Annotated in this window: 57 protein-coding genes, 1 tRNA gene and 2 pseudogenes (1 of these 60 only partly in view); 37 read left to right on the top strand and 23 right to left on the bottom strand. The window is 66.1% G+C overall.

From position 1 onward, the window contains the following. Positions 1-42, bottom strand: partial view of a hypothetical protein gene (locus NO876_RS14280; RefSeq protein WP_256422338.1) — the 5' portion only. The gene continues 189 nt to the left of window position 1, outside the view; 42 of the gene's 231 nt are visible here — the first part of the coding sequence; the start codon lies at positions 40-42; its stop codon lies off the left edge, out of view. After that, a complete protein-coding gene (locus NO876_RS14275) occupies positions 39-1,547 on the bottom strand; it encodes a sodium:solute symporter family transporter (protein ID WP_256422337.1) in 1,509 nt (502 codons plus the stop codon). The genes NO876_RS14280 and NO876_RS14275 overlap by 4 nt, the downstream gene beginning before the upstream one ends. 154 nt (positions 1,548-1,701) lie before the next feature. Between NO876_RS14275 and NO876_RS14270 the strand changes: the two genes are divergently transcribed. The 4 genes from NO876_RS14270 to thiD all read left to right on the top strand — a co-directional run bounded on the left by NO876_RS14270 (position 1,702) and on the right by thiD (position 6,320). Next, the gene (locus NO876_RS14270) at positions 1,702-2,334 is read left to right on the top strand and encodes a cyclase family protein (protein ID WP_345780768.1); all 633 of its coding nucleotides are present in this window, start codon (positions 1,702-1,704) and stop codon (positions 2,332-2,334) included. A gap of 54 nt (positions 2,335-2,388) precedes the next feature. Next, the gene (locus tag NO876_RS14265; protein ID WP_256422335.1) at positions 2,389-4,071 is read left to right on the top strand and encodes an aldehyde ferredoxin oxidoreductase family protein; all 1,683 of its coding nucleotides are present in this window, start codon (positions 2,389-2,391) and stop codon (positions 4,069-4,071) included. Positions 4,072-4,286: 215 nt separating this feature from the next. After that, entirely contained in the window at positions 4,287-4,970 is a 684-nt protein-coding gene (tenA, locus tag NO876_RS14260) for a thiaminase II (protein WP_256422334.1), read from the top strand. A 3-nt stretch (positions 4,971-4,973) separates the two neighbouring features. After that, complete coding sequence (gene thiD, locus NO876_RS14255) at positions 4,974-6,320, top strand: bifunctional hydroxymethylpyrimidine kinase/phosphomethylpyrimidine kinase (RefSeq protein ID WP_256422333.1); 1,347 nt, start codon at positions 4,974-4,976, stop codon at positions 6,318-6,320. Between the two features lie 120 nt (positions 6,321-6,440). Here thiD and NO876_RS14250 read toward each other — a convergent pair whose 3' ends face one another. Both NO876_RS14250 and ribH read right to left on the bottom strand, forming a co-directional pair. After that, complete coding sequence (locus NO876_RS14250; RefSeq protein ID WP_256422332.1) at positions 6,441-7,589, bottom strand: pyridoxal phosphate-dependent aminotransferase; 1,149 nt, start codon at positions 7,587-7,589, stop codon at positions 6,441-6,443. After that, positions 7,586-7,990 carry a 6,7-dimethyl-8-ribityllumazine synthase gene (ribH, locus tag NO876_RS14245; RefSeq protein WP_256422331.1) on the bottom strand — a complete coding sequence of 135 codons (405 nt, stop codon included), beginning with the start codon at positions 7,988-7,990 and terminating at the stop codon, positions 7,586-7,588. The genes NO876_RS14250 and ribH overlap by 4 nt, the downstream gene beginning before the upstream one ends. Before the next feature lie 187 nt (positions 7,991-8,177). On the opposite strand from ribH, the gene NO876_RS14240 reads away from it, so the two are divergent. The 16 genes from NO876_RS14240 (at position 8,178) to NO876_RS14165 (ending at position 25,924) form a co-directional block, all read left to right on the top strand. Continuing rightward, entirely contained in the window at positions 8,178-10,157 is a 1,980-nt protein-coding gene (locus NO876_RS14240; RefSeq protein ID WP_256422330.1) for a flippase activity-associated protein Agl23, read from the top strand. Positions 10,158-10,303: 146 nt separating this feature from the next. Then, entirely contained in the window at positions 10,304-11,464 is a 1,161-nt protein-coding gene (locus NO876_RS14235) for a 5-(carboxyamino)imidazole ribonucleotide synthase (protein ID WP_256422329.1), read from the top strand. A 40-nt stretch (positions 11,465-11,504) separates the two neighbouring features. After that, the gene (gene purE / locus NO876_RS14230; protein WP_256422328.1) at positions 11,505-12,155 is read left to right on the top strand and encodes a 5-(carboxyamino)imidazole ribonucleotide mutase; all 651 of its coding nucleotides are present in this window, start codon (positions 11,505-11,507) and stop codon (positions 12,153-12,155) included. Between the two features lie 93 nt (positions 12,156-12,248). Then, positions 12,249-12,662 (top strand): NADH-quinone oxidoreductase subunit A, encoded by a 414-nt coding sequence (locus tag NO876_RS14225; RefSeq protein WP_256422327.1) that lies wholly within the window; start codon positions 12,249-12,251, stop codon positions 12,660-12,662. Further along, complete coding sequence (locus NO876_RS14220) at positions 12,659-13,369, top strand: NADH-quinone oxidoreductase subunit B (protein WP_256422326.1); 711 nt, start codon at positions 12,659-12,661, stop codon at positions 13,367-13,369. The genes NO876_RS14225 and NO876_RS14220 overlap by 4 nt, the downstream gene beginning before the upstream one ends. Continuing rightward, entirely contained in the window at positions 13,366-15,036 is a 1,671-nt protein-coding gene (locus NO876_RS14215; RefSeq protein WP_256422325.1) for an NADH-quinone oxidoreductase subunit D, read from the top strand. The genes NO876_RS14220 and NO876_RS14215 overlap by 4 nt, the downstream gene beginning before the upstream one ends. Next, positions 15,036-16,094 (top strand): complex I subunit 1/NuoH family protein, encoded by a 1,059-nt coding sequence (locus NO876_RS14210; protein WP_256422324.1) that lies wholly within the window; start codon positions 15,036-15,038, stop codon positions 16,092-16,094. The genes NO876_RS14215 and NO876_RS14210 overlap by 1 nt, the downstream gene beginning before the upstream one ends. Next, a complete protein-coding gene (locus tag NO876_RS14205) occupies positions 16,091-16,552 on the top strand; it encodes a NuoI/complex I 23 kDa subunit family protein (protein WP_103992160.1) in 462 nt (153 codons plus the stop codon). The genes NO876_RS14210 and NO876_RS14205 overlap by 4 nt, the downstream gene beginning before the upstream one ends. Before the next feature lie 113 nt (positions 16,553-16,665). Continuing rightward, entirely contained in the window at positions 16,666-16,926 is a 261-nt protein-coding gene (locus NO876_RS14200) for an NADH-quinone oxidoreductase subunit J (RefSeq protein ID WP_089768442.1), read from the top strand. After that, positions 16,923-17,282: a proton-conducting membrane transporter gene (locus tag NO876_RS14195; RefSeq protein WP_256422323.1), complete on the top strand. Its 360-nt coding sequence runs from the start codon at positions 16,923-16,925 to the stop codon at positions 17,280-17,282. Before NO876_RS14200 ends, NO876_RS14195 begins: the two co-directional genes overlap by 4 nt. Next, positions 17,282-17,584, top strand: a complete 303-nt coding sequence (nuoK, locus tag NO876_RS14190) for an NADH-quinone oxidoreductase subunit NuoK (protein WP_256422322.1) — start codon at positions 17,282-17,284, stop codon at positions 17,582-17,584. The genes NO876_RS14195 and nuoK overlap by 1 nt, the downstream gene beginning before the upstream one ends. A 1-nt stretch (position 17,585) precedes the next feature. Continuing rightward, on the top strand, positions 17,586-19,604 hold the full coding sequence (gene nuoL / locus NO876_RS14185; protein ID WP_256422321.1) for an NADH-quinone oxidoreductase subunit L: 2,019 nt from the start codon (positions 17,586-17,588) through the stop codon (positions 19,602-19,604). After that, positions 19,601-21,127, top strand: a complete 1,527-nt coding sequence (locus NO876_RS14180; RefSeq protein WP_256422320.1) for a complex I subunit 4 family protein — start codon at positions 19,601-19,603, stop codon at positions 21,125-21,127. The genes nuoL and NO876_RS14180 overlap by 4 nt, the downstream gene beginning before the upstream one ends. Then, entirely contained in the window at positions 21,127-22,641 is a 1,515-nt protein-coding gene (locus tag NO876_RS14175; protein ID WP_256422319.1) for an NADH-quinone oxidoreductase subunit N, read from the top strand. The genes NO876_RS14180 and NO876_RS14175 overlap by 1 nt, the downstream gene beginning before the upstream one ends. 907 nt (positions 22,642-23,548) lie before the next feature. Beyond that, positions 23,549-25,024: a DHH family phosphoesterase gene (locus NO876_RS14170; RefSeq protein WP_256422318.1), complete on the top strand. Its 1,476-nt coding sequence runs from the start codon at positions 23,549-23,551 to the stop codon at positions 25,022-25,024. 114 nt (positions 25,025-25,138) lie between these two features. Next, complete coding sequence (locus NO876_RS14165) at positions 25,139-25,924, top strand: CBS domain-containing protein (protein ID WP_256422317.1); 786 nt, start codon at positions 25,139-25,141, stop codon at positions 25,922-25,924. 59 nt (positions 25,925-25,983) lie between these two features. Here the strand turns inward: NO876_RS14165 and NO876_RS14160 are convergent, their stop codons facing one another. Next, entirely contained in the window at positions 25,984-26,232 is a 249-nt protein-coding gene (locus NO876_RS14160; protein ID WP_256422316.1) for a DUF7543 family protein, read from the bottom strand. Positions 26,233-26,398: 166 nt separating this feature from the next. Here NO876_RS14160 and NO876_RS14155 point away from each other — a divergent pair, with 166 nt between their 5' ends. Continuing rightward, positions 26,399-27,007, top strand: coding sequence for a plastocyanin/azurin family copper-binding protein (locus tag NO876_RS14155; protein ID WP_256422315.1), 609 nt, complete (start codon positions 26,399-26,401; stop codon positions 27,005-27,007). Positions 27,008-27,013: 6 nt separating this feature from the next. Here NO876_RS14155 and NO876_RS14150 read toward each other — a convergent pair whose 3' ends face one another. The 4 genes from NO876_RS14150 to NO876_RS14135 all read right to left on the bottom strand — a co-directional run bounded on the left by NO876_RS14150 (position 27,014) and on the right by NO876_RS14135 (position 31,133). Next, complete coding sequence (locus tag NO876_RS14150) at positions 27,014-27,190, bottom strand: hypothetical protein (protein WP_256422314.1); 177 nt, start codon at positions 27,188-27,190, stop codon at positions 27,014-27,016. A 237-nt stretch (positions 27,191-27,427) separates the two neighbouring features. After that, a complete protein-coding gene (locus tag NO876_RS14145; protein WP_256422313.1) occupies positions 27,428-28,609 on the bottom strand; it encodes a phosphotransacetylase family protein in 1,182 nt (393 codons plus the stop codon). Beyond that, the gene (locus NO876_RS14140; RefSeq protein WP_256422312.1) at positions 28,606-30,714 is read right to left on the bottom strand and encodes an acetate--CoA ligase family protein; all 2,109 of its coding nucleotides are present in this window, start codon (positions 30,712-30,714) and stop codon (positions 28,606-28,608) included. The genes NO876_RS14145 and NO876_RS14140 overlap by 4 nt, the downstream gene beginning before the upstream one ends. Positions 30,715-30,815: 101 nt before the next feature. Then, positions 30,816-31,133 (bottom strand): DUF7967 family protein, encoded by a 318-nt coding sequence (locus tag NO876_RS14135; protein ID WP_256422311.1) that lies wholly within the window; start codon positions 31,131-31,133, stop codon positions 30,816-30,818. Between the two features lie 101 nt (positions 31,134-31,234). Here NO876_RS14135 and NO876_RS14130 point away from each other — a divergent pair, with 101 nt between their 5' ends. Continuing rightward, positions 31,235-32,323 carry a sensor histidine kinase gene (locus NO876_RS14130; protein WP_256422310.1) on the top strand — a complete coding sequence of 363 codons (1,089 nt, stop codon included), beginning with the start codon at positions 31,235-31,237 and terminating at the stop codon, positions 32,321-32,323. 29 nt (positions 32,324-32,352) lie between these two features. On the opposite strand, the gene NO876_RS14125 is transcribed toward NO876_RS14130, so the two are convergent. Further along, on the bottom strand, positions 32,353-32,817 hold the full coding sequence (locus NO876_RS14125) for a YbaK/EbsC family protein (protein ID WP_256422309.1): 465 nt from the start codon (positions 32,815-32,817) through the stop codon (positions 32,353-32,355). Between the two features lie 281 nt (positions 32,818-33,098). On the opposite strand from NO876_RS14125, the gene NO876_RS14120 reads away from it, so the two are divergent. Next, the gene (locus NO876_RS14120; protein ID WP_256422308.1) at positions 33,099-33,944 is read left to right on the top strand and encodes a ZIP family metal transporter; all 846 of its coding nucleotides are present in this window, start codon (positions 33,099-33,101) and stop codon (positions 33,942-33,944) included. Between the two features lie 41 nt (positions 33,945-33,985). Here the strand turns inward: NO876_RS14120 and NO876_RS14115 are convergent, their stop codons facing one another. From NO876_RS14115 to NO876_RS14100, 4 genes are all read right to left on the bottom strand, one after another. Further along, the gene (locus NO876_RS14115) at positions 33,986-34,270 is read right to left on the bottom strand and encodes a DUF7545 family protein (protein ID WP_256422307.1); all 285 of its coding nucleotides are present in this window, start codon (positions 34,268-34,270) and stop codon (positions 33,986-33,988) included. 93 nt (positions 34,271-34,363) lie between these two features. Further along, a complete protein-coding gene (locus tag NO876_RS14110; protein WP_256422306.1) occupies positions 34,364-35,971 on the bottom strand; it encodes a BCCT family transporter in 1,608 nt (535 codons plus the stop codon). 143 nt (positions 35,972-36,114) lie between these two features. Next, positions 36,115-37,539, bottom strand: a complete 1,425-nt coding sequence (locus NO876_RS14105; RefSeq protein ID WP_256422305.1) for an MATE family efflux transporter — start codon at positions 37,537-37,539, stop codon at positions 36,115-36,117. A 207-nt stretch (positions 37,540-37,746) separates the two neighbouring features. Continuing rightward, positions 37,747-38,817, bottom strand: coding sequence for an NAD(P)/FAD-dependent oxidoreductase (locus NO876_RS14100; RefSeq protein WP_256422304.1), 1,071 nt, complete (start codon positions 38,815-38,817; stop codon positions 37,747-37,749). 135 nt (positions 38,818-38,952) lie between these two features. Here NO876_RS14100 and NO876_RS14095 point away from each other — a divergent pair, with 135 nt between their 5' ends. Further along, positions 38,953-39,240, top strand: a complete 288-nt coding sequence (locus tag NO876_RS14095) for a DUF357 domain-containing protein (protein WP_256422303.1) — start codon at positions 38,953-38,955, stop codon at positions 39,238-39,240. A 30-nt stretch (positions 39,241-39,270) separates the two neighbouring features. Here NO876_RS14095 and cysS read toward each other — a convergent pair whose 3' ends face one another. Beyond that, on the bottom strand, positions 39,271-40,758 hold the full coding sequence (gene cysS, locus NO876_RS14090; protein ID WP_256422302.1) for a cysteine--tRNA ligase: 1,488 nt from the start codon (positions 40,756-40,758) through the stop codon (positions 39,271-39,273). A gap of 208 nt (positions 40,759-40,966) precedes the next feature. Between cysS and NO876_RS14085 the strand changes: the two genes are divergently transcribed. Beyond that, positions 40,967-41,944, top strand: a complete 978-nt coding sequence (locus NO876_RS14085) for an L-lactate dehydrogenase (protein WP_256422301.1) — start codon at positions 40,967-40,969, stop codon at positions 41,942-41,944. A gap of 68 nt (positions 41,945-42,012) precedes the next feature. Here NO876_RS14085 and NO876_RS14080 read toward each other — a convergent pair whose 3' ends face one another. Then, a complete protein-coding gene (locus NO876_RS14080) occupies positions 42,013-42,534 on the bottom strand; it encodes a DUF7523 family protein (RefSeq protein ID WP_256422300.1) in 522 nt (173 codons plus the stop codon). Positions 42,535-42,718: 184 nt separating this feature from the next. Here NO876_RS14080 and NO876_RS14075 point away from each other — a divergent pair, with 184 nt between their 5' ends. Continuing rightward, on the top strand, positions 42,719-43,612 hold the full coding sequence (locus NO876_RS14075) for a CbiX/SirB N-terminal domain-containing protein (protein ID WP_256422299.1): 894 nt from the start codon (positions 42,719-42,721) through the stop codon (positions 43,610-43,612). A gap of 1 nt (position 43,613) precedes the next feature. Then, entirely contained in the window at positions 43,614-44,777 is a 1,164-nt protein-coding gene (locus NO876_RS14070) for a DR2241 family protein (RefSeq protein WP_256422298.1), read from the top strand. 45 nt (positions 44,778-44,822) lie between these two features. Here NO876_RS14070 and NO876_RS14065 read toward each other — a convergent pair whose 3' ends face one another. Both NO876_RS14065 and NO876_RS14060 read right to left on the bottom strand, forming a co-directional pair. Beyond that, positions 44,823-45,053 (bottom strand): DUF7508 domain-containing protein, encoded by a 231-nt coding sequence (locus NO876_RS14065; protein ID WP_256422297.1) that lies wholly within the window; start codon positions 45,051-45,053, stop codon positions 44,823-44,825. Next, the gene (locus NO876_RS14060; RefSeq protein ID WP_345780765.1) at positions 45,053-45,592 is read right to left on the bottom strand and encodes a DUF5796 family protein; all 540 of its coding nucleotides are present in this window, start codon (positions 45,590-45,592) and stop codon (positions 45,053-45,055) included. Before NO876_RS14060 ends, NO876_RS14065 begins: the two co-directional genes overlap by 1 nt. 138 nt (positions 45,593-45,730) lie before the next feature. On the opposite strand from NO876_RS14060, the gene NO876_RS14055 reads away from it, so the two are divergent. The 5 genes and pseudogenes from NO876_RS14055 (at position 45,731) to NO876_RS14035 (ending at position 48,278) form a co-directional block, all read left to right on the top strand. Further along, a complete protein-coding gene (locus NO876_RS14055) occupies positions 45,731-46,231 on the top strand; it encodes a MaoC/PaaZ C-terminal domain-containing protein (protein ID WP_256422296.1) in 501 nt (166 codons plus the stop codon). 63 nt (positions 46,232-46,294) lie between these two features. Next, positions 46,295-47,149 carry a shikimate kinase gene (locus tag NO876_RS14050; RefSeq protein WP_256422295.1) on the top strand — a complete coding sequence of 285 codons (855 nt, stop codon included), beginning with the start codon at positions 46,295-46,297 and terminating at the stop codon, positions 47,147-47,149. After that, positions 47,146-47,448: a chorismate mutase gene (locus NO876_RS14045; RefSeq protein WP_256422294.1), complete on the top strand. Its 303-nt coding sequence runs from the start codon at positions 47,146-47,148 to the stop codon at positions 47,446-47,448. Before NO876_RS14050 ends, NO876_RS14045 begins: the two co-directional genes overlap by 4 nt. A gap of 267 nt (positions 47,449-47,715) precedes the next feature. Continuing rightward, on the top strand, positions 47,716-48,000 hold the full coding sequence (locus NO876_RS14040) for a ribbon-helix-helix domain-containing protein (protein WP_256422293.1): 285 nt from the start codon (positions 47,716-47,718) through the stop codon (positions 47,998-48,000). Next, positions 47,993-48,278 (top strand): annotated as a pseudogene (locus NO876_RS14035) (type II toxin-antitoxin system RelE family toxin). The gene NO876_RS14040 and the pseudogene NO876_RS14035 overlap by 8 nt, the downstream one beginning before the upstream one ends. Before the next feature lie 83 nt (positions 48,279-48,361). Here NO876_RS14035 and NO876_RS14030 read toward each other — a convergent pair. Both NO876_RS14030 and NO876_RS14025 read right to left on the bottom strand, forming a co-directional pair. After that, positions 48,362-48,715, bottom strand: a complete 354-nt coding sequence (locus NO876_RS14030) for a type II toxin-antitoxin system PemK/MazF family toxin (protein WP_256422291.1) — start codon at positions 48,713-48,715, stop codon at positions 48,362-48,364. 3 nt (positions 48,716-48,718) lie between these two features. Then, entirely contained in the window at positions 48,719-48,985 is a 267-nt protein-coding gene (locus NO876_RS14025) for an AbrB/MazE/SpoVT family DNA-binding domain-containing protein (RefSeq protein WP_256422290.1), read from the bottom strand. A gap of 273 nt (positions 48,986-49,258) precedes the next feature. Here NO876_RS14025 and NO876_RS14020 point away from each other — a divergent pair. From NO876_RS14020 to NO876_RS14000, 5 genes are all read left to right on the top strand, one after another. Then, positions 49,259-49,333: transfer RNA gene (locus NO876_RS14020), tRNA-Arg, on the top strand. A gap of 177 nt (positions 49,334-49,510) precedes the next feature. Beyond that, positions 49,511-49,777, top strand: coding sequence for a DUF7563 family protein (locus tag NO876_RS14015; protein WP_390278808.1), 267 nt, complete (start codon positions 49,511-49,513; stop codon positions 49,775-49,777). A gap of 231 nt (positions 49,778-50,008) precedes the next feature. Next, positions 50,009-50,530, top strand: coding sequence for a PD-(D/E)XK family putative nuclease (locus tag NO876_RS14010; protein ID WP_256422288.1), 522 nt, complete (start codon positions 50,009-50,011; stop codon positions 50,528-50,530). Beyond that, complete coding sequence (locus NO876_RS14005) at positions 50,527-51,147, top strand: DUF488 family protein, N3 subclade (protein ID WP_256422287.1); 621 nt, start codon at positions 50,527-50,529, stop codon at positions 51,145-51,147. Before NO876_RS14010 ends, NO876_RS14005 begins: the two co-directional genes overlap by 4 nt. Further along, positions 51,144-53,297, top strand: coding sequence for a DUF7845 domain-containing protein (locus tag NO876_RS14000; RefSeq protein ID WP_256422286.1), 2,154 nt, complete (start codon positions 51,144-51,146; stop codon positions 53,295-53,297). Before NO876_RS14005 ends, NO876_RS14000 begins: the two co-directional genes overlap by 4 nt. Positions 53,298-53,608: 311 nt before the next feature. Here the strand turns inward: NO876_RS14000 and NO876_RS13995 are convergent, their stop codons facing one another. From NO876_RS13995 to NO876_RS13985, 3 genes and pseudogenes are all read right to left on the bottom strand, one after another. Further along, complete coding sequence (locus tag NO876_RS13995) at positions 53,609-53,860, bottom strand: hypothetical protein (RefSeq protein ID WP_256422285.1); 252 nt, start codon at positions 53,858-53,860, stop codon at positions 53,609-53,611. A gap of 1 nt (position 53,861) precedes the next feature. After that, positions 53,862-54,179, bottom strand: a complete 318-nt coding sequence (locus NO876_RS13990) for a hypothetical protein (RefSeq protein ID WP_256422284.1) — start codon at positions 54,177-54,179, stop codon at positions 53,862-53,864. 3 nt (positions 54,180-54,182) lie between these two features. Continuing rightward, positions 54,183-56,073: pseudogene (locus tag NO876_RS13985) on the bottom strand (hypothetical protein); the annotation flags it as partial.

Below are 56,073 nucleotides of genomic sequence, written 5' to 3'. Positions count from 1 at the left end.
GAACAGCACGATCATTCCCGTAAAGAGGCCTTGACTCATCATTTGTTGTCACCTCCCTTGACGCCGCCGTCGGCAACGACCTCTGACCCCTCTTGAGCGATCGACTCGAAGTGGAAGTCGTCCGGTGACGCCGCACTGAGGATCGCGGTGAGTCCCGTCGACACTAAGTGTCCGACGGCCATAATTTCCCATAGTTTGAGCGCCGGCGTGCTGACGACAATACCGTAGCTCGCCGCGAGCAGGTAGGCCGTGACGATTTGTGAGACGACCACGCCGGTGACGAACCCGGCCTGAGAAGCCTTCTTCCAGAACAGCGAGAGCGCGAACGGTCCGACCAGCGCCGACGCGCCGATCCCACCGATGAGTAGGAGTTGAACGAAGCTGATCGATCCCAGTGCGAACACCGTCGCGACGAAGATGACGATCGCGAATCCGATCGAAGCGCCGCGAGCGACCCGGAGTTGCTGATCGTCCGATGCCCCAGTATTGAGGTGGCGGTAGTAGATGTCGCGCGAGGTGAGACTGGCGATAGCCGTCAGATACGAGTCGACGGACGACCCCAGGACCATAAGCGCCACTAGGAGGAACAGGATCGCCGCCCAGTCGGGCATCAGGCCGAGCGCTTCGATCGAGAGGTTGCCCGGTGCGACGTCAGTGAACGCCGCGAGGCCGACGAATCCGATGACGGAGTACATCGCGATGGTGGTGAATACGCCGATTCCGCCGATCGTGAGGAACCGCGACGTCTTGTCGCGGCGGACCGCGAACACGCGCTGCCAGGTCGCGAGCGAGACGACACCCCACACGCCCAGCCCGAGCGCGTAGGGGAGGAACAGGTCTTCGATGGCGTTAAAATTCGCCATCGAGAGGAACGACGAGGCCTGCGACCCGAGGTTCGCGACCATCTGTTCGTACACCTGCCCCGGTCCACCCGTCTCAAGCAGCAACAGCGGGACGAAGACCAAGGTCAACACGAGCGCGCTGACGAACTGGACGAAGTCGGTCGTCATCGACCCCCAGAGGCCGCCGAGCAGGATGTACACTCCGATGACGCCCATCAGAACTGCCATCACGATGTTGGGATCGATTCCGGTCAATCCACCGATGACCGTCCCACCGACGAACAGCTGGATCACCCCGCCGAGAACCATCGTGTACAGGATCACGAAGATCACGACGAGATGCGCCAAATTCCCGAATCGCTCGATGAAGTATTCGCTGTACGTCAGTCCCTGCGGGAACAGTTTGCGCATCCGAAGCGCGAAGGGGATGACCACGAACGAGGAGAGCACGGCGGGGGCGGCGTACATCCAAGTGCCTGCAACGCCGGTGATTCCGACGTATTGCGGCACGCCGAGAATATCGCCCGCCCACATCCACGTCACTGCGAACGAGGCGGTGGTCAGGCCGACCTGAGCCCGGCCGCCCGCGGTGATGAACTCCTCAGTGTCGTTCACCGACTGTCGCCGGTAAATGTAGTAGCTCAGAGCGATCATTGCACCCCCCCAGGCGACGAGCAGGCCCGCCCCCGTAAGTTGCGTTACCACGTCCGATCACCTCGATCCGCGAGCCGATTGCTCGTTCGTCGTCGATGGTGGTAATGAATTACCATATCAAGAGAAGCAGAGTGAGACGAACCTAATAAAAATTGTGGTGGAAAGTAGCATGGCTTACGTACCCGTGAGACGAACGACCACTGGAATGCACGTCGATTTGACTCATCCGATCACGACGGGGATGCAGACGTATCCCGGCGATCCGGACGTGGCAGTACACGACCACGCGTCGCACGAAGACGACGGATACCGCGTCTCAGCGGTCGAACTGGGCAGTCACACGGGCACACATATCGATGCGCCATCACACGTCATTCCGGACGGAAAGACGCTCGATGAGTACCCGCTCGACCGGTTCGTCTTCGACGCGGTCCGCGTCGACTGCCGTGATCTCGGCGCGCGTGAACCGGTCCCCGCAGAGCGCGTTCCCACAGCGGATGCGGAGTGTCTGGTCTTCTGGACCGACTGGGACGCCCACTGGGGGTCCGACCGATATCTCGACCATCCGTACCTCTCACCGGCGGCCGCGCGGCGATGTGCCGACCAAGGGCTGGCCGTCGCCTCCGACACGCTGAACCCCGATCCGACGCCGACGCCGGCGGCCGACAGCGACGAACCGGACGGGTTCGCCGCCCACCACGCGCTACTCGAAGCCGACTGTCTCGTCCTAGAGAATCTCACCGGGCTCGACGCGGTCGAGGACCGGTTCGAACTCCGAGCCTATCCCCTGGCGCTCCGTGGTGACGGCGCTCCCGTCAGGGCCGTCGGTGCCGTCTGAACACCGGCATATCTATGCCACCATTTTATTACCGAGCCCCGAGTGGAACTTCGTATGCTGCACACGCAGGGACCGCTGCGAACGATCGACGTGGGTGCACGGGAGACCGCGACCGAACCGATCGAGGAGACGCTCTCCGAGTACATCGGGGGTCGCGGGGTCGCGACGGCGCTCGCGCACGACCGAATCCCGTTCGACGCCGACCCGTTCGGTCCGGAGAACAGCCTGTTCTTCACGACCGGGCCGATGCAGGCGTCGCGGATGTCGTTCACCGGTCGGATGAACTGCACGGGCGTCTCCCCGTTGACCGACGGGCTCTTCTCGTCGAACGCCGGCGGGTTCCTCTCGCGGAACTTCGTCGGGACGGGTCACGCCGCCGTGGAGGTGACCGGCGAGAGCGACGAACTCCTGGCCGTCCACGTCCGCGAGGACGGCGTCGAGTTCGAGGCGGTTCCGGAACTGGAGGGGGCGGAAGTCCCCGAGGTCGTCGCGTACGCCGCCGACGAGCACGGACTCGAAGCGGAACACACGGCCTGTATCGGTCCCGCCGGGGAGAACCGGGTCCGGTTCGCGTCGATTATGACCAGCGAGTCGCGCGCCTTCGGTCGCGGCGGCCTCGGCGCGGTGCTGGGGGCGAAGAACGTCAAACTCCTCACCTTCGAGGGCGGCGCCGACTCGGGCGTCGAGATCCCGTCGGTCCAGATGGATGTCCATCGAGAGGCCGCCACCGACGACCACATTATGAAGCGGCAGGGAACGACGTCGGTCACCGACCTCGCGAACGAAGCCGACGCGCTGCCCTCCTATTACTTCGCCGAGCAGTCCTTCGAGGGTGTCGAGGGCATCAACGGCGACCGCGTCGAGGAGAAGAAGTACAAGAAGGGGACCTGTTCGCAGTGCGCCTTCGCCTGCAAACTCCCGACCCGCGACGAGGCCTCGGGCGTCGAGACGGAGGGGCCGGAGTTCGAGACGGTGATGTCCTTCGGCAGCAACTGCGGCATCGACGACATCGTCGACGTGATGCGCTCGAACGAACTGTGCGACCGCCTCGGGATGGACGTGATCTCCTGCGGCGACACCGTCGCCGGCTACCTGGCCAGCCAGGACGCCTTCGGGGACGCCGACCTCGTCCGCGAGACCGTCGAGAGGATCGCCCATCGGGAGGGCGTCGGCGACACGCTCGCGGAGGGGATCGATCGCGCCCACGAGGAACTCGGGATCGAAAACTGGACCGTCAAGGGACTGGAGTTCCCCGCCCACGACGGCCGTGGACTCAACGGTCAGGGCCTCTCCTTCGCGACGGCCAACCGCGGTGCGGATCACATGTACGCCACCTTTTACGCCTACGAGTACCCGCTCGTCCCGCGTCAGGACGCGTTCGATCCCGACGGCCTCGACACGGCGAAGGCCGAGAAACTCGTGGAACTGGAGAACACCCGGGCGCTGGAGGACTGCGGGGTCGTCTGCCGGTTCTCGCGCGACTTTATGACGCCGGATCGGTTCGAGGCGCTGTTCGACGCGGACTACGACGCGCTCCTGGACGTCGGCTCTCGGACCGTCGAACTGGAGCGGCACTTCAACAACCAGCGTGGGTTCGATCGGGCGGACGACCGGCTCCCCTACGAGATAGAAGGCTTCGCGGCGGCGCTCGACGACTACTACGAGACCCGCGGGTGGACGGAAAACGGCGTCGTCCCGGACGTCGGAGGAGGGGCAGCGTCCACTGCCGCGGACTGACGACGTCGAGACTCCTGAGAGCCGGGACTCGCTCTCTCATTTTCGCTCGATCGAGGGTCGTCGCTGTAGACCAACGGTCTCGGGGTACATCGTCCCGTTCGCGACGAGCGCCTGGAGGGTCACCCAGTCCCAGAGCCGTATAGGCGATCACCGCGGAAACAACTTAGTGGTATTCGTTAGTTATATCTGGTCTGGCTCGTGTGTTTCGGACGAATATGGGTTTCAGCGACCACCTCCTCGACGTCGGCGAAGACCTCTGGGACGCACAGAAGCGCCACCCGTTCGTCCGCGAACTGGCCGACGGGAACCTCGACGAGGCGGCGTTCCGCACCTGGCTCGAACAGGACTACCGCTACCTGCTGGACTACGCGCGGACGTTCGCGCTCCTCGGAACGAAGGCGACCGCCGAGACGACGATGGGTCACTGTTTCGAGGTGGCCAACGCCATCGTCGACGAGGAGATGGACCTCCACCGGTCGTTCGCCGGCGACTACGGGCTCACTCCGGGCGATTTGAAAACCGTCCGGAAGGCCCCGACCTGCGAGGCGTACACGGATTATCTGCTCCGGTCGGCCCGGGAAAGACCCCTCCCGGTGGGTGCGGCGGCCGTCTACCCCTGCGGTCAGGGCTATCTCGACGTGGCCGAGCATATGGCCGAACTCGGCGACGGCGAGCACCGCTATACCCCGTTCGTCGAGGAGTACACGAGCGAGTCGTTCCGCGACTCCGTCGCCTGGATGCGGGGGTTGGTCGATCACTGCGCGGCCGAGCATCCATCGTTACGCGACGAGATGGAGACCGCTTTCCGTCGGAGCGCCGAACTCGAATACGCCTTCTGGGAGATGGCCTACACGGAGGAGCGGTGGCCGCACGAGCGTGCGAGCGCGGAGGTGGTCTGAGGGATGACCGAGCGCGACGTCGCGCTCACGATCGCCGGCTCGGACAGCGGCGGCGGTGCCGGCGTCCAGGCCGATCTGAAGACGATGGCGGCGATGGGCGTCTTCGGCACCAGCGCCGTGACCAGCGTCACCGCGCAGAACACGCGGGGCGTCGAGGCCATCGACGACGTCGAAACGGACGTGATCGAAGCGCAGATCCGCGCCGTCGCCGAGGACTTCGACGTCGGTGCGGCGAAGACGGGGATGCTCAGCTCTGCTCCCATCATCGAGACGGTCGCCGACTGCCTCGCCGACTACGACTTGCCGCTCGTCGTCGATCCCGTGATGGTCGCCCAGAGCGGGGACCGACTGCTCGCACCGGAGGCCGAGGAAACGCTCCAGACCGAACTGCTTCCGCGAGCGACGCTCGTCACGCCGAACCTCCCGGAGGCGGAAGTCCTGGTCGGAGCGGACGTCGGAAACGAAAGGGAGATGCGATCGGTCGCCGAGCGGATCGCCGCGGACGGACCCGACGCCGTCCTCGTGACGGGCGGGCACCTGAACGACGACGGACTCGTCGACGTCCTGTACGCCGACGGTGAGACGCGGACGTTCCGGAAACGCCGGTTCGACACCGACAACACCCACGGGAGCGGGTGTACGCTCTCTTCGGCCGTCGCCGCGGGCCTCGCCTCGGGCGAGGACTTGCACGCCGCCGTCGACCGCGCCGAGGCGCTCGTCGACCGGGGGGTCCGGTACGGCCTCGACGTCGGCGAGGGAGCCGGGCCTGTCCACCACGCGGCGGGGATCCGAAACGACGCCGCCCGCTACGACGCGCTGGAAGCGGTACGGAACGTGGTCAACGCGCTCCGGCACCGCGACGTCTCCGCGCTCGTTCCCGAGGTGGGCTTGAACGTCGCCGTCGCGACACCGTACGCGACGGATACCGACGAGGTGGCCGCCGTCGAGGGGCGGCTCCACCGGACCGGCGACGGCGTCACCCCCGCAGGCTGCCCCCGGTTGGGCGCGTCCAGCCACGTCGCCCGGCTCTTGCTCGCCGCCCGGGACCACGATCCGTCCGTTATCGCCGCGGCCAACGTCCGACTCGACGACGCCGTCGCCGCGGCCGCCGATGGACAACTGGACGCCGTCGAGGTGGACCGCGCGGCCGAACCCGACGCCGACCCGACCGAAGCGCGGGCGGGCGGGACGATGGCCTGGACGGTCGAGCGGGCGATGGCCGGCCGCGAGACGGTCCCCGACGCGATCTACGACCGCGGTGCGGTGGGGAAGGAAGCGATGTGTCGACTGTTCGCCGATTCGCCGGCGGAACTGCGGGACCGTCTCTTGGAACTGGACGACGCGGTCTGAGCCGCGGTCCTCCGACGTCGGCGATACCACCCGAATCCTCCCGTGAGGCCCTACGGGAGCGGTTCACCGTCCGCACCGGGTCGTCGATGACGGAGGACCGGGTCCGATCGCGGACACCGATCAGATGTAGCCGTGCTCGGCGAGCCGATCGACCGCCTCGCGGAGTCGCTCCTCGCTGGCCGCGTAGGAGATCCGCGCGTAGCCGGGCGAACCGAACGCCGATCCGGGGACGGTCGCGACGTGGGCGTCCTCGATCGCGCCGGCGCACCACTCCTGGTCGTCGTCGTCGACGGGCAGCATCATATAGAACGCGCCGTCGCCGACGGGGACGTCGACGCCGTGCTCGGCGAAGAGGTCCGCGAGCATATCGCGGCGCTCGCGGAACGCGTCGCGCATCTCCACCACTGCGTCGTCGGTGTTCTCGATCGCTTCGAGGCCGGCGTGCTGGACGAAGTTCACGGCGCAGGAGACCGAGTGGGAGTGCAGCTTCGCGGCCTGGGAGATCAGCGACTCGGGCGCGTGGAGGTAGCCGAGCCGCCAGCCCGTCATCGAGTACGCCTTCGAGAAGCCGTTGATCGTGACTGTTCTCTCGCTCATCCCATCGAGCGTCGCGAGGCTGGTCGGGTCGACGCCGTAGGTGATCTGCTGGTAGATCTCGTCGGAGATGACGGTGACGTCGTGCTCGACGGCTAGGTCGCGGACGCCTTCCAATGCTTCGTCGGAGTACACCGCGCCCGTCGGGTTCGACGGCGAGTTGACGACGAGCAGTTCCGTGTCGTCGGAGATGGTATTTGAGAGGTCGTCGAGGGCGGGTTCGAGCTGGAAGTCGTACGGGGCGAGGTCGACGCGGTTCAGCGAACCGCCCGAGAGCTTCGCCATCGCCTCGTAGGAGACCCACGCGGGGTCGAGGAGGACGACTTCATCTCCGTCGTCGATGAGCGTCTGGAACGTCTCGTAGAGCGCCTGCTTGCCGCCGGGCGTGACGATCACCTCGTCGCTCGCGGCGTCGATGCCGTCGTCGCGGAGCTTCGCGGCGATGGCCTCCCGAAGTTCTTTGATACCGTTCGAGGACGTGTAGCCGGTGTGTCCGGCGTCCATCGCGTCCTGCCCGGCCGCGACGATGTTCTCCGGCGTCGGGAAGTCGGGTTCGCCGACCGAGAGGTCGACGACGTCGACGCCCTCCGCCTCCAGTTCGCTCGCCTTGTTGCTGATTGCCAGCGTCGCGCTCGGTTCCACCCGTTCGACGCGGGCTGCGAAGTCGAAACTCATGCCAACGTCTCCACCATATCGACCGCGGCGTTTACCGCTTCCGCACCTTTGTCGATGCGCTCTCTCGCCTCGGCCCCGCTCTGGCCCGGGCCGGAGACGCCGAACGTCACCGGGACGTCGCGGTCGAGGCTCACCTCGGTGAGCGACTTCGCCGTCGCGTCGGCGATGACGCGGTCGTGGTCCGTGTCGCCGGTGACGATCGCGCCGACGACGGCGACGGCGTCGACGTCGTCCCGTCGCGCGAGCCGATCCGCCGCCAGCGGCGAGTCGTACGCGCCGGGGACCGGCAGTTCAGCTGTGATCTCGACGTCCCGTTCGGCGGCGGCCTCCCGCGCGGCCGACGCCATCCCTTCGGTGACCGACGCGTTGAACTCGGCCACCACTAGTCCGAGCGTTACCATACCGAAGCGGTCCGCCGGCGACGTCAAAGAGGTATCGGCACGCCGCCGGGGGGCGGTCGGTCCGACCCCCGACCACAACGTGTCTGTCAGGTTACCGGACGTGGGAACCGACTGGTGATCGACCGCGACCGAGCGCACGCGTCGGCAAACACAAGAGTTGTAACCGCCTGGTGGACACACACGAGCAATGAGCCCTGACGAGGGCCCGTACGAGACGGACGGGGCCCCCGACCCCGACGGTGCGTCCGACCCTCCCACGGACCCGCCATCCAGCGGCACAGACGATCGGAACAGTCCCGAAGAGCCGAGCGAGCGCACCGCTCGCGACGACGCCCCCGAGGGAGTTCCGAACGGCCGCGCGGCCGGGACGGCGTCGGACGGGCGCGTCGCCGGATGGCTCTCGGACCGCCGTGCCCTCGTCGGCATCGTCGCGTTCACCGTCGTCGCACTCGCCCTCCGCCTCGTCGCCCTCGGCGGTCGGATCTTCCACTGGGACGAGGGGCGCGTGGGCTACTGGATCCTCCGGTACCACGAGACCGGCGTGCACACGTATCGACCGATCGTCCACGGGCCCTTCCTCCCCATCGTCAACGACTGGCTGTTCGCCCTGGTGCCCGTTTCGGACTTCGCGGCGCGGTTTCCCGTCGCGCTCGTCGGCGGCCTGTTCCCGCTGGCGGCGTGGCTCTTCCGGGAGCGACTCCGCGACACCGAACTGATAGCGCTCGCCGCGGTGCTCGCGCTGAACCCGCTCGTCGTCTACTACTCGCGGTTTATGCGCAACGACGTCCTCGTCGCCGCCTTCTCGGTGGTCGCCCTCGGGTTCGTCGTCCGCGGCTTCGACGCCGGGCGACTCCGCTACGCGTTCCCCGCGACCGCGTCCCTGGCGCTCGCGTTCACGACGAAGGCGAACGCGCTGCTCTACGTCCTCTGCTTCCTGGGAGCGGGCGCGCTGCTCGCGGACCACCGGCTGCTCGGGGCGCGGGCCCGCGGCGAGTCCGCCCGCGCGGTATTCGGCGGGTGGTGGGCGTCGATCCGGAACCGGTTGCTCGGCCACGGCTCGTCGGCGCAGGCGTCGCTGGCTCGCCTCTTCGGAACCGCACTCGGGAGCGCCGCGCTCTTTCTCGTCGTCACCGTGTTCTTCTACGCGCCGCGGCCGGAACTCTGGGGCGCGCTCGCGAACCCCGCGCAACTCCCGGGCGTCGTGGACGCCGGGACCGTCGGCGCGGCCGAGAAACTGTTCGAAACCTGGGGCGGCGGGAGCCACCAGGACCACCCGTACCTGCCCTACCTCCTGGACCTCGCGGAGACGCTCGTCTACGGCGCGCCGGCGGTCATCGCCTTCGGGCTCGTCGGCGTCGCGGTCGACCGCTACGGGTTCGCCGGCGACGGGCCGCGCGAGATCGTCACGTTCGCGACCTACTGGGCGATCGCGTCGCTGTTCGGCTACCCGATCGCGACCGACATCCAGGCCCCCTGGGCCGCGATCCACGTCGTCGTCCCGCTGGCCGTTCCGGCCGCGGTCGGCGTCGGATTCGTCGTCGACTCCGCGCGCGAGGCGCTCGCCGCCCGCGACGCCGTGAGCGTCGGTCTCGCGGCGCTCGTCGTGCTCGCGGCCCTGAGCGGCGCGCTCGCCGCGAACGCGGCGTACTTCAACTCGACCGACGAGGCCGACAAACAGGTGCTCCAGTGGGCCCAGCCCGAGAACTCCCTGAAGCCGACGATCGAGGTCGTCGGCGAGGTGTCGGCCGCGAACGAGGACGGCGCGGACGTCCTCTTCGTCGGCACGCGACCCCCCGGCAGCGACGGCGAGGTGTTCTACGTCAGAAACGAGTCGTCGCTGTCGACCGCGCCGCCGGGCGGCCCCGCGTGGCACGACCGACTGCCGCTGCCGTGGTACCTCGAACGATACGACGCGAACGTGACCAGTTCGGCCCCCGACGCCGACCTCGACGAGGCGCTCGCGGACGCGCCGCCGGTCGTGATCGCGAAGGACTACGACCGCAACGCGGTCTCCCGGCAGCTGACGGGCTACACCGCCTTCGAGCACAAGTTCCGCCTCTGGAACGACGGGGTCGTGGTCTTCGTCGAGAACGAGCAACTGGAGCGCGTCGCTCCGGGGGAGGTGTCCGAGACGTCCGCTGAGAACGAGCAGCCGCAGTCGGCGTGAGGCATTCGCAGTCGGCGTGAGGCATTGCCGGTGGCAAGCACGGACGACGTGAATCGGTCCGAACCGTTCCGGAGAATAACCACGTCCGTGTACACTTCCCGTTCCGTTCGGCAAACTTTATTCACTATCCTCCAGTACCGTCGCCCGTGACCGTCACCGTACCCGGACCCACGCTCGGCGTCGTCGGCGGCGGCCAACTCGGCCGGATGCTCGCCGAGGCGGCCGCTCCCCTCGGCGTCGAAGTGGTCGTCCTCGATCCCACGCCCGAGTGTCCCGCCTCGCCGGTCGCCCGCGACCAGATCGTCGGCGACTTCGACGATCCCGATGCGTTCCGCGAACTCGCCGCCCGCGTCGACGCGCTGACGTTCGAGATCGAACTCGCAGACGCCGAACTGCTGGACGACGTCGCCGCGGCGTTCGACCTCTCGGTGAACCCCGCGCCGGAGACGCTCTCGATGATCGAGGACAAACTCGTCCAGAAGCGCGCGCTCGACGAGGCGGGCGTTCCGGTTCCGCCGTTCCGCCGGGTCGACGACGCCGACGACCTCCGGGCGGCGCTCGACGAGTTCGGTTCCGTGATGCTGAAGGCCCGCACCGGCGGCTACGACGGCCGCGGCAACGTTCCGGTGACGGACCCCGACGACGCCGAAGAGGCGATGGCGGCCGTCGGCGGCCCCGCGATGGCCGAGACGTTCGTCGATTTCGAACGCGAACTCTCCGTGATCGCCGTCCAAGGCGAGGGAGAGATCCGCACGTTCCCCGCCGGCGAGAACGTCCACGAGGAAGAGATCCTTCGGGAGACGATCCTGCCCGCGCGGACGACCGACGAGGTGCTTTCACGCGCCGAAGGAGTCGCCCGCGACGTCCTCGACACGCTGTCGGGACGCGGCGTGTTCGGGATCGAACTGTTCGAGACCGCTGATGGATCCATCTCGGTCAACGAGATCGCGCCGCGCCCGCACAACTCCGGGCACTGGACGATCGAGGGCGCGCGCACCTCCCAGTTCGAACAGCACGTCCGCGCCGTCCTCGGGTGGCCGCTGGGATCGACCCGCCTGCGCTGTCCGACCGTGATGGCGAACGTCCTCGGTACCGTCGACGAGCCTCGACCCGCCCGACTCGGAAACGCCGAGGCCGTCCTCGGCGACGAGGACGCCTCCCTGCACTGGTACGGCAAAGAGGAGGTCCGCCCGCTCCGGAAGATGGGTCACCTCACGGTGACCGGAAACGGCGCGGGGGACGACCACGTCCCGAGAGACCTCCTCGCGCACGCGAGGGACGTGCGGGACGCGCTGACGTTCGAGTGAGAGACGGGACGCACCAACGATCGACACCGGATTACCGACGATGACAGACTACACGCCAGACGACGACGCCGACGTGACCGTACAGGACCTGATCGATCGACTCCGCGCCGAGGCCGACGCCGGCGTCGACCCCGAGTCGACGCCCGACGTCGGGATCATTATGGGGTCGGACTCGGACCTCGAGGTGATGTCCGGCGCGCACGACGCGCTCGCGGAACTCGGGTTCGCCGAGCAGACCGACTTCCACGACGCGCCCGACGCGCGCTTCACCTACGAGACGTACGTCGTCTCCGCGCATCGGACGCCCGAGCTGATGTACGCCTACGGCGAGACCGCCGCGGCCCGCGGCCTCGACGTCGTGATCGCGGGCGCGGGCGGGAAGTCAGCCGACCTGCCGAACATGACCGCCTCCATCGCGTACCCGATCCCGGTCGTGGGCGTCCCCGTTCAGGAGAAGTCCGTCGACTCGGTGATCGGGATGCCGACCGGCGCGCCGATCGTCGCCGTCGACGCCGGCAAGTCGTTCAACGCCGCGCTCTCGGCCGCACAGATTCTCTCGCGCGAACACGACGAACTGCGCGAGCGCCTGGTCGAGTACCACGAGGGGCTCGTCGGCGGGGTCGCCCGCGACTCCCGCGACCTCCACGATCTCGGGGTCGATAGGTACGTCGAGAGCCGAAACGACGACTGACAGCGGCCTCGCACGCCGCGGGCGCAGCCGCGGTATAAATCAACGCTTATGGGGGGGCGCTTCTAACCCATCGAACGTCAGGGAGACTACGGAATGAGTGAATGGATCGCAATCGGGGCCCTCGGGCTCGTCGCCGTCGGAATCCCACTGGGGATGATGGCGGTCTCGGCGATGCTACGCCCGTCGGTACCCGAACAAGGCAAACGCGCCACCTACGAGAGCGGTGAGGTACCGACCGGCACGGCGCGCGTCCAGTTCAACATACAGTACTACATGGTCGCGCTGCTGTTCGTCGTGTTCGACGTCGAAACCGTTCTCATCTTCCCGTGGGCCGTCATCTACCGGTCCGCACTGGACCAGGGTGTCGCCCTCTCGACGGTGTTGCTGCCGATGCTCGCATTCGTCGGCATCCTCGTCGTCGGACTGGTCTGGGCGTGGCGCAACGGCGCAGTCAGATGGGTCAAAAGCCCGCTGGCGAACCGCCGGAAGACGGAGAGAAACGCATGAGCAGCGAACGAGACACACCATTCGTCACGGACGACACGCAGGTACAGACCGACACGCGAGACGCCCGGATGACGGGCGGCGGCGCGGACAACCGATTCAACTCGAAACTCCGGGAGGCGTTCGGCTCCTCGCCGTTCATCCTCACCAAGTTCGACCAGTTCATGAACTGGGTCCGCGGCTCCTCCATGTTCATGCTGCAGTTCGGGATCGCCTGCTGCAGCATCGAGATGATGCACACGTACTCGGTGAAGCACGACCTCGACCGGTTCGCGGCCGGGGTCCCCCGCGCGTCGCCGCGGCAGGCCGACGTCATCATCGTCCCGGGAACGATCGTCTCGAAGTTCGCCCCGCGGATGAAGCGCGTCTACGACCAGATGCCCGAGCCGAAGTTCGTCGTCGGGATGGGCTCCTGTACGATATCAGGGGGGCCGTTCCAGGAGGGCTACAACGTCATCAAGGGCGCGGAGGAGGTCATCCCCGTGGACATCCACGTCCCCGGCTGTCCCCCGCGCCCCGAGGCGCTCATCTACGGCGTCGCGAAGTTGCAACAGCGGATCGCCGAGGGCGAGTCGAGTCCGGTGACGGTCAAGCCGTACGAACTCGAACAGTTCAACGACCTCGAACGCGACGAGATCGTCGAGAAACTGGCCGACCAGATCGACGAGGACGATCTGGTGATGCGGTACAACTGGGCTGATTCGCCATGAGCCTCGAAGAACCGACCCCCGAAGACGGCGCTGTCGAGGTCCTGCCGACGACGGGCGACGAGATCGCCGAACTGCTCGGTGACCTCGTCGTCGACCGCGAAGAACACGTCAACGCGCCCGGATTCGTCATCCGACCGGACACGGTTCAGGAGACGCTGCGTCGCCTCCGCGACGAGGCCGGCTTCGACCACCTCTCGTGTGTCACCGCCGAGGAGCGTGAGGACCGCTACGAGTCGATCTACCACCTCACGAGCTTCGACGACCGACAGCGAGAGGCGAGCGTCATCGTCCCGACGACGAAGGACGACCCCGTCAGCGAGTCGGCCGAACCGGTGTTCCGGACGGCCGATTGGCACGAGCGGGAGGCCTACGACCTGATCGGCATCGACTACGACGATCACCCGGACCTGCGACGGATCCTCCTGCCCGACACGTGGCAGGGGCACCCGCTCTCGCAGAACTACGATCAGGACCGGCCGCAGATCGTCACGCTCAAAGAGTGGGAGAACCCCCTCGCCGACGACCACCGCGAGGAGGAGGGCGACACGATGTACGTCAACATCGGGCCGCACCACCCCGCGACACACGGGGTCCTCCACGTCAAGACGGTGCTCGACGGCGAGCAGGTCGCGGACGTCGATCCCGACATCGGCTACCTCCACCGCTGCGAGGAGCAGATGTGTCAGACGAAGACGTACCGCCACCAGATTATGCCGTACCCCGACCGCTGGGACTACGCCTCCTCCGGACTGCTGAACGAGTGGGCGTACGCGCGCGCGGCGGAGGACCTCAACGACATCGAGGTCCCCGAGTACGCGCAGATAATCAGGACGATGGGCGCGGAGTTCTGTCGCATCGCCTCGCACATGCTCGCGGTCGGGACGTTCGCACTGGACGTCTACGGCGACTTCACCGCGATCTTCATGTACGCGATGCGGGACCGAGAGAAGGTCCAGAGCGTCCTCGAAGAGCTCACCGGCCAGCGGATGATGTTCAACTACTTCCGCCTGGGCGGCGTGGTCTGGGACCTCCCCGAACCGCGCGAGGACTTCTTCGAGATGATCCGGGACTACCTCGACGAGCTTCCGCAGGCCGTCGAGGAGTACCACGACCTCATCACCTCCAACGAGATCCTGCAGGCGCGGACGATCGACACGGGCGTGCTCCCGCCGGAGGTCGCGAAGTCCTACGGCGCGACGGGGCCCGTCGCGCGCGGGTCCGGCATCGACTACGACCTCCGCCGGGACGACCCCTACGGCTACTACGACGAACTCGAGTGGGACGTCATCACGGAGGACGGCTGCGACAACTTCAGTCGCCTGCTCGTCCGCCTCCGCGAGGTCGAGGAGTCCGCGAAGATCATCGAGCAGTGTCTCGACCTGCTCGAAGACTGGCCCGAGGACGAGCGGAACATCCAGGCGAACGTGCCGCGGACGCTCCGCCCGGACGACGACACGGAGATCTACCGCGCCGTCGAGGCCGCGAAGGGCGAGCTCGGCATCTACATCCGCGCGGACGGGACCGAAAAGCCCGGCCGCTTCAAGATCCGGAGCCCGTGCTTCTCGAACCTCCAGACGCTGCCGGAGATGTCCACCGGCGAGTACATCCCGGACATGGTCGCCTCGCTCGGTAGCCTCGACATCGTGCTCGGAGAGGTGGATCGGTGATGGTGCCGCTGCAGTCACAGGTGCTCCTGCCCGAGCGGATCGCCGGCCTGCTCGGTCTCTCCGGAACGGTCGGGCAGATCGTCGGCGGCCTGCTCGGCGCGTTCCTGATCGCGAACCTGCTGCTCGTCCAGACGGCCATCGCCGGCCCGTGGGCCAAGCGGAAGATCACCGCGGCCTTCACCGACCGCATCGCAGTGAACCGGATCGGGCCGTTCGGACTGCTCACCATCGTCACCGACGCCGTCCGGCTGCTCTCGAAGGAGCTCGTGATCCCGGAGGGCGTCGACCGCCCGGCCTACGACCTCGGCCCGCTTCTCGTTCCCTTCTCGGCGCTGCTCGGCTTCGCGGTGATCCCGATGGGCAACGGGATTCACCTGGCCGATCCCGAGACGGGCGCGGTGTTCGCCTTCGCGGCGTCCTCGATCGCCTCGCTCGGGCTCGTGATGATGGGCTACGCGTCGAACAACAAGTACTCGCTGCTCGGTGGCCTCCGGGCGATCGCCTCGAACATCGCCTACGAGATCCCGCTGATCGTCACCGCGGCGTCGGTGATCATCTTCACCGGGACGCTGCAGATGAGCGAGATCGTCGCCCAGCAGACCGAGCCGCTGCTCTCGATCGCGGGCGTCACGATCCCGCAGTGGTTCGCGTTCGTCAACCCGTTCGCGTTCGTGCTGTTCGTGATCGCGAACCTCGCGGAGGTCGGGCGGAACCCCTTCGACGTCCCCGAGGCACCGACGGAGATCGTCGCCGGCTATCAGACGGAGTACTCCTCGGTGTATTTCGTCCTCATCTATCTCGGTGAGTTCATCCACATCTTCCTCGGCGGCGCGCTGGCGGCGACGCTGTTCCTCGGCGGCCCGGCCGGACCGTTCCTACCGGGCTTCGTGTGGTTCCTGATCAAGATCTGGGGGTTCTACCTGTTCACCCAGTGGGCGCGTTCCGCGATCCCCCGCCTCCGCGTCGATCAGTTCCTCGACGTCGGCTGGAAGGGGATGCTCGTGCTCTCCTTCGCGAACCTGGTGCTCACGGCCGTAATCGTGGGAGTGATAGCATGATCGGCGTACTCAAATCGATGGCGACGACGATGAAACACGCACTGGACGGGGAGACGTTCACGGTCGAGTATCCGGACGTCGCACCCGAGGTGAGCCCGCGGTTCCGCGGGGTCCACAAGTTCAGCCAGGAGCGCTGCATCTGGTGTCGACAGTGCGAGAACGTCTGTCCGAACGACACGATCCAGATCGTCCAGGACGACCAGCGCAACGGCGAGCAGTACAACCTCCACATCGGACAGTGCATCTACTGTCGGCTCTGCGAGGAGGTCTGCCCCGTCGACGCCATCCTGCTCACGCAGAACTTCGAGTTCACCGCCGACACGAAGGACGACTTCGTGTACAACAAAGAGCAACTGAAGAACGTTCCGTGGTACAAGGACATCGACCCGCTCAACTCCAGAGAGCCCGACCGCGACGCGTGGATCGGCGAGGGAGAGGGCGAGGTGGACTACCAGTGAGGTGATTCCCCCCGGAGCGGAACAGACAGCCGATCAAAGTCCGCACGTCCCGAACGGACCGGGGCGCGGACTTCTCGAAATCTTCAAAGGGATACCTCAAGGAGACACACACAATGGTTTATGAAACCATCGCGTTCGCGCTGTTCGCCCTCGTGACCGTGGGCTGCAGCCTGGGCGTCGTCCTCGTGCGGGACATCTGGCACTCCGCACTCCTGCTGGGGGGCGCGCTCTTGAGCGTCGCGGTGCACTACGTGATGTTGCAGGCGGAGTTTCTCGCCGCAATGCAGATCCTCGTCTACGTCGGCGGGGTTCTCATCCTCATCACGTTCGCCGTGATGCTGACGCGTACACAACCGGAGGTGAGTAGCACATGACCACGAAACCGGAGCTGAACCTGGGTTCGCACCTGGTTCCCGGTCTCGCCGCCGCGGCCCTGTTCGTCGTGATGGCCGCGACGATCCTCTCGGCGTCGTTCCCCGAACCGCAGGGGTTCGCCGAGGGCGCGAACATCACGGCCAGTATCGGCTTCGCGATGTTCAACCTGGAGCTAGGCGACGTCGCCGGCGAGAGCTTCCTCGTCGCCTTCCTCCTGATCGCGGTGACGCTGGACGTCGCACTCGACGGGGCCGTCCACCTCGCGACGCGCGAGGGCGAGGACGACGGACGGACGCTCCTGGCCGACGGCGGTCGAGAACTCAAACGCACGCTGTTCGGCGGAGGTGAGGAGTGATGGTCCCGCCGGAGTACTACCTGCTCCTCTCCGCCGCCGTCTTCTGTATCGGACTGTTCGGCATCCTGACGCGGCGCAACGCGCTGCTGTTCCTGATGTCGGTCGAACTGCTCTTGAACGCCGCGAACATCAACCTCGTCGCGTTCTCCTTCGTCTGGGGGAACGTCACGGGGCAGACGTTCGGGCTGTTCGTGATGGCGCTCGCCGCCGCCGAAGTCGCGATCGGTATCGGGATCATCCTGGTGCTGTACCGCAACTTCGACAGCGTCGACGTCACCGAGGCGACGACGATGAGGTGGTAAGATGGCAGGAATACTCGACTTCGCACCCGCGATCGTGTTGTTGCCGTTCGTCTCGTTCCTCGTCGCGCTCGCGGTCGGCGACCGCCTTCCGAAGGGCGGCGCGTACGCCGGCATCGCCGCGACGGCGGGATCGCTCGTCCTCTCGATCGCGACGGTTCTGACCGTCGCCGGGGGACAGACGTACGACGCGACTATCTACACCTGGGCGGAGGGCCTCGAGGCGGTCGATCTGACGTTCGGCGTCCTGATCGACCCGCTGTCGGCGATGATGCTTCTCATCGTGACGCTCGTCGCCTTCCTCGTCCACGTCTTCAGTCTCGGCTATATGAACGACGAGGGCGAGACCGGACTGCCGCGCTACTACGCCGGCCTCGGGCTGTTCACGGCGTCGATGCTCGGCTTCGTCGTCGCGGACAACCTGCTCATGGCGTTCATGTTCTTCGAGCTGGTCGGGCTCTGCTCGTACCTGCTCATCGGCTTCCACTTCCGGGAGCCGGGCCCGCCGAGCGCCGCCAAGAAGGCGTTCCTCGTCACTCGTTTCGGGGACTACTTCTTCCTCGTCGGCGTCGTCGCCGTCTTCGCGACGTTCGGCACGGCGTCGTTCGTCGGCTCCGAATCGTTCCCCGCGCTCGCCGAGGCGGCGCTCCGCGGTGAGGCCTCGGTCACCACGTTCGGCTTCGCGCCGCAGACGTGGTTCACGATCGTCGGCCTGCTCGTGCTGGGCGGCGTGATCGGCAAATCCGCGCAGTTCCCGCTACACACGTGGCTGCCGGACGCGATGGAGGGCCCGACGCCGGTCTCGGCGCTCATCCACGCCGCGACGATGGTCGCCGCGGGCGTCTACCTCGTCGCGCGGATGTACGGCTTCTACGCCGTCTCGCCGACCGCGCTCGCGATCATCGCCTTCGTCGGCGGCTTCACGGCGCTGTTCGCCGCGACGATGGGACTCGTCAAGCGCGAGATCAAGCAGGTGCTGGCGTACTCGACGATCTCGCAGTACGGGTATATGATGCTGGCACTCGGCGGCGGCGGGTACGTCGCCGCGACCTTCCACCTGATGACCCACGCGTTCTTCAAGGCGCTCCTGTTCCTCGGGGCCGGGTCGGTCATCATCGCGATGCACCACAACGAGAACATGTGGGACATGGGCGGCCTGAAGGACAAGATGCCCGTGACCTACTACACGTTCCTCTCGGGATCGCTCGCGCTCGCGGGCATCTTCCCGTTCGCCGGCTTCTGGTCGAAAGACGAGGTGCTGTACGAGACGCTGCTGCACGGCCTCGACGGCAACCCCATCCTCCTCGGTGCCTACGCGATGGGGCTGCTGGCCGTCTTCTTTACCGGCTTCTACACCTTCCGGATGGTCTTCCTGACGTTCCACGGGAAGCCCCGGACGCAGACGGCGGAGGACCCACACGGCGTGCGGTGGAACGTCAAGTTCCCGCTCGCCGTTCTCGGAGTGCTGGCCGCGGTCGCCGGTCTCGTGAATATGGTCCCCGTCGCGGAGCTGACGGGACTCCACATCGAGTTCCTGCACACGTGGCTCGAACACGGGTACGCCGGGCTGACGACCGAGCACTACAGCACGCTGCTGCAGGACTTCGCCGGGTACGGTGCGGCCGGACTCCACCTGAGTCCGCTGCTTCCAGGCGCGGTCTCGCTGGGGCTCGCGCTCGCCGGCTCCGGCCTCGCGTACCTGCTGTACAACGTCCCCGAGCCAGTCCGACACACCGATCGGCTCGGCGGCATCAAGAAAGTGCTGTACAACAACTACTACCAGGACGAGTACCAGGTCTGGCTGGCCAACGGCGTCACGCGACCGGTCGCCCGCGCCGCCAACAAGTTCGACGGCGGCGTCGTCGACGGCGTCGTCAACGGCGTCTCCGGCGTCAGCCTGTTCGCCGGCGGTCGCGTCCGCCGGATCCAGACCGGCGTCGTGAGTAACTACGCGGTGCTCCTCACGCTCGGCCTGACCGCGTTACTTCTCGCCTTCGGGATTCTCGGAGGGTGGTTCGTATGATAATCGAAGCGCTCATCGCAGTCACGTTCCTCGCCGCGCTGGTCGTGTTCGTCGCCCCCGACGAGTACGCCGGCCGACTCGCGGCGGCACTCAGCGCGCTCCCGATCCTCGGGAGCCTCTGGATGTGGGCACAGTACGACGCGAGCGGGAACGCCCTGCTGGGCGGATCCATCGCGTTCGAGACAGACGTCGTCTGGCTGACGCTGGGCGGCCTCGACCTCCACTGGTTCGTCGGGGTCGACGGCATCAGTCTTCCGCTGATCGTCCTCACGACGATCCTCTCGACGCTGGCGATCGTCAGCGCGTGGACGCCGATCACCGACCGTGAGTCGCAGTTCTACGGGCTGATGCTCTTCATGGAGGCGAACCTGCTCGGCGTCTTCACCGCGCTCGACTTCTTCGCGTGGTTCGTCTTCTGGGAGGCCGTCCTCGTCCCGATGTACTTCCTCATCGGCGTCTGGGGCGGCCCGAACCGCCGCTACGCCGCGATCAAGTTCTTCGTGTACACGAACGTCGCCTCGCTCGTGATGTTCATCGGCTTCATCGCATTGGTGTTCGGCCTCGGCGACTCGGTGTCGTCGATGCGCCTCCCCGAGATCGCACAGGCGCTCCGCGCCGGTGAACTCGGCGCGTTCGCCGGCCTCGACGCCGCGACGCTGAAGACCGTCGCCTTCGTGGCGATGTTCCTCGGCTTCGCGGTGAAGGTGCCGGTCGCGCCGCTACACACGTGGCTGCCGGACGCCCACGTCGAAGCGCCGACACCGGTGTCGGTGATGCTGGCGGGCGTCCTCCTGAAGATGGGGACGTACGCGCTGCTTCGGTTCAACTTCACGATGATGCCCGACGTCGCGACGGCGCTCGTCGTCCCGATCGCGGGCGTCGCCGTCATCAGCGTCATCTACGGCGCGATGCTGGCGCTGGCTCAACAGGATCTCAAGCGGATCGTCGCGTACTCGTCCGTGTCGTCTATGGGGTACGTCATCCTCGGACTCGTCGCGTACACGACCTACGGGGTCGGCGGCGCGACGTTCCAGATGATCGCCCACGGCCTCATCTCGGGGCTGATGTTCATGGCGGTCGGCGTCATCTACAACACGACGCACACCCGGATGGTCGGCGATATGTCCGGAATCGCGGATCGGATGCCCCTCACTGCGGGCATCTTCGTCGCCGGCGCGTTCGGCTACATGGGCCTGCCGCTGATGGCCGGCTTCGCGGGCGAGTTCTTCATCTTCAAGGGCTCCTTCGAGTCGACCGTCCACGCCGGAATGCCGCTGTTCACGGCGGCCGCGATGTTCGGCATCGTGATCGTCGCGGGCTACCTGCTCTTCGCGATGCAGCGGACGCTGTTCGGACCCTTCAGCTTCGACGGCGAGTACGAGATCACGAACGCTCCCTTCCACGACGTGGCACCGCTCGCGGTGCTTTTGCTTCTCACGATCGTGCTCGGCGTCGCGCCCGACCTCTTCTTCGGGATGATTCAAGACGCCGTTAACCCGATCCTCACTGGGGGTGGGCTGTGATGTTCGACGCGATCGCGCTGCAGACCGAACCCGTCGCTGCCTGGACCGCACTCGCCCCGGCGCTGCTGCTCGGACTGACCGGGCTGGTGCTGCTCGGCATCGACACCGTCTCCCCGAAGGAGACGAGCAACACGCTCCTGGCCGGCGTTTCGGCCGCCGGATCGCTGCTCGCCTTCGGCGTCGCGGCGTGGTTCCTCGTCGCCGGCACCGGACAGGTGCGGACGGGCGGCGCGATCTCGCTGTACGGCGACACGCTCGTCGTCGACGGGATGAGCCTCTTCTTCACGCTCATCTTCACCATCGTCACCGCGATGGTGGCCGTCGCCTCCTACGACTACCTGCGCGAGCAGTCTCACCGCGCGGAGTTCTACTCGCTGGTGCTGTTCGCCGCGACCGGGATGACGATGATGTCGATGGCGAACTCGCTGGCGACCGTCTTCATCAGCCTCGAACTCGCGTCGCTGCCCTCCTACGCGCTCGTCGCGTTCCTCAAGAAGAACCGCGGCAGCGTCGAGGCGGGGCTGAAGTACTTCCTCATCGGCTCGGTCTCCTCGGGCGTGATGGTCTTCGGGATCAGCCTCGTCTACGCCGTCACGGGATCGCTCGTGCTCGGCGACGTGGCCGCCGCCATCGGCGACACCGAGATGGCCGGCGTCCTCGGGATGGGCGTGCTGATGATCGTCGGCGGCGTCGCCTACAAGACCGCCTCCGTGCCGTTCCACTTCTGGGCGCCGGAGGCCTACGAGGGCGCGCCCGCGCCGATCTCGGCGTTCCTCTCGTCGGCGTCGAAGGCGGCCGGCTTCGCCGTCGCCTTCCGCGTCTTCGTCGAGGCGTTCCCGCTCGGGGCGATCCCTGCGGGCGTCGACTGGGTGCTGGCGTTCCAGGTGCTCGCCGTCGTCACGATGACGCTCGGTAACTTCGCCGCCGCGACCCAGGAGAACGTCAAGCGGATGCTCGCGTACTCCTCGATCGGACACGCGGGCTACGCGCTCATCGGGCTCGCGGCGCTGACCGCGGGCGGTCCGAACGCCTCCGTCCTCGGGGCGTCGATGGCGCACCTGCTCGTCTACGGCTTCATGAACACCGGCGCGTTCCTGTTCATCGCCCTGGTCGAACACTGGGGCGTCGGCCGGACGTTCGAGGACTACAACGGCCTCGCGTCGACGGCCCCCATCGCCGCGGTCGCGATGACGGTGTTCATGTTCAGTCTCGCGGGGCTGCCGCCGTTCGGCGGCTTCCTCTCGAAGTACGCCCTGTTCTTCTCGGCCATCGAGGCCGGGTTCTGGTGGCTCGCCGCCGTCGGCGCGATCAACAGCGCGCTGTCGCTGTTCTACTACAGCCGCGTCGTCAAGGCGATGTGGATCGAGTCGCCCGCGGAGGACTTCGAGATCACGAGTCGGCCGGTCGGCCTGTACGCCGCGGTGCTGTTCGCGGGCCTCGCCACGCTGCTGCTGCTGCCGGCCTTCGGCCCGGTCATCGAGACCGCTCAGGCCGTCGCCGCCGCGCTCTTCTAATCACCTTTTTGACGCGGTGGTTTCCTCGCTCACTGCGTTCGCTGCGGGAACCCCCGTACAAAAACCTAGAGGGAAAAAGACCGCTCGCTCCGTCGCCGGCGCGGAGCCGCCGGCTTCCAGTGAAATCGGCGGTCTCGCCCGGATCGCGGAACGCAGACAGATGAAAGCGTTACCGGTGCGACCACCCACCTCTCGACGAGACGTCAGAAAGGACTTGCTGAATATAGAGAATGCCTTTCAGCAACTCAGTCCGACGCAACAGATCCGACTACTGAGCTATGAACGGACCTCGTTTCCACGTACGTCAGGATAGCACATCTAATGCGCCGGAAACGTCATCACGCCGAATGTAGAGGACGACAAGTCCCGCGATCAACAGGCCGATTCCCCACCAGAGTGAATCACCGGGAAGCACGTAGAGAAGCAGGGTGACAATTCCTGAGGTGAGAAGTGACCAGCCAAGGGTTGTTTGATACGCCATACAGTTAATGTTCGTTCCATTGCAATAGATCATCGCGTTGCCACTGCAAGCAAGACTGAAAGCCGCTCAGTCTACTGGCAGGAGGCCTGTAACGACTCCAAGAGTAGTGGATATCAGTTTGCACGGTCTACTCCCTGGTTAATTCGCCGTAGACGACAGTGAAACCAACGCCGCTGGACGGTCCTCCAACTCTTGTACTCTTTTGTATCCCACCGCGAGCGAGGCCGAAGGCCGGGCGAGCGGTATTTTCCCCTCCGCCGTGAGACGCGTCGCGTCTCACGAGCCTTGCTTTGCTACGCTCAGCAAGACCGGTTTTTGCGCGGTGGGTTCCCGCAGCGAGTGCAGCGAGCGAGGAAACTCACCGCGTCAAAAAGGTGGACGGCGAAAAGGTGGATGTTTTTGCCACCGGCGAGCCGAGAGGATGGTATGCAACGGCGGCTGGTCCTCGGGTGCGGGTCGGTCGCACGCGAGACCGTAGAGCGTATCTCCGAGTGGCCCGGAGAACTGACGGTCATCGGAGAGTGCGACGACGACGACTTCCGGACCGGAGTCGGCGGCGTCACGATCGAACGGGGGCCTCCCGACGACCCGACCGCGTATCCACCGAGCGCGGATCTGGTGTTCGTCGCGGCCGACGACGCCGAGACGAACGTCGACGCCGCTGCCCGGGCCCGGGCGCAGTACCCCGACGCGAACCTGATCGTGTACCTCGGCGTCGGTGCGACCGAGGAGACGCGGGCGACGGTCGAACGCCTCGCGAATCGCGTGGTCGACGCCGAACGCGTGCTCGGGGGTCGGATCCGCGATCTGACGATCGGGCTCGGTGCGAACCGTCTGCAACGACTGTTCACCGCGCTCCGCCGCATCGACGGTCGGTTGGCCGTAGTGATGCACGACAATCCGGACCCCGACGCGATCGCGAGCGCGCTCGCGCTCTCGCAGTTGGCCGCCGCCGTCGGCGTCTCGGCCGATCCCTGCTACTTCGGGGACATCTCCCATCAGGAGAACCGGGCGCTGGTGAACCTGTTGGATCTGGATCTGATCGAACTCGACGCCGAGACGGACCTCGACGCCTACGACGGCATCGCACTCGTCGACCACTCGCGCCCCGGTGTCAACGACGGCCTTCCAGAGGACACCCAGATCGACATCGTCGTCGATCACCACCCGCCCCGGGCACCCGTGGAGGCGCACTTCGTCGACCTCAGACGCGACGTCGGCGCGACCAGTACGCTCCTGGCGGAGTACCTCCGTCGGGCTAGCATCGAGCCCGAGGAGTCGCTGGCGACGGCGCTGCTCTTCGGGATCCGGATCGACACGAACGACTTCACCAGGGAGGTTTCGGCGACGGACTTCGAGGCCGCGGCGTGGCTGCTCACGCACGCCGACCTCTCGGCCCTCGACCGAGTCGAATCGCCGAGTATGACCTCGGCGGTGCTGGAGACGCTGGCGCGGGCGATACGCGACCGCGACGTCCGCGGCGACGCGCTCGCGTCGAACGTCGGACCCATCTCCGACCGCGACTCGCTCGCGCAGGCCGCCGACCGGCTACTGAATATGGAGGGCATCCGCATCGCGATCGTCTACGGGTTCAAAGACGGCACGGTCTACGTCTCCGGACGGGCTCGCGGGACGGACGTCGACCTCGGCGAATCTCTCCGGGACGCACTCGGAGCGATCGGCAGCGCGGGCGGCCACGCCGATATGGCCGGCGCGCAGGTCCCGCTGGGAATCTTGGGAGACACCGGAGAGGAATCCGCGGCGGAACTGTCCGCGATCGTCACCGACGTCATCGCCGGGCGGATCTTCGAGACGCTCGAAGATGCGACGACGCTTCTCGACGTCGGATCGGAAGGGCCCGATTGGGTGTTCGAGTCGCCCTTCGACTCCTTCGAGGAGTGACTGTCGGTGGCGGGGGATCGTCCGGGTGCCGATGAGCACGTCATCGGCAATTGAGGCGCACGTGCTCGACGACGAGGGCGCACGTTTTTGCGGCCCGCCCGCGTACCCACGACAATGAGTGGGCGACCGAAGGTCAAGGAGTACATGACGCGCGAGGTGCAAACCGTCGCGCCGACCGATACCGTCGCAGACGTCGCGCGGCGGATCAAAGAGAGCGAGGGCCACAACGGATTCCCGGTGGCGGAGAGTCGGAAGGTCGAGGGGTTCGTCACTGCTAGCGATCTGCTCTTGGTCGACGACGAGGTCCCGATCTTCACCGTGATGACCGAAGACATCATCGTCGCACACCCCGAGATGGACGTGATCGACGCCGCGCGCGTGATCCTCCGTTCGGGGATCCAGAAGCTCCCGGTCGTCGACGACGCGGACAACCTCGTCGGTATCATCTCGAACACGGACGTCGTCCGCTCGCAGATCGAGCGCGCGACGCCCGAAAAAGTGGGGAAACTGATGCGCACGCTCGAACAGATCCACGGCATCACGCTGCGCCAGGAGCCGAGAGTCGTCGAACTCGATGACCTCACCCCGACGCAGGGCCGCGTGTACGCCGACGAACTCGAAGGACGGCAGTACGAACTCGAGCGCGGACTCGCCGAACCGCTCGTCGTCATCGACAACGGCGGCGACTTGCTTCTGGCCGACGGCCACCACCGCGTGATGGCCGCCCACCAACTCGGGATCGAGGAGATGGACGCCTCCGTGATCGTCCTCGACGAGCCGATCGAGTTGGGGATGCAGCGGACGGCCGACAAGGAGGGGCTCTCCTCGCTCGAAGACATCGAGATCGCCGACTACGGCCGGCACCCGCTCATCGAGACGACGCACCGGCTTCAGGAGTGACGACGGCGACGACGCGCCACTGTCGCTGCCTCGGACGTCCCGCCTCGGGAGCAACGTAGTCAGGTAGACGACTGTTCTTCGGCCCCCCCGTTCTCGCTCTTCCAGGCTTCGACCAAGCCCCCGGCGGACTCGACGTCGTCGGCGCGTTCTCGTCGGTAGCCGCTTCCCTCCGGTGCCTGATACAGTCGGTCGAGTCTGACGACCCACCCGCCGTCGGCCCGGCGTCGTCGCCGGATGGTCACGTACCCGTCCGCGCGCGTCCACTCGACGAGGTCCTCGTCGTCTCTCCGGTTCCGCGTCCACTCCATACCGATCGCTCGCGCGGAGTCGGCCTGTATCTTCCGACTACACGCCTCGGGCTTCTGGTACGTGTCTGCTGGGCGGAGTCCGAGAATATGACAGGTATTGACCAATTAGATCCCGAGAAGCGAGAAATATCCGACTTACTAATTCGTGACACCGCGTCTCTACCCTATGGCTCGACCGTCGATGCGACTCTCGCGGCGCAGACTCCTTCAGGCCGCAGTCGGGGTCGGCGCGGCCGGAGGTGCGGCCGGAACGGCAACTGCGCAGGAGGGAACGACCCACAGGATCGATATGACCGACGACTTGGTCTTCGACCCGGATTCGATAACGATCGCGCCCGGCGACACCGTCGTCTGGGAGACCGTGGGGACCGTCGGTCACTCAGTCACTGCCTACGAAGATGAGATCCCAGACGAGGCCGCGTACTTCGCGTCGGGCGGGTTCGACAACGAGGCGGACGCACGCGGTGCCTACTCGGCCGGCGACCCCGACAGCGGCGACGTCCCAGAGGGCGAAACGTACCAGCACACCTTCGAGGTCGAAGGGACGTACGAGTACTTCTGTATCCCGCACGAGAGCGTGGGGATGCTCGGGAGCGTCGACGTCACGCCGGGCGGAGCGGAGACGGACCCGGGCGGACAGCCGGCTCCAACCGTCCCCGACGCCGCAAAGACCCTCCTCGTGACGGTGACGGGTGCGTTCGTCGCCGTCGTCTCGCTCGCGTACTTCTTCTTGAAATACGGTGGCGATTACGAGATGATGGACGACGACGAGTGATGACCGTTATTCGGCGATTCCGTGCTCGACCGCGTCGACGGCCTCCAGACTGGCGAGCGGACCGGTTCGCGCCTCGCAGTCGGGGCATTCCGGATAGCCCAAGTCGTCGTATTGGACCTTGTTCGCCGGGAATTCGGCCCCGCACGCCGCGCACTCGAAGTATGTCGGCCAGTCGAAGTCCATACGTCCCCACGGGAGGGCGTAGTAATAATTAATCGCTGATTACGGCCCGAGAAGGGACCACTTATGTCGGTGTCTATAGGTCAGATATGTCCAATCGCGCGGGTGCGTGGACCGTGCAGTAGTGGCTGCCACCACCGCTCATCTGACTGTACGTCCACGTGGATCGAACCGGTGGAGACTCGGAACCGGGATCGGAATCGGCTACGATTCGACGATGGCTCGCCCCGGCGGTGACTATCACTCCGCGTCGCCATCGGCGCCGGGGTCTGAATCCGCGTCAGGGTCCGCACCGGCGTCGTCTCCCGTGGCGGACCCGACCTCCGTATCGGACACATCGTCACCCGGTGCGGCCGTCTCAACACCGAGAATCGCGTCGACGTCCGCGTGGTCGTGGAGCAGTTCGCGCATCCGCGCGATGGTCTCCTCGTCGCGGGCCCGCCCGGTGTTGACGACGGCCTCCGCGCGGTCGACGACCGAGAGCGTGTCGCCGGTGACCGAGAGCACGGGCACGCCCCGTTGTTCGGCCTTGCCGAGCACCGCCGACGTCGGGCGGTGACCGCCGGTCAGGATGATGGCGTTGACGCCCGGCGCTTCGAGCGCGGCCGCGATGATCTCGGAACGGTCCCCACCGGTGATTACCGCGGCGTTCTTCGTCCGGCGGAAGTACCGCAACGCCGCGTCGCCGCCCATTGCGCCCACGAGGAACCGTTCGACGTAGGCGTCGGAGTCGCCCTCGGTGACGACCTTGGCACCCAGTTCCTCGGCGAGGTCGTTGACGCGGACGCCGGCGAGTTCCCGTTCGCGGGGGACGACGCCGAGGACGGGTACGCCGCGGCTTTCGAGGAACGGCACCGCCTCCTGTTCGAGGTCGTCGAAGGCGGCGTCGGTCACGCCGTTGAACAACACGCCCGCGAGCCGGTCGCCGAACGCCTCGGCGGCCGCGACGACGTCGTCGAGGTCGCTCGACTGTTCGTAGCCGGCCACGAGCAGGACGTTCGCGTCGAGACGGTCGGCGACGTCGACGTCCGTCAGGTCGACGATACCGCCGACCGTCCAAGAGCCGCCGCCCTCGACGAGCATCAGGTCCGTCTCGGCCGCGAGGTCCGCGAAGTGCTCCTCGACGATCCCGCCGAGTTCTTCGGGGTCCTCCTGGCCGCGGATCGCGCCGTCGACGAACGTCGGCGAGTAGACGATCGGTTCCATCTGGTGCATCTCGCTGTCCAGCCCCAGGAGTTCGCGCGCGAGCATCGGATCCTCGTCGAGCGTCTTGCCGACGTTCGACTGGAGCCGCGTCCCCTTGGGCTTCATGTAGCCAACGGTGAGGCCGCGCTCCTGCGCGAGGCCGCCGAGCGCGAGCGTGACTGCGGTTTTGCCGGTGCTTTCCGTGATCGAGGTGACGAGTAGGGTGTTCGTGTTCATTGGTGGACTCTCGATAGTTCGTCGGGGTCGACGGTGAGCCGTACGTCGACGGCTTCGACGCCGTCCGGCGTGGCGACGAGCGGGTTGATGTCCAGTTCCAGGATGGCCGGGAAGTCGGTCACGAGCTGTGAGAGGCGCTGGATCGTCTCGACGACGCCCTCGACGTCGGCGGGTTCGCGCCCGCGAGCGCCCCGCAGGAGGGGCGCGGCGTCGATCTCGCGGGTCATCGCCTCGGCCTCGGCCTCGGAGACGGGCGCGACGCGGAACGTCGTGTCTTCGAGCGTCTCGACGAAGATGCCGCCGAGACCGAAGAGCAGGAGCGGCCCGAACTGCGGGTCGCGGTTCATCCCGACGATGGTTTCGACGCCGCTGTCGAGGTCGACCATCTCCTGCACCTGAACGCCGATGATCGTCGCGTCGGGCTGGTAGTTGCGGGCGCGGGAAACGAGGTCCTCGTAGGCGTCTTCGACGTCTTCGTCGGCGACGCCGACCTTGACGCCGCCGATGTCGGACTTGTGGAGGATGTCTGGGCTGACGATCTTCATCACGACGTCGCCGTCGATCCGCTCTGCGACCGCCAGGGCGTCGGCCGGCGCGTCGACGATGTCGCCGTCGGGCGTCGGGATCCCGTAGGCGTCCAGGAGGCCCATCGCCTCGACGCCGAGGCGCGTGTCCGTCCGCCCTTCGACCGAGGAGAGGATCTCCCGGGCGCGCTCGCGGTCGACGTCGAACGTCGTCGGTTCCTGATACTCGCGCTCGCTGATGTCGCGGAACCGCGAGAGCGCGTCGAGGCCCGCGACCGCCCGCGCGGGGTCGAAGTAGTTCGGGATGCCGGCCTCCGAGAGCGTCTCCGCGGCGGGCTCGACCCGCGCCCCGCCCATAAAGCAGGCGGCGACCGGCTTGCCGTGCTTCGCCTGCATCGCCACCGTGTCTTCGGCTAACTCCCCGTAATCGAGGACGGCGGTGGGACAGGCAAGCACCATCGCGCTGCCGACGTTCTCGTCGCCGAGGGCGACGTCCAGGGCGTCGCGGAACCGCTCGTTGTCCGCGTCGCCGACGACGTCGACCGGGTTATAGATGTTCCCCTCCGCGGGCAACGTCTCGGAGAACGCTTCGAGGGTCTCGTCGGTGAAGGAGGCCATCGAGAGCCGCGAGTCGCCGATGGAGTCGGTACTCATCACGCCCGGTCCGCCGGCGTTGGTGATGACCGCGACGGCGTCTGTCTCGGGGAGGGGTTGACGCTCCAGGACGCGCGCGGCGTCGAACAGTTCCTGAACGGAGTCGGCGCGGATGACCCCGGCCTGTTCGAGACCCGCCTCGTAGGCTTGATCCGAGCCGGCGATCGTCCCCGTGTGACTGGAGGCGGCCTGCGCCCCGGCGTCGGTGCGGCCGGACTTGACGAGGACGATCGGCGTCTCCCGAGTGACTTCCCTGGCGGTCTGGATGAACGTCTGGCCGTCGTCGATGCCTTCGAGGTATCCGATCACGACGTCCGTCTCGTCGTCGTCACCCCACTCCCGAACGAAGTCGGACTCGTCGAGGACGGCCTTGTTCCCGAGCGAGACGATGTCCTTGAATCCGATACCCTGGTCGTTCGCCCAGTCCAGCACGGCCGTGATGAACGCGCCCGACTGGCTCATGAACGACATCCGCCCCGAGGTGGCGTTCTCGGGTCCGAACGAGGCGTTCATTCCGACGGGGGTGGACATGATACCCAGGCTGTTCGGGCCGACCAGGTCGATGTCGTACGCCTCGGCGACCGCCGTCAGCTCCTGTTCCCGGGTGGCACCCTCGGTGCCCGTCTCGCCGAACCCGGCGGTGATGACCACCACGTTCGTGATGCCGGCCTCGCCGGCCTCGCGAACGACGTCGACGGCGACCGCCGGGGGGACGACCACCACCGCGAGGTCGGCCTCCGAGTCGGCGACGCTGTCGAGCGCCGGCAGTCCGAAGACCTCCTCTCGCCCCGGGTTCACGGGGACGACCTCGCCCACGAACGCGTCGAGGAGGTTCTCCATAATCGCTCTGCCGACCGACCCCTCGCGGTCCGTAGCGCCCACGACGGCGATGCGTTCGGGCGCGAACAACGGAGATAGCTCTCCCATCGTTCGGACCTACTCCGTGCTGATTCTTAAATTCGAGTATTCGGTACTCGGTTTCGAGTACGTCGTCGGGTCGTCCTCGGGGTCGCTTCGAAGAGGGCCCGTCAGATCACTTCGTCGGGACCGTACTGCTGTTTCGTTCGCTTCGCCTCGCTGGCGTACCGTTCCCTTTCGTCCGGATCGGCGACTCGGCCCAAACTCGATTCGCGCGCTCGGATCGCGGCCGTGGTGTCGCGCACGTCGTCGAAACTCGTGAGCGCCCGCTCCTTCCGGAGGTACCGTGTGCCATCGAGCGTCGCGTACACCAAGATCACGATGTTCTGCTCGTCGTCGGAGTACGTCCGCTCGACGAGCCAGACGCGGTCGCGTCCGTCTTCGGAACGGCCGACGTCGTCGTCGGCTGCATCGGAGGAGTCTTGCATTGATTGGACATACGCGTTCGAGAGGCAAAAATCCGATCACGGAAGCCAGGACATCCCGAGCGAGTAGGTACATTTTACATCGTCTCTGCTGTACTCGACCTATGACACGCGGTGACGGAGGGATCGACGTCGAAACCGTCTCCAGAAACCAGATGGAGCCGGTGGTGGCAGTCAACACCGACGGGTCCGTCGCCTTCGCGAACGAGCGGTTCTACGAGATTTCACAACTCACCAGTGAGCCGGTGATCGGATCCGACTTCGCGGTGTTCGGCCGGGTCGTCGAGGACGGGTTCGAGGCGCTAGAGGCGGCCGTCGAGACGGTGTCGTCTGGCGAATCGACGGAAGAACGAGTCGAACTGTCGATGTCTCACCCTGAGACTGCGCCCGTCCCGCGACGTCTGCCTGCGGAGGCACGGGTTACGCCCATCCGGACCGACGGTGAGACGGAAGGTGCGATCGTTTCCCTCCGGCGGATCGGCACGCGAAAAGCCTACGAGCGGCAACTCGAACGGCAGAACGAACGGCTCGAGGAGTTCGCGAGCGTCGTCGCCCACGATCTCCGGAACCCGCTGAACGTCGCCGAAGGACACGTGCAACTCGCTGCGGCGGAGTGCGACTCGGCCCACCTCGCGGAGGCCGAAGACGCGCTCGGACGGATGTGGACGATCATCGACGACACGCTGACACTGGCGAAACACGGGCAGGACGTCGGAACGAAAGAGCACGTGACGCTGTCGACGCTTCTCGAACGGTGCTGGGCGACAGTCGAGACGGACGACGCGTCCCTAGCGGTCGAGTCGGACCTCACGATCGAGGCCGATCCCGATCGGCTCCGAAACCTCTTCGAGAACCTGATCCGCAACGCCGCGGAACACGGCTCCGCGAGCCGTCGGGCGTCCGACGACGCCGCGGAACACGGCTCCGCGAGCGGCGGCGGAGTAACGGTCCGTGTGGGCGCTATCGACGGGAGCGAAACCGGATTTTACGTCGCGGACGACGGCCCCGGGATTCCACCGGAGGAACGCGATCGGGTGTTCGATCTCGGCTACACGACGGCCGAGGCGGGAACGGGCTACGGGCTGGCGATCGTCAAGTGGATCGCGGAAGCACACGGCTGGGACGTTACCGTGACCGAGGGCGACGACGGCGGTGCGCGGTTCGAGTTCACCGGCGTCGACATCGTGGGATAGCGAATCGCCGACGGGGCGCGGCTACTCGCTCACACGTCGATCGGCGTCGCGCCCGCGATTCCCCGCAGTTCGTCCGGATCGATCGGAAACACGGCGGTCGGCGTCCCGGCGGCGGCCCACACCCGCTCGTAGTCGAGGAGCGACTCGTCGATGCACACCGGAACGTCGGTCTCGTGACACAGGGGTGGCACGCCGCCGATGCTCCATCCGACGACCTCGCTGATCCGCTCGGGGTTCGCCATCGAAACGTCCTCGACGTCGAGGTGGTCGGCCAGCAGCGATTCATCTACCCGGTTCGCGCCGCTGGTCACGACGACGACGAGGTCGCCGTCGGCCTCGAAGACGAGGCTGCTGGCGATCTGTCCGACCTCGCAACCGACCGCCTCCGCGGCGTCCGCCGCCGTCTTCGTCCCCTCCGGGAACTCTTCGACAGCCAGGTCGAGGCCGTAGCGCTCCGCTACTTGGTCCGCGAACTCCGCGGCTCTCCGATGCATACGAACGTCTGCGAGCGCGACCCCGAAGAACGCTTCGCCGGCGACTGTAGAGCCCATTTCTCCGCATACCGAGGTGCCAACGGGACCGGTGGCGGCGGCGTACTGGCCGCGAAGCGGTGCATCACCGATCGTGGCGTATCCAGCCAGTGTGCGGAATGGTAATATACCTTAGGTTATTTCACGTTATGTCGTCCCACCAAACCGCTGGGTGCCATATTTTTAGGCCTGCCAAAAGTTAAGATATATGAAATATTTATGGTCGTACGCGGTCTAGATAGGGTATGGTCGAGTTCTGGTCTCTCGGGTTCGTCTTCGTCGCGGGGTTCATCACCGCGCTGGCGACCGGCCTGGGTGCAGTCCCCTTCTTTTTCGTCTCAGACGTGAGCGACCGTTGGAACGTCGCGCTGTGGGGGATCGCCTCGGGCATTATGCTCTCGGCGTCGGTGTTCGGACTGGTGTTGGAAGCGCTCGGCGCGTACGTACAGGTCTCGCTGAACGGGATCGCGGTCGACCCGATCCCTCAGCGGCAGCTGCTCCTGCTGGGGGCCGGGCTCCTCGCGGGCGTCATCCTCGTGTTCGTCGCCCACGGCCTCATCGAGGGGGCCGACGTCGACCCGAAGCAGTACGCCGAGGCGGATTTCAAGAAGCTAGTGTTGATTCTCGGCGTGTTGACCGTCCACTCGTTCCCCGAGGGCGTCGCCGTCGGCGTCTCGTTCGCCGATCTGGGGATCGAAGGCGGCACCCAGATCTTCGGGTTCGTCGTACCCGTGCTGGCGATCTTTATGACGATCGCCATCTCGATCCACAACGTCCCCGAGGGCGTCGCCATCTCGATTCCGCTGCGGTCGATGGGCGTCGCGAACTGGAAGCTCGTCTGGTGGTCGGTGTTCTCGAGCCTCCCGCAACCCATCGGTGCCGTGATCGCGTTCTACTTCGTCCGCATCGCACGGGAGTTCCTCCCGGCGGGGTTCGGCTTCGCCGCCGGCGCGATGATCTATCTGGTGCTCACGGAGTTCATTCCGGAGGCCAGAGAGATCGGCCGGGGACTCCCCGGCAACGGTCGTCGGGAACTGTTCGGCGGCATCGCCGCCGGCGTGTTCGCGATGATCCCGCTCGCGTTCCTCTGACCGGTCGAGACGGAAATCCGAAAGTAAGGAGAGGGACTCGCTCAGTGACTGTGGCCCATCGCTTCCGAGAGCGAGACGCCGAATCGATCCTCGAAGAGCTCCTCCATCTTCTCGTTGAGCGCTTCCAGGTCCGCGGGCGTCTCGCCCTGGCCGTGGTGGACGACGCCGTGGGCCTGCTGGGCGAACGACTGGATGAGGAGGTCGCCGACGACCGCCGTCGGCGATTCGCCCTGGTCGGTGAAGACGTCGGCGAGGCCCTCGGGTAGTTCGATCTCCTCGACGTCTCCGTTCGGCGCTTCGATCGTGTAGGTCTCGGTTTCGACCATACCGCCTCTCGGGCGCCTCGACATAAGGGTCTGTGGGAAGCGGTCGGAGACGGGGGCGTCGCGATCGTCGGTTAACGGTTACGACGGGCCGAATCAGTCGTCGTCAGTGCTCGGTGAGGACATTCCCACCGAGTCGTTCGACCCCCCGACTGCCCCGTCCGGGTCCGACGAGAGCAGCGGCGAGACCGACTGGTACTCCCAGACCATCCCCGCGATGGCGACGACCGAGATGAGCGCGAAGGGGAACCCGGTGATGATGGCCGAGGAGCGGAGCGCGTCGATGCCGCCGCCGACGATGAGCAGCGACGCGAGGCCGCCCATCAGTCCGCCCCAGATGATCCGGTTGATCGTCGAGGGGTGCTGCTTGCCGCCGGTGGTGAGCATCCCGAGCGCCAGCGTCGAGGAGTCCGCCGACGTGACGAAGAACGTCACCACGAGAAGCATAAACACCGCCGCGAGGCCGTCGCCGAAGGGAAGCGCTCCGAACAGCGGGAACCCGGAGACGGAGACGCCGTACTGGTCGACCATCTGCAGCATCGGTGCGATGTCGTTGCGCTCGAAGAAGATGGCGCTGCCGCCCATCGTGAGGAACCACGGGATCGTCGAGGCCGTCGCGCCGATGAGGGCGGTCGCGACGACCTGCCGGATCGTCCGCCCTTTCGAGATGCGAGCGACGAACAGCCCGCCGAAGGGAGCCCACGAGAACACCCACGCCCAGTAGAAGACCGTCCAGTTACCGACCCACTCACCGGTCCCGGTGGCGTTGGTGTAGAGGCTCATCGAGAGGAACTCGCCGAAGTAGCCCCCGACAGCCTGGAGGCCGGTGTTCATAATGTAGTTCGTCGGCCCGAGGAGGAACGTCGCGACCGCCAGGCCGGCGAAGACGGCCATATTGAAGAGCGAGACGCGCGCGATACCCTTCTTCACCCCGAGCGTCACCGAGACCGTAAAGGCGACCGTCAGGCCGGTGATCACGAGCACCGTTCCGGCGTCGCCGAGTGAGACGCCGGCGGTGTACTCCAGGCCGGTGAGGAACTGCCTGCCGACGAAGCCCAGCGTCGTCGCGATGCCGCCGATGGTCGCGAACACCGCCAGCACGTCGATGGTCTTCGCCCAGAAGCCGTCGAGATTGTCGACGCCGACGAACGGCGCGATGAGCGTCGAGACGCGCATCGGCGCGTCTTTCCGGAACGCGTAGTAGGCGATCGGCAGCGCGACGATCAGGTACGGCACCCAGTAGGAGATACCCCAGTGAAAGAGCGTGTACTGGATGGCACCGACCGCCGCCGCGGGCGTCCCCGCCTCGGCGCCGATCAGCGGCGGGACGGTCTCGTAGTGCGCCAGTGCCTCCGCCGGCCCCCAGAACACGATGCCGGCCGCGATGCCCGCCGAGAACATCATCGAGAAGAACGCCAGCAGGCTGAACTCCGGATCGTCGTCGGGCTTGCCGAGTTTGATGTCGCCCCAGCGACCGAACATCAGCCAGAGGCTGAACGTCACCATCAGGAACATCGTCCCGACGTAGACCCACATAAACTCGGTCCAGAGGTACTCGTTTATCTGTCCCATCCTGTTTGCCGAGGCCTCCGGGCTCGAGAAGAAGACCAGGATGGCGACCAGCGATACCGAGAACCCGACGCCGAACACCACGGAGTCGAGTTCGTCCACGAACTGTCTCAGACTCGCACGCACGGTGCGCATACAGTTCCGTCTCCGCGTGATACGTTGTCAAAGATGCGACGACATATTCAACCCGTTGAAGTGCACCGGTACGCGGCGCCTCCTCCGGGGGACCGTATCGGTCGCTACCGTCGGTTCGCACGACGTCACTCACGCGATCGCCGTCAATCGCCCACCGTCGGTCGGTACTCTCGGCTGATCGCCTTCCAGCGGTTCGAGCGGAACCGCCAGAAGTTCACCACCATCGGGACGGCCGTCTCCGCGAGGAGCGCGAGCAGGAGGCCAGTGATTCCGAGCACCGGGACGACGGTTCCGAGCCACGCGACGGGGACGGCCACGAGATACAGCCCCGCGAGCGCCGAAACGAACGGAATCCGCGTGTCGCCCGCACCCCGCAGCGCGCCCGTGATCGAGCCGTCGATCCCCATTGCCACGACGCTCACGGCCGCGACGCGAACGAACTGCGCCGAGAGGGCTCGGTTCTCGGCCTCGGTCACGAAGACGCCGGCGATGGGGTCGGCGAAGACGACCACAATGGCGGCAGCGAATACGTACACCACCGCCGAGAGTCGGACGATGCCCCAGCCGTACGCTTCGGCCTCCGTCTCCTCGCCCGCACCGAGTTCCTGGCCCACGAGCGTCGACGCCGCGATGGAGAACCCCCAGGAGAAGCTCGCGAGCAGCGCGCGGACCTGTCGGCCGATCCCGATGGCCGCGACGGCCACCGGACCGAACGTCGCCGCGATGGCCAGGAGGGGGAAGACGACCAGCCCCTGCGCGGCCCGCCGGGCCACGAGCGGCGTCGAGACGCGCGCGATCTGCCGGAGCAGTTCGGCGTCGAATATCGGTCGTTCGAGCGTGAGGGGGACCGGACTCGCGCCGCGCCCCCGAACGTAGTTCCGACCGGTCATCCCCCACGAGAAGGCGACCGTCACGAGCGCCGTCGCGAGCGCGGTTCCCAGCGCCGCCCCGGCGACGCCCATATCGAGTCCGAGGACGAACGTGGCCGAGAGCGCGATGTTGGCCACGGCACCGCCCGCGCGGGCCGCCATCGGCGTGACCGTGTCGCCGACGCCCGCGTACGTTCGGCTGGCGATCAGGTTCAGGAACTCGAAGACGAGGCCGGGCGCGACGACCGCGAGGTACGTCGCGCCGTGGCCGATGCTCGTCGGGTCGTCGCCGACGAGGCCGACCAGTGGCTCGGCCGCGAGACCGAAGAACGCGACGATCGGAATTCCGAGCAGGATCGAGAGGACGACGCTCAGTCGAACGACCGACGCCGCGCGTTCGACGTCGCCGCCGCCGTAGTTCTGGGAGACGAGCGAGACGGTCCCCCCGGCGAGGCCGATCGCGAGGAACTTCGCGACCATCCAGAAGGCGTTCGCGAGCGTCAGCCCCGCGACCGCCGTCGGCCCGATGACGAGACCGACGAGCGCGAGGTCCACTGTCCGCTTCGACATAATCGCGAAGCCGGTGACGACCCGCGGCCACGCCAACTCGACGGTCGCGTCGAGTCGCCGCTCGTCGATGACGCCCGCGCGGGCCAGGGCTCGGGCGAGTTTCGATCCGATTCGGCGGAGCCGTGACACAGTCGAAAGAAGTCGCCGCCGGGGCTAAGAGATTCCGTTCGCGGATGGAGCGGCCGGAGTGAAGAACGAATCTGTGTCACAAGCATCGCCGCGCGGAGCGCGGTGTTCACCGCGAGCGGCCTTTTTCCCTCTAGGTTTTTGCACGGTGGGTTCCCGCAGCGGCGCGTAGCGCCGCGAGGAAACCCACCGCTGGAAAAAGGTAGGTGTTTAGTCGTCGTCGCTCTCGGCGGCCGCGACCTCACCGCCCGCCGCGGCCTCCTCCCCGCGTTCGAGTTCTTCGAGGTAGTCGTCGGCGTCGAGGGCGGCCTTCACGCCCATCCCGCCGGCGGTGGCGGCCTGCTGGTAGTGGAAGTCGACGACGTCGCCCGCGCCGAAGATGCCGGGGACGTCCGTCGCGGTCTGGCCGCCGCCCTCGCCGCCCTTCGCCTTCAGGTAGCCGTCGTCGTCGAGTACGACGCCCGTCCCTTCGAGGTAGCCCGTGTTCGGCGTGTGACCGATCGCGTAGAACACCGCGCCGACGTCGAAGTCGAACTCCTCGGTGTCGGGGTCGTCGAGTTTGTCGGTCGGGCGGCCCTCGGGGTGCTCGACGAGCGTGACGTGGTCGACGCCCTCCTCTCTGCTCCCGTGGAGTTCCGTGACCTCGGTGTTGCGCATAATCTCGATCTCGCCCGCCTCGACTTTCTCCATCACGCGGTCGATCCAGTAGTCCTCTGCGCGGAATTCCTCGCGGCGGTGGACGATGTAGACGGTCGAGGCGAACTTGGTGAGGAAGTTCGCCTCCTCCATCGCGGCGTCGCCGCCGCCGATGACCATGATCTTCTCGTCGCGGAAGAACGCGCCGTCGCAGGTCGCACACGTCGAGAGGCCGTAGCCCATCAGGTCGTCTTCGCCGGGGATGCCGAGCGTTCGCGCCGAGGCACCCGACGCGGCGATGATCGCGTCGGCCGTGTAGACGTCGCCGTTCTTGAGACGCACCGTGAACGGCCGCTCCTCGGAGTCGACGGACTCGATGATGCCGTTCTTTATCTCCGCGCCGAAGCGCTCGGCCTGTTGCTTCATGTTCTGGACCAGTTCGGGGCCGGAGATGCCCTCGGGGAACCCGGGGTAGTTGTCGACTTCGGTCGTCAGGGTGAGCTGGCCGCCCGGCTCGTCGCCCTCGAAGACGAGGGGTTCGTTGTTCGAGCGTCCGGCGTAGATCGCCGCGGAGAGTCCCGCGATACCCGAGCCCGCGACGATGAGCGGTCGGTGTTCGACGACGTCGTCGGCGTCTGCTGTCATGTCTTCCCCTATGTCGGACCCGCCCTTTTAGATTCCGCTGTCGTGCGCGCCGCCCGTCAGACTGTATTGTGCATAATATTCAATACTGTATCGCAGTCGGTGGTCTTCTTACCGCCGGAGCAACGACTCGGACGCATGCCCGCGGATCTGATCGAGAAGACCGACCGCTACGAGGGGATGTTCGCCGACGCGCTCGCGGCGGCCGAAGTCGCCGTCCCGCCGTCGACGCCGCTTGGCGGGGCGGCCGAGGAAATTCGGGAGATGGCGCTGTCGTATCTGGAGGACGGCCGGCACTTCCGCGAGAGCGACGACCCCGTGAACGCGCTCGCGGCCTTCTCCTACGGCTACGGGTGGCTCGACGCCGGCGTCCGCTTGGGACTGTTCGACATCCCCGACGAGACGCACCTGTTCACGACCGAGTGAGGGATCTCCCCACAGAAAAAGCCGCGAGGCCTACTCGAAGCGGAACGACGGGCCGTCGTCGCTGTCCTGGACCTCGACGCCGAGGGCGGCGAGGTCGTCGCGGAGTTCGTCCGCGCGCTCGTAGTTGCCGGCCTCGCGCTCGGCCGCTCTGATATCCAAGACGAGTTCGACGAGCTCCTCGGCGAGCGTGACCGTCCCGTCGCTCCCGGCGTGGCCGAAGGACAGGCCGAAGACGTCGCCACCGAGTTCCTCGAACGCCTCGACGGCCTCCCGGAGCGCCCAGAAGTCGTATTGTTCTCCCTCGTCGACGTGGCGGTTCACCGCCGTCGCGAGTTCGAGCAGCGCCGCCATCGCCTCGCGGACGTTGAAGTCCTCGTTCATCGCCGCTGTGAACGCCTCGCGCGTCTCCGTGAGCGACTCCCGGAACGCCTCGTCTTCGACTTTCGCGTACGCGTCGGTGCTGTCACAGGCCTCGACGGCGGCCTCGTAGGCGCGTTCGAGTCGCTCCCAGCGCTCTTCGGCCTCGCGCATCTCGTCCTCGCCGAACGTCTGCTCGCTGCGGTAGGCGGTCGAGCAGTAGAAGGTACGGACGACGTCGACGCCGTACTCCTCCAGGGCGTCCGCGACGGTGAGGAAGTTCCCGAGGCTGGAAGACATCTTGTCGCCGGCGGTCTGCAGGAGGCCGACGTGGAGCCAGTAGCGGGCGAACTGCTGGCCCGTGGCGGCCTCGCTCTGAGCGATCTCGTTCTCGTGGTGCGGGAACACGAGGTCGCGGCCGCCGACGTGGATGTCGATGGTGTCGTCGAGGTGCGTCATCGACATCGCCGAGCACTCGACGTGCCAGCCGGGTCGTCCCTCGCCCCACGGCGACGCCCAGGTCTGCCCGCAGGCGTCGTCGATTTCGGGGAGGTCCGCGTGGCGGTGTTCGGCGATGTCGTCGGGGTCGACCGCGCCGGCCTTCCAGAGCGCGAAGTCCGCGGGGTGGTGCTTCTCCGAGCGCTCCTCGTCGACGCCCTGGGACTCGATCTCGTCGAGCCGTTGGTTCGAGAGCTTTCCGTAGTCCTCGAAGGCGGTGACGTCGAAGTACACCGAGCCGTTCGACTCGTAGGCGTAGCCCCGGTCGACGAGGGTCTCGACGAGGTCGATGATTTCCGGGACGTGCTCGGAGACGCGGGGATAGACCTCGGCGCGCTTCAGGTTGAGGCCGCGCATATCTCGGATCACCTGCGAGGTGAAGTGCTCGGCGACCGCCTCTTCGCTCTCGCCGAGGTCGTCCTCGCCGATCCGGGCGACGATCTTCTCGTTGACGTCGGTGAAGTTCTCGACGTGGCGCACGTCGTACCCCTCGTGAGACAGCCAGCGGTGCATCACGTCCGCCTGCGCCCACAGGCGCGCGTGACCGAGGTGAGCGTCGTCCGAGACCGTGAGCCCGCAGACGTACAGCAGGACTTCGTCGTCGTTCCGCGGCTCGAACTCCTCGCGTTCGCCCGTCAGGGTGTTGGTCACGGACAGCGTCATCACCGTCACCTTCTCCGGTCGCGTTTTTCAACCCGTCGGAACGGCCGGTGGCGTCCGGGAGTCACCCGATCGCACGCCGTCGTGCGATCGCGGGGGCACAGACTTGCAAACGCTATTAGAGTCGGACTCCGAGATCGGTGACCGTCCAGGTTCCCACGATTCGACGACGGGGAGAACTCTTTACTCGGTGTTGAAACAACATCTAGATATGAGTGCTGAACGCGGAAAAGGGACGGTCGCGATCGTCGGTGGCGCGGGTGCAGTCGGTTCGAGCACCGCCTTCACCCTGATGGACAGCGGCGTGGTCGGCGAGATCATCCTAGTCGACATCGACGACGAGCGCGCGGCGGGAGAGGCGATGGACCTCGACCACGGCGCGTACTTCACCTCCTCGGTCCGCGTTCGGACGGGCGACTACGAGGACTGCTGGGACGCGGACCTCGTGGTCATCACCGCTGGAGCCAGCCAGAACTCAGGCGAGACCAGACTGGAACTGATGGAGCGCAATGCCGGGATATTCGCCGATATGGTCCCGGAGATCACCGCGGGGTTGAACGACGATGCCGTGGTTCTCGTCGTCACCAATCCGGTCGACGTCCTCGCGCACGTAACCTGGGCGGTGTCGGACCTCCCGGCCGATCGAGTGATCGGGTCGGGCACCGTCCTCGACACCGCACGCTTCCGCCACGCCCTGAGCCGGGAGTTCGACCTCGATCCGGCGAACGTCCACGCGTACGTGATCGGCGAGCACGGCGACAGCGAAGTGCTCGTCTGGGAGTCGGCGAACCTCGGCGGCGTCCCGTTCGAGCAGTACTGCGCGCACCGCGGCGTCGCGGACGTCGACGCCCTCAGAGACCGCATCGGTGACGACGTCCGCAACGCCGCCTACGAGATCATCGAGCGCAAGGAACGGACGAACTACGGCGTCGCCCGCTCTGTGACGGCGACTGCCGAACGGATCCTCGGCGACGACAACTCGATCCTCACCGTCTCGACGCTCGCTGACGGTCAACACGGGATCGAGGACGTCTACCTCAGCCTTCCCTGTACTGTCAACCGCGGCGGCGTGCGCGACGTCCTCGAATTCGACCTCTCGGATGCGGAGCAGACCGAACTGGAGGAGTCCGCGGCAGTGATCCGCGAATCGCTCGATCGCCTGGATCTCGACGCACTCGCGGGCGACTGAAACTCCGACCACCGGCGCGGGCGATTGAAACTCCGACCGGGTCCGCCGTCGACCGCCCGCGCAGCCGCTCAGCCCGGAACCGACTCCAGCGCCGACTCGACGAGCCGGAGCGCGTTCGCACCGTCGCGCCGCGGGACCACCACCACGAGTTCGTCGCCCGAGACTCCGGCGGCGTCAACGACGACGTTTTCGGCGGCCAGGCGTTCGACGACGGCCGCGAGCGCAGCCGAGTCCACCTCGCCCGCCACGACGACGGCAGTCAGACTGCCGTCCGTGGTGACGATCGCGGCGTCGCCGACCGAGAGCAGCGTTTCGGTGTCGTTCGACGTCGCTTCCGACCTATCATCTTCGACGTCGACGCCCGCGAGACCGACGCCGCTTCTCATCCGCACGGTGACGTCGCGTTCGACGGAGTCCGTGGGCGAGAGGTCCTCGGCGAACCGACGGAGCGCCGTCGCGATCGAGTCCGTGTCGCCCTCTACGTCGAGCGACTCGGCGGCGGCCGTGTAGTTCACGACGCCCGCTCGGAGCGCACGCAGGAGCCACGGGCGGGCCCGAACCGCGGTCCGCGTCTCGGCGGCGAGTGACATACGCCCCGACACGAACCTCGGGGAGAAAAATCCGCGGGTCGGGATGCATCGGACACAGCAGCGGATCCGGCGGATCCGATGCGTCCGCGAGCCGAAGCCGATCGTGAAAATTTGGCTATCGAATCGCGAAAATTCGTTCGCGGAACCCGAAGTCCATAAGGGCGTTCCGTCCTCTGAGTCACATATGCAAGCGCTGGTCATCGTGGCACACGGGTCGCACCTCAACCCCGACTCGTCGGCACCGACGCACGCCCACGCGGACACGATCCGCGCGACGGGCGCGTTCGACGAGGTGAAGACGGGGTTCTGGAAGGAGGAACCATCCTTGAGAGAGGTCCTCCGGACCGTCGAGTCCGACGAGGTCTACGTCGTCCCGCTGTTCATCAGCGAGGGGTACTTCACCGAGCAGGTCATCCCGCGAGAGCTCCGGCTCTCGGGGTGGGACGTCTCCGCCTGGGGCTCCGACGGACTGAGCGCGGACACGGCGACGTTCACCGCCGAGGACACCGGCCAGACGATCCACTACTGCGGGCCGGTGGGGACGCACGAGGCCATGACCGACGTCATCGTCCGCCGGGCCGAGACGGTAACCGGCGACCCCGACGTCGGCGAGGGATTCGGGCTCGCGGTCGTCGGCCACGGCACCGAGCGAAACGAGAACTCCGCGAAGGCCATCGAGTACCACGCCGACCGGATTCGCGAGACGGGGCGGTTCGAGGAGGTACAGGCGCTCTACATGGACGAGGAACCGGAGGTCGACGACGTCACCGACTACTTCGAGAGCGAGGACGTCGTCGTCGTGCCGCTCTTCGTCGCCGACGGTTTCCACACTCAGGAGGACATCCCGGAGGACATGGGCCTGACCGACGACTACCGGACCGGCTACGATATCCCCGCCGAGGTCGACGGCCACCGCATCTGGTACGCCGGGGCCGTCGGGACGGAGGGGCTGATGGCCGACGTGGTGCTGGAACGCGCCGCCGACGCCGGCGCGGACATCGACTCCGCCATCGCAGCCGTGCGAGAACAGACCCGCGAGACCGACGTTGACGGCGAGACGCCGGCGGCGGGTGACTGACGTGGGATCCACACCGCTCGACGTGCGCGACGAGCAGCTCGACGCCTTCTGTGACCGCCTGCGAACGAACCCCGAACCGATCGAGTTCGACGGCCTCCGCGCGACCGCGAGCGACGACGGCGAGACGTTCGCGGTCGAAACCCCGGAGACGCGCACCGGAGACCTCTCGGAAGCAGAACTGCGTGGGGTCGCGAGCGAGGGCGACGTCGCGCCGTACGTCACCAACTGGTACTACTGGCAGGAGGTCGTCGGCCACCGCGGTCGGCACCGTCGGGCGTTCCTCCGCCACGCCGAGGCCGCCCACGAACACGCCGTCCCGGAGCGCTACGACGCGCTCGAATCCGGGATGGAGACCGAGTGGGGCGAGATCGTCGTGACCGCGACGCTCGCATCGGCCGGTCGCCGCCGGTACGAGATCCGTCACGCCGACGATACCGGAGTCGAGATCGGAGAACTGGACGCCCACGGCGACCCGCTCGACGCTCGGGAGATCGCGACGTACGACCATCGCGGACGGTACCGACCCCTGAAGACCGCGCCGTCGCTCGTGTCGGGGTGGGTCTTTCCGGACCTCGACGGCCGCGACGCCGTCGAGACGCTCGACGTCTTCTATCCGGCTTCCGTCGCCAACTGGAACCTCGAACGCGAGGGCGACCTCGACGTGACTCACTGGCGGGAGACCGCCGAGCGGCAGACGGGGATCTACGACGTCATCGAGGACCTCGATCCCGACGCGGTCGAGTGGGTCGCCGAGGCCTGCTGCGTCGACTCCCAGTGCCTCAAGCGCCGGGAGTGGGAGTACGACGGCGGGCACGGACTCGAAGCCGACGGGGGCGCGGGTGCGTTCCCCTGCAGGGAGCCCTGTTCGCTCGTCGTCGCCGCCGCCCGCAAGTGGACGAAGTTAGAGGAGGAGGAGACGCACACCTACGAGTTCGACCTCACGCCGTCGGAGAAGGAACAGGTCGAGGCCATCGTCGACGCCGTCGCCGACGGCCGCACCGAAGATATCCGCGAGGCCGACGTCTACGAGGGCGCGAACCGCTACCGGGCGCGGTTCCTCCGCGCGAAGCGCTTCGACGAGGACGGGAACCTGTCGGGGACGCCGACGAAACCCGACGAAGACGGGATGGACGGCCACCACGGGGACCACGGCGACGACCACTGAGTCGGCACGTCGCGGTCGGTCCACCAATCGGGCGGCCCTGAACGCTTACCGCTCGTCGAGCAGCCGCTCGGCGTGTTCGGCCGACTGCGCCCGTTTCCAGCGGACCTGTTCGGCCTCGCCGTAGGCGATCTCCTCGCGGAGTTCCTCCGGCAACAGGCCCGCAGTCGCCCGGAGGACGGTGCCGTCACCGTCGCCGAACTCGATCAGCGCGTACGCGTCGGGGGCGGACCCGACCGTCCCGCGGGTCAGCGGTTTCCAGCGCTTTCTCAGTGCCATTAGGACTCTTGGGCGCCCTCGGTGCGTTCGGTGTCGCCGCTGCGCTGGTCGTCGTCGGTGTCGACCGCGTGTTCGGCGTCGTCTGTGTCGGTCACGTCACTGGTCGCGCGGTCTCCGACCACGAACTCGTAGGACTGCTCGCTCCAGTCGTCTTCGACGAAGACGAACACGCGACCGCGAGCGATCTCGGGGTCGGCCTCGACCTCGGTGCGCATCCCACCGGGGCGGCGGACGGTGACCCCCGGGAAAATCTCCTCTGCTTCGCCGTCTTCGAGGACGACACGGCCGACGCCGGTCGCTTCGAGGATGTCGTCGTGGGTCTTGAGGTCGTTGACGTACAGCATCACGCCCTCGGTCTCGGTGGGGTCGGTGACGAGGACGTGTGTCTCCTTCTTCGGGGGCGTGGTGAGCGTGTCGGTAACGGGCTCCGGAACGCCCCGGTACAGCGTCGTCCGGCCGTCGGTGTACTCCACCTCGACGCCGTGATCGAGGAGTTCGACGCCGACGGTGCTCGGTGGGACGTCGTTGCGCGCGCTCATACCGTTCCGTTCGGACGGCCCGCTCAAAAGGGACGCGATGGCGGGATCGAGAGGCTGCGGAGCCCTGGGCTTTCGACGGCGACAGCTCCAGACGCGCGAGGCGCAGCCGTTTTGTCCGCGGGTCGCGATCGGTTGGTCGTGACAAGTAACGGCACCGAGACGCCCGATACCGACCGCCTGATGTACGAGGATCTCGCTGTCGGCGACCGATTCGAGGCCGAGCGGACGGTCACGTTCTCCCGCGAGGGTATCGTCGACTTCGCCGCCGACTACGACCCCCAACCGTTCCACCTCGACGACGACGTCGACGACGCGTCGCCGTTCGACGGCCTCGTCGCGAGCGGACTCCACAGCTACTGCGTCTGCAACCGCCTCGCCACGGAGGCGTTCTTCGGACGCGTCGCCTTCTTGGGCGGCCGCGGCGTCGACGACCTGCGGTGGCATCGCCCCGTGAAACCGGGTGATACGCTCACCGTTGCAGTGGAAGTCGTGGACAAGCGACCGTCTGAGTCCGACCCCCGTCGAGGGTACGTCGATGTAGACGTCACCGGACAGACCCCCGAGGGCGATGCCGCCGTCACCTGGCGCGTACTGGGGATGATCCAACGGGGAGGCTCGGCAGCGACATCGGAGGAGTGACGTCGCCGTCAGACATCGCGTGTCAATCGCTACTCCTTTTACGTCGGTCGATAGCATACAGATATGCACGGCCACGCAGTCGCGTTGGGGGCGGGGACGGTGCTGAACGCCCTCTCGACGGGGACCGGGTCGGCCTTCGCTATCGACGCCGAGACGACCGCCAGCGTCGAACTCGACGATTCCGGGACGATAACGGGCGAAATCGCCGAGGAAGTCGACGCCGATACCCGTCTCATCGAGCGCTGCGTCGAACTCGCGGTCGAGACCTACGGCGGCGACGACGCGCCGTCGGGAGGATCGGTACGAACCGAGAGCGACGTCCCGATGGCCGCGGGGTTGAAGAGTTCGAGCGCCGCCGCGAACGCGGCGGTTCTCGCCACTGCGGACGCACTCGGAGTCGATCCGGACCGGCTCGAAGCGTGTCGGCTCGGGGTTCGGGCGGCCCGCGACGTCGGCGTCACCGCAACCGGCGCGTTCGACGACGCCTCCGCGTCGATGCTCGGTGGGGTCACGGTCACCGACAACGACGCCGACGAGGTGCTCGCCCGCGACGAGGTGACCTGGGACGTCCTCGTCTGGACCCCCGACGAACGCGCCTACAGCGCCGATGCCGACGTCGAGCGGTGTGCGAACGTCGCCCCGATGGCCGAACTGGTCGCCGATCTCGCCCTGGAGGGCCGGTACGCCGTGGCGATGACCGTGAACGGGCTGGCGTTCTCGGCGGCGCTCGGCTTCTCACCCCAGCCAGCCGTCGAGGCGATGCCGCACGTGGCCGGGGTGTCGCTTTCAGGGACTGGACCGAGTGTCGTCGCCGTCGGCGACGAGACGGGACTCGATCGCGTCCAGGAACTGTGGGACGAACGCAGCGGACGAACGTGGCGAACGACCACCCGGAACGACGGAGCTCGAATACAATGACTCGAAACGAATACACCGCATCCGAAGAAGACCCGTCGCTGGACGAACTACGCGAGGAGATCGAAGATATCGATCGAGAGATCGTCGAACTGATCGCACGACGGACCTACGTCGCCGACTCGGTCGCACAGGTGAAAGCCGAAAAAGATCTGCCGACGACCGACGAGGGACAAGAAGATCGCGTGATGGAGCGCGCGGGGCGAAACGCCGAACAGTTCGACGTGGACTCGAACCTCGTGAAAGCCGTGTTTCGACTCCTTATCGAGTTGAACAAGGTGGAGCAGCGTGAATCTCGATAGCATACCGCACCTATTCTACTGCCCCAGTCTTCCGTTAACCGTTCCCAGTGGGTGAATCTCGTAATCGTTACTTTTGAACATCGGCTCGTTCCGACCTGTGAACCCAGCCGATTTTCCTGCGGGTGTGATCGCACCTACGTTTCCAGACGAGCCCGTATCCGGGAATCACACTTAACTCGCAGATCCGTCTCTCATTCGCTGCCCCTCGTAAGGAGTTCTCCCCACCCCGGCGAAACTGATTTGATAATACGATAGTAACACGCACGTATGTCTGAAGCGGTCACGGGAAACGACGGGGACGACGAAATCGTCACGGTGAATTTCAAAGTTACGCAGTCGTTCCTTGACGAGATAGACGACACGTGGCAGGGACGCGGTTTCAACAGTCGGAGCGAGTTCATTCGATACACGCTTCGGGACTCGACCGAGTTCCCGACGTTCGACCGCGACGAACTCGTGGCGCTCCTCAAAGCGGAGGAAGACATCCGCGAGGGACGAACTATGAGTGCGGACGACGCCCGCGAGCGATTCGGCACGGACGGCGATGAGTGACGACGACTGGGACGTGGGAACTCGGATCGAAGGCGCAGGACGACCTCGCTGCGCTCGCTCAAGACGAACAAGACCGGATTCTGGACAAACTCGACGAAATCGTCGATTCACCGTGGCGAGACCCACCGGATTACGGCGAACCGCTACAGAACAGTCCGCACAAGAAGGTGCGTGTCGGCGAGTTCCGGTTGTCCGTGACGTTCCGACGGAACGAACAGCGGGTGATAGTCGCTCGAATCAAACGTCCCGGTGGTGCCTACACCGCCGACGACGATTGACTGTTCTCGTCAGATAGCGGCAAGATACGCAGAATCTATAACATCAGTTTGTGACCTGAACAAGTTGAGCAACGAGAGTCTCGCTAAAGTTCCTTTAGACCGAGACTGTATTCGAGCGCTGCATCAACTTCTGCCAGACGGGCATCCGCGACGGTGCCGATATTGTCCTTAATCCGATGCTCGATTGAAACCGTGCGAATCTGACTACAGAGGGCAACCGAATCCTCTCTAAGCGGAGACTCCGCAGCCGTGACGAGTACCTCGAACGGGTACGGTTTGTCTCCTCGGGACGTCGTGAACGGAACGACGATAGTTGTGGGGGCGTTCTCATTCCCGACGTCGTTCTGGACGACCAGACACGGTCGGGTTCCTCGCTGTTCGGAGCCTTCTGTTGGGTCAAGTTCTACGATAACGATGTCACCGCGGCGAACGTCCATCAGCTACCACTCAGGGGCATCGCCGAGGTGCTCGTCTGCTTCGCGAGACACGCCACCCATCTCCGCTGAGAGCGCTTTGGCCTCTGCCGCGCGTCGCCGGTACCCTTCGGCGAGTTCCTCTCGACCTACGGGTTTTTCGATGGTAATTTTCCCGTCTTCTTCGTGAACAAGTACTACGTCACCACCGTGGATATTCAGTTCTTCTCGCAGTTCTTTCGGGAGGGTGACCTGCCCCCGTTCGCCGACTTTCCGCTCTTGACCCCCAGTCATACATATTCATATCTTATTCATATCCAAATCCCTTTCGGCCGGATGCAGAGGTGAGATAAGAGAACTACTATCGACACTGTGTGAGTGTAATTTCGGCCGTATACTGGATTTCAGTTACCTGAACAAGGTCGAACAGTATGAAAATCGATAGGAAGTCACCGACCGCGTCCGTGCCATCAGTTAGATGGGCAGGTCTCATCGAAGCAACACCCAGTAGAGGTTCGAGACCGAATCCGTGGGTTTAAATTAACCCACGCCGGTATCCCACAGTGAGGGCGCTTAGCTCAGTTTGGACAGAGTGCTTGGCTTCGGACCAAGTTGTCGCGGGTTCAAATCCTGCAGCGCCCATGGCTTAACAACCCGAATCGTTCCTAATCGGAATCCGTCCGTAGGGGCGTTCTTTTCCGCAGTTTCACCCGTTCCAGAGATTCGAGAGTGGCGCTCTCAGCGGAGCCAATCCCGTCACGATACGCGGGTCCGAGCAGTCGGGCGGTCGGTTTCGCAAACTCGGGGTGGTAGCCGATGATGGATCTCTCGAGGAGCTCCTCGGAGAACCCCTCCCAGTGTCGCCACTGCGGCTCCCACGTGAGCCGGGACTTCGCGAGGACCTTCGGCGACGAGGACGGTCGGATCCACCGCTGTCTCGCTTGCGACAGCCGCGCCCGGCTCCAGAAGGGCTCCGGCGCTGGTCAGGACGTCCGCTACCCCGACCCCGAGGACCAGCAGGGTCGGAACCACGGTCCTCGTGTGCGCGCTACTGAGCGCCTCATCGTAGGAGGTGATGACGGGTGACTCCCAACGGGATCGGCCTTCCCGAAGGGGGTGACCCACGTTGACGCAGTGTTACGACTGCGGTCAGCGGATCACCCGCCCGGGGAAGGCCCGGGTGCGTCTCCTCGGTGAAGTCTACGCGATCGTCGTCTGTCTCCAGTGCCGGCCGAAACATCCCTCTCGCCGGATGTACAGCCCGAAACAGGGCCTGCCGTCACAGCCGAAAGTCCGGATCCCGGGCGGTGAGCGTCGATGAGTTCCGACGTCTCTCCCCGTCGGGCTCGGGCGAAAGAGATCGGCGTCGACGTCGAATTCCTCGTGGTCGATGCGCTCGGTCCGGTTCGGATCGCTGACGAATCCCACGCGTTCTACGATGCCGTCACGACTGACGTCCTCGCTCCGGACACCGTCGCCGGCGACGTCCCGATCCGGTTCGGCGTTCCGCTCGTCGAGGCCGGGATCGAGATCGAGACCAAGAGCGCGAAGCGTCGCACGTCGAACGGCGGCGGTCAAACGATCCGCGGACGGTGGCTCTTCAAGGGGTGCGACGACGGACAGCACGCGGCGCTGCTCGACGCGAACGCCTACTACGCGCTGTCGGTCTACGACGACGTCGACGGAGATCGGGAACTGCTCGCGGTCGCCGTGGTCCCCGCCTCGATCGTCGACGAACTCCTCGAAGGCTCGTGGTACTCGATCGACCGCGACGAGGGAACGCTCGCCCGGCTCTCCTGGAGCCGGATCTTCGATAGCCTCGGAGGTGAGGAGCGGTGATCCGGACGACGTACTTCTCGGCGCTCGCGAACGGCGACGTCGAGCCCGCTCCGGATTCGAAGGTCCTCGCGGTCGTCCGTCGTGATCCGCCCGAGTGGACCGAGGACCTCATCGATCGCCACGTGCCGGCCCTCGCACCGCCGGAGCGTCTCCTCGACCCGTACAAGACCGTCGAGGAGGCCGCCGACGAGGCCGACGAGGAGAACCCTCGGCGGATCGCCTGGAACAGCGTCGGATTCGAGGACCGCTTTCACGAGTATCTCGATAAGGGAACGACCCAGCAGGTCCTAGAAGCGGTCGAACAGGAGGCCTCTCAGCGCGCCGTGTGGCTCGTCTGCTGGGAAGCGTCCGAACAGTGGTGCCACCGACGCCTCCTACGCGAGCGGCTCCAAGAGGAAGCCCAGCGGACGTTCTCGACTGACGTCTCGCTCCCGCCGAAGGAGAGCGACTACCCGGGACACCGTGTCGACGAGATCGCGTGCGAGCCCGGCGAGCACGAACTGATCGCCGGACCCACTCCGCACACCCTCGTCTGCTCGAACTGCGGTCTCGGTCTGGGAACGCTCGTCGATCAACTCGGTCACGATCCACGCGGATCGGGAGGTGATCGCGAGTGAGCGATCCCTTCGGCGACGAGTTCCTCGATGCTCTCGAAGACGCCGACCCGGTCACCGACGACGACGAGGACTCGGTCTCTTCGGAGATCGAACAGTCCGAAGCCGATCAGCTCCGTTCGGAAGCACGGTCCGATGGCTCCGAGATCGAGACGGATCCGGTCGAGGCCGACCGTGATCACGACGAACACTACACTCGTTTCGACGCGAGTTGTCCGTGGTGTCGGGTCGGCTTCGAAGACGTCGCCGACGCGAAAGCCCACGACGACTGTCCGAAGGAACCCATCTCAGTCTGTCGGTACTGCGGGGAGGAACTCACGCGGCGCGACGACCGAGAGAGCCACATCTACTCGTGTGAGGCGTACAAGCGGGAGGTTCGGAACCACCGCGCCCACGCGATGCGAGGCGGTGACGGCGCGAAGACCGGCTCGTCCATCCGGCCGTTTATCGAAGGACAGCCCCACGAGTTCAGCGCCTACCTCAAGTACGACGACGCGCTGAGTACCTACTTCGGCCTCGTCACGCTCTATAAGATGCACGACTTCGAGGAGTACGGCCGTCTCCGTGCCGGTCTGGAGTTCGGTGGCTCTGAGTGGAATGTCGAGTTCGGCTACAAGCCCTGTGGGATCCGCGCCCCCGAGGAGGATACTGACCTCGGTCGGTGGGACTGGCGGCTCGACGATCCCCTGGAGTTCTCGGTCTACGTCTATCCCACCGGCTACGAGTCCTACGAAGACGCGAAGCAGGAGAACCGAAAGCGGGCGTACTTCGGGATCTCACCGCGCTGGCCGGACATCGAATCCGAGAGCGGAGAGACGATCTCGAATCCCTACGACCTCCTCGGAATCGATGTCGACGTGAAGGGAAGTTACTTCGAGTTCGAGGAGTACGGGGATCTGTTCCCCGCCGCGCTCGACGTCCTCCGCGATCGACAGCGCGAGTTCGACTGGAACTCCTACACGTCGATCGACGTCGAAGCGTGTGACTCCGAGCAGATTCACGAGTCCACGAACATCATCGACGCGGAGTACTACGTTCGGGTAAAGAAGGGCGAGAGCGGTCGGGTCTACGCGTTCGACGGGACGCTCCACCGGATCGCGACGCTGCTCGGACGAGAGCGCCGCGGCTACGCGAAGACCGTTCGAGACGATCGCGAGTGCGAAGGGTACTACCACACGGCGACGATCGGGGCGATGCGCGCCGCCGAGGTCGTCGGCGGTCACCAGCTCCCGAAAGAATTCAAGCACTACCATATGCGGAACCCCGATGCTGTCGAGGGTACGAACCTGGAGAACCCGAAGATCGGAGTGTCGTTCCAGCACGGCCTCTACGACGAGACGCTTCGCTGGGACGACCTCGATCGCCTCGATCGCGAACTCGACGAGGGACTATTGAACCTGCTCCAGTGGTCGGACCTCCCGGTCACTCCAGATCATCAACTGTTCGTCGCGGATGACTACTTCGAGGTCACGGGCTCGCGTCGGTTCCGGAAGGTGATCGACGACCCACTGCCGCGGATTGAGCAGGAGCAAGACGAGGAAATCCGACGGTTCGCCGTCGCGGGAAACCTCACCGAGACCGACGTCGACCTGGTCGACGAGCTGCTGACCGACGGCGGCGAGATCTCGCCTGCGGAGTTAGCCGAGCGGATCGGCTGTCACATCTCGACGGCCTACAAGTCGCTGAAGCGGCTCGGCTCGCTCGTCTACCGCGAGTACGGTCACGTAGAACTTGCCTCGAAGCATATCGCGAAGGGAGTCGTAAAGCGGCTCGGGTCGGCTCGCAGTGCTTTAGAGAACACACTGGAGGAGGCTGCTGACAAGATCGTGCGCGCCGAGACCTACGGCGACGAGTCGAATCCATGGAGTCGGTGGCTGGATCACTACGTCGACGAGATCGAGGAGAACGCGGGGAGTGCGGATCGCGATCACCTGGAATTCGGCTGGAAGCCCAGCGACCGGCGCGATGCGAAGCGTCTCATCCGCGCCGGCGCTGGGAAGTGGGCTCAGGTGACCGGCTCGGATATGGGCGAGTTCGCGAGAGAGTTCGAGGTCTCGATTGAACTCGTCGAGGGCGATCGCGTCGAGTTCGACTGGCGCGATCTGAAGGAACTGCTGCCACGCACGTACTCGCTGACGGCTGCGTACGGGTAGTCGGCGGCGACTCGTGAGTGGCAACACTACTTCTCGGTCGATTCTCCGGTGATTCTTTCCGCGTCTGCGACCGTACCTTTCTGATTCTTGACTCTTTTACCGACGTCGTCGACGGCGATCGCGAGCGCCGGCCGTCGCGCTTTCGCGGGGGTACCCCACTTCTCGGTTAGGAGTGTGATCAAGGGATCACCCAACCAGATTACCGGAGTCTTCGCTTCGCTCAGACTCCAGATGAAACAGCCGAAACGGAGGTCGGCGCGCCTACTCGGCGCGCCTCGCCGCGCGCAAAAATTTCGTGAGAACGACGTCGGTTAGAACGGAAGCCGATCGCGAGTGGATCCGAGGAGAGCGATCACGAAGAGGACCACAATGACGCCAGTAAACAGGTACTCCGTCGACCGGACGAGCTCGCCCCACGGACCGCCGATCTCGACGAGGATCCACCCGAGGAGCGATCGACGACAGCCGTACGCCCACCGCCCGCACGATCGGAACAGTATGTGAAAGACGAGAGGGACGCCTAAGAACACCGCGAGGATCGCCGTCTTTGCTTTCTCTATCATCTTAGCTCACCGCCTCAACGACCCACCGGAACGCCCTCCGCGCGGGTTCGGTCCCGCGCTCGATCGCGACCGAGACGCCCTCGCGTACGTGGTCGAACGCGACGCCCGGGTTTGGATCCGCCCATCCGAGCGCGATCGCGACCGCGAGCACGGTCAACGACGCGACTACGTACGCGACTACGGCCGCGCTCATCGCCGCCGCTTGCGAGCCGATCCGCTTGGCCCGGAGCAGATAGAACGCGATCAGGATGCACGAGGCCGCCGCGACAGCGCTCCCCTTGAGCCCGATCATCCGAAGGACCTCGATGATCGCGGACATAGCTCAGTCCTCGCTGTTTCCGAGATCCAGCGTCACCTGAGTGTCTGGCGTCGTCGCCGCTTTCCGACGCTGGTAGAGGTAATACCCGAGGAGCGCGATTCCCGAGAGAACCACGAGCCCGCCGTACTCCGAGAGAACGACCTCGAGCGCCCCGAGCACCGAGCCCGGACGGATCGCCTCGAGAGCGGCGACGGCGGAGATCCCCATCGCCGGACCGAGCACCCACCACGGGATATCGGCGCGCGTCCGCTCCTGGAGTTGCCACAGTCCGACGAACACGGCCGCCGCCGCGATCGCCGCTCCGAGCCCCCCGGCGACGGAGTCTCCGAGCGCGAACACCAGCGTATCGAACATCGACGCGAGCGTTCCCGGAGCGACCAACTCCACCGCCGCGATCGCGACGACCGTCGAGCCGACTAGGAGGACCGCGTTCCCGCGGATCCCGCGAGCGCCACCGAAGCGCCGACCGACGTAGAAGAGCCCCGCGACGGAGATCCCGACGACCGGCACGACCAGGACGAGTGGCGCGCCGACGTCACGCTCGATCGGAGCGCGGCCCTGGATCCCGGCCCCCGAGGCGTCTATCTGTCGGATCGTATACGCCTCGTTGTTCCCGTCAGTCGTGAACTCGACGGGGCTCTCGGCACGATCGGCGTCGATCTCTCGATCCTGAGTCTCGGACCACAGAACATAGCGCTCGCCGGTGAGCGTGTCGTAGTACGTCACGTCGACCGTCGACGCGCCGCTCGTGTTCCCCTCGCGGATCCGGAACCGCGGCTCGTCGACGTCCTCGATCACGACCTCCGAGGCTCCCGACTCCGGCACGACGTTAAGCGGAGCCGTCCGCACGCGCGCCGTTGAGCCGACCGACGCGTCCGGGAGCTGGAGCGCTTGTCCGCCGCCGCTCTCGACGACGGCGAACGATCCGCCCGACCAGGACTCTTCGGTCGTATGGTGGATCCGATCCGAACCGGAGACGTCGATCTCGAAGCCCTCCGATCGATCAACGATCTCGATCTTCGAGTCGAGCGAGTCGCCCGCGACGGTCGGATCCGTCACCTGGATCTCTCCGTGCGGCGTGCGGACCTTCCGACCGACTGCCCGGACCTCCACCGTGTCGGAGCTCTCGACCGAATCGAGCTCGACGGTCAGCGTCGTGTTGTCGTGAATCCAGTTGCCCGCGGGCTCCCACGAGCCACCGTTCCGACGGACCTCCACCGCGCCGATATCGACGACCTCGCCGTCGAAGGGAATCGAGAGCCTCGGGTTCTCCGTCGCGTCGCCGAACGTGTGCGAGATGTTGTAGCGTTCGCTCCACGCTTCCGCGGAGTAGTCAACGGTTTGCTCGTCGGTCGCCTCGTGGGAGAGCTCGAGGCCGACGCTCGCGGGAGGAGCATCGTCGGAGAGCGTACCGTCGCCGACCGAGACGTTCACTCGGTTCGCCCCATCCTGGAGCGCCGACGAGGGGATCGAGAGCGACGTCGTCTCCCCGTCAGTGAGAGTCCCCGAGTGAGAGACGCTCTCTCCGTTAAGTTCGACAGCCGGATCGCTCGTAACCGTCGCTTCCGTGATATCCGCGGAGACCGTCACGGGACTCCCCGATCCCGAGACGGACCACGAGTCGTCGGAGAGGGTCGGGTCGATCGTCGCGGACTCCGTTTGCCCGCTCGTGAGCAGTCCCGAGTGAGACACTTCGGAAGTCCCGTCCTCATCGATGTCGACACTCGGATCGAGAGCCCCGTCGACCTCCTCGACCTCGATCGAGTAGTCCGCGATCATCGCCGGAGCATCCGAGGAGACGGATGCCATCCCGAGACTGACAGCGTTCGATCCCGAGTCGAGCGAACTCGGAGCGAACGACAGCGTAGCAGTCTCTCCGTCTCCGAGTTGTCCG

The organism is Halobellus rarus (assembly GCF_024494595.1).
Lineage (GTDB): Archaea > Halobacteriota > Halobacteria > Halobacteriales > Haloferacaceae > Haloquadratum > Haloquadratum rarum.
The sequence above is the reverse complement of the archived record's forward strand: the minus strand, read 5'-3'. Positions and strand labels throughout refer to the sequence as shown.

Bases quoted from the DNA above. Each gene is read 5' to 3' on its own strand.
- NO876_RS14270 (WP_345780768.1), top strand. From the start codon at position 1,702: ATGCACGTCGATTTGACTCATCCGATCACGACGGGGATGCAGACGTAT.
- NO876_RS14265 (WP_256422335.1), top strand. From the start codon at position 2,389: ATGCTGCACACGCAGGGACCGCTGCGAACGATCGACGTGGGTGCACGG.
- tenA (WP_256422334.1), top strand. From the start codon at position 4,287: ATGGGTTTCAGCGACCACCTCCTCGACGTCGGCGAAGACCTCTGGGAC.
- thiD (WP_256422333.1), top strand. From the start codon at position 4,974: ATGACCGAGCGCGACGTCGCGCTCACGATCGCCGGCTCGGACAGCGGC.
- NO876_RS14250 (WP_256422332.1), bottom strand. From the start codon at position 7,589: ATGAGTTTCGACTTCGCAGCCCGCGTCGAACGGGTGGAACCGAGCGCG.
- ribH (WP_256422331.1), bottom strand. From the start codon at position 7,990: ATGGTAACGCTCGGACTAGTGGTGGCCGAGTTCAACGCGTCGGTCACC.
- NO876_RS14240 (WP_256422330.1), top strand. From the start codon at position 8,178: ATGAGCCCTGACGAGGGCCCGTACGAGACGGACGGGGCCCCCGACCCC.
- purE (WP_256422328.1), top strand. From the start codon at position 11,505: ATGACAGACTACACGCCAGACGACGACGCCGACGTGACCGTACAGGAC.
- NO876_RS14225 (WP_256422327.1), top strand. From the start codon at position 12,249: ATGAGTGAATGGATCGCAATCGGGGCCCTCGGGCTCGTCGCCGTCGGA.
- NO876_RS14220 (WP_256422326.1), top strand. From the start codon at position 12,659: ATGAGCAGCGAACGAGACACACCATTCGTCACGGACGACACGCAGGTA.
- NO876_RS14215 (WP_256422325.1), top strand. From the start codon at position 13,366: ATGAGCCTCGAAGAACCGACCCCCGAAGACGGCGCTGTCGAGGTCCTG.
- NO876_RS14210 (WP_256422324.1), top strand. From the start codon at position 15,036: ATGGTGCCGCTGCAGTCACAGGTGCTCCTGCCCGAGCGGATCGCCGGC.
- NO876_RS14205 (WP_103992160.1), top strand. From the start codon at position 16,091: ATGATCGGCGTACTCAAATCGATGGCGACGACGATGAAACACGCACTG.
- NO876_RS14200 (WP_089768442.1), top strand. From the start codon at position 16,666: ATGGTTTATGAAACCATCGCGTTCGCGCTGTTCGCCCTCGTGACCGTG.
- NO876_RS14195 (WP_256422323.1), top strand. From the start codon at position 16,923: ATGACCACGAAACCGGAGCTGAACCTGGGTTCGCACCTGGTTCCCGGT.
- nuoK (WP_256422322.1), top strand. From the start codon at position 17,282: ATGGTCCCGCCGGAGTACTACCTGCTCCTCTCCGCCGCCGTCTTCTGT.
- nuoL (WP_256422321.1), top strand. From the start codon at position 17,586: ATGGCAGGAATACTCGACTTCGCACCCGCGATCGTGTTGTTGCCGTTC.
- NO876_RS14180 (WP_256422320.1), top strand. From the start codon at position 19,601: ATGATAATCGAAGCGCTCATCGCAGTCACGTTCCTCGCCGCGCTGGTC.
- NO876_RS14175 (WP_256422319.1), top strand. From the start codon at position 21,127: ATGTTCGACGCGATCGCGCTGCAGACCGAACCCGTCGCTGCCTGGACC.
- NO876_RS14170 (WP_256422318.1), top strand. From the start codon at position 23,549: ATGCAACGGCGGCTGGTCCTCGGGTGCGGGTCGGTCGCACGCGAGACC.
- NO876_RS14165 (WP_256422317.1), top strand. From the start codon at position 25,139: ATGAGTGGGCGACCGAAGGTCAAGGAGTACATGACGCGCGAGGTGCAA.
- NO876_RS14160 (WP_256422316.1), bottom strand. From the start codon at position 26,232: ATGGAGTGGACGCGGAACCGGAGAGACGACGAGGACCTCGTCGAGTGG.
- NO876_RS14155 (WP_256422315.1), top strand. From the start codon at position 26,399: ATGGCTCGACCGTCGATGCGACTCTCGCGGCGCAGACTCCTTCAGGCC.
- NO876_RS14150 (WP_256422314.1), bottom strand. From the start codon at position 27,190: ATGGACTTCGACTGGCCGACATACTTCGAGTGCGCGGCGTGCGGGGCC.
- NO876_RS14145 (WP_256422313.1), bottom strand. From the start codon at position 28,609: ATGAACACGAACACCCTACTCGTCACCTCGATCACGGAAAGCACCGGC.
- NO876_RS14140 (WP_256422312.1), bottom strand. From the start codon at position 30,714: ATGGGAGAGCTATCTCCGTTGTTCGCGCCCGAACGCATCGCCGTCGTG.
- NO876_RS14135 (WP_256422311.1), bottom strand. From the start codon at position 31,133: ATGCAAGACTCCTCCGATGCAGCCGACGACGACGTCGGCCGTTCCGAA.
- NO876_RS14130 (WP_256422310.1), top strand. From the start codon at position 31,235: ATGACACGCGGTGACGGAGGGATCGACGTCGAAACCGTCTCCAGAAAC.
- NO876_RS14125 (WP_256422309.1), bottom strand. From the start codon at position 32,817: ATGCATCGGAGAGCCGCGGAGTTCGCGGACCAAGTAGCGGAGCGCTAC.
- NO876_RS14120 (WP_256422308.1), top strand. From the start codon at position 33,099: ATGGTCGAGTTCTGGTCTCTCGGGTTCGTCTTCGTCGCGGGGTTCATC.
- NO876_RS14115 (WP_256422307.1), bottom strand. From the start codon at position 34,270: ATGGTCGAAACCGAGACCTACACGATCGAAGCGCCGAACGGAGACGTC.
- NO876_RS14110 (WP_256422306.1), bottom strand. From the start codon at position 35,971: ATGCGCACCGTGCGTGCGAGTCTGAGACAGTTCGTGGACGAACTCGAC.
- NO876_RS14100 (WP_256422304.1), bottom strand. From the start codon at position 38,817: ATGACAGCAGACGCCGACGACGTCGTCGAACACCGACCGCTCATCGTC.
- NO876_RS14095 (WP_256422303.1), top strand. From the start codon at position 38,953: ATGCCCGCGGATCTGATCGAGAAGACCGACCGCTACGAGGGGATGTTC.
- cysS (WP_256422302.1), bottom strand. From the start codon at position 40,758: ATGACGCTGTCCGTGACCAACACCCTGACGGGCGAACGCGAGGAGTTC.
- NO876_RS14085 (WP_256422301.1), top strand. From the start codon at position 40,967: ATGAGTGCTGAACGCGGAAAAGGGACGGTCGCGATCGTCGGTGGCGCG.
- NO876_RS14080 (WP_256422300.1), bottom strand. From the start codon at position 42,534: ATGTCACTCGCCGCCGAGACGCGGACCGCGGTTCGGGCCCGCCCGTGG.
- NO876_RS14075 (WP_256422299.1), top strand. From the start codon at position 42,719: ATGCAAGCGCTGGTCATCGTGGCACACGGGTCGCACCTCAACCCCGAC.
- NO876_RS14065 (WP_256422297.1), bottom strand. From the start codon at position 45,053: ATGGCACTGAGAAAGCGCTGGAAACCGCTGACCCGCGGGACGGTCGGG.
- NO876_RS14060 (WP_345780765.1), bottom strand. From the start codon at position 45,592: ATGAGCGCGCGCAACGACGTCCCACCGAGCACCGTCGGCGTCGAACTC.
- NO876_RS14050 (WP_256422295.1), top strand. From the start codon at position 46,295: ATGCACGGCCACGCAGTCGCGTTGGGGGCGGGGACGGTGCTGAACGCC.
- NO876_RS14045 (WP_256422294.1), top strand. From the start codon at position 47,146: ATGACTCGAAACGAATACACCGCATCCGAAGAAGACCCGTCGCTGGAC.
- NO876_RS14040 (WP_256422293.1), top strand. From the start codon at position 47,716: ATGTCTGAAGCGGTCACGGGAAACGACGGGGACGACGAAATCGTCACG.
- NO876_RS14030 (WP_256422291.1), bottom strand. From the start codon at position 48,715: ATGGACGTTCGCCGCGGTGACATCGTTATCGTAGAACTTGACCCAACA.
- NO876_RS14025 (WP_256422290.1), bottom strand. From the start codon at position 48,985: ATGACTGGGGGTCAAGAGCGGAAAGTCGGCGAACGGGGGCAGGTCACC.
- NO876_RS14015 (WP_390278808.1), top strand. From the start codon at position 49,511: ATGGATCTCTCGAGGAGCTCCTCGGAGAACCCCTCCCAGTGTCGCCAC.
- NO876_RS14010 (WP_256422288.1), top strand. From the start codon at position 50,009: ATGAGTTCCGACGTCTCTCCCCGTCGGGCTCGGGCGAAAGAGATCGGC.
- NO876_RS13995 (WP_256422285.1), bottom strand. From the start codon at position 53,860: ATGATAGAGAAAGCAAAGACGGCGATCCTCGCGGTGTTCTTAGGCGTC.
- NO876_RS13990 (WP_256422284.1), bottom strand. From the start codon at position 54,179: ATGTCCGCGATCATCGAGGTCCTTCGGATGATCGGGCTCAAGGGGAGC.